This is a genomic window from Parabacteroides sp. CAG:2, assembly GCF_000436315.1.
Classification (GTDB): Bacteria; Bacteroidota; Bacteroidia; order Bacteroidales; family Tannerellaceae; genus Parabacteroides; species Parabacteroides distasonis.
In genome coordinates, this window is record NZ_FR885330.1 from 1 (window position 1) to 57,671 (window position 57,671).

Here is a 57,671-nt window from a genome sequence, read left to right on the forward strand (position 1 = left end):
GTAGTGTTATAAAACATAACCTCCAAACTTTTTCGGAATTTTTTTTGCAATATTTTTTTCATGAGGGGGATTGCGTACATTGAAATAATACGTGACGCTCTTTTTTAACTTACGAGTCACCACGTGTACCGAAAACAGGGCTCTCACGAGTGCTTTTACACGTATAAAAACGATAAACAGGTCCTAGCGACGAGAGGAAATCACACGGGAAAAACGGCTTTCTGCTCATGGAATCACGAGAAAATCGCTCTGTACACGTGCTTTTGGGCCACGTACAATGTGAGTTTAGGCCGATTATATCGCCCCAAAGACTAAAAAAGGGCTAAGAGAACAGTATTACATAAACAACTGTCTATCTATACTTTAAGACATCAAGAAAATCTTCCAAAAAAATCACAGGGCGCATTAGGGCGCATCTTTACGTGTTCGCAAAAACATTTTACAAAAAAAAATATATTACTCCATCTATATATAAGTAAGACGCTAATTTTTTTATAATATAAAAGTTTTACAAACCTCGCAAAGATGCGCCCTTTGCGCCCTGAACCATCCCCTACCAACTTATCAGGGATACAAAAAAAGCCTATGGGACACGGCCGTAAAGTCATTGAGATAACACCTCTATCCCATTGACTTTACCACCGTTTCCCATTGAGATACTATCGTAAACCCGACACTTCAAGAAGGGATAATCATTCCCCAGATAGGCGTCTTGACCATGAACACGAATAGTTCGCTCGCAACTGAACTGAACCGCACCATCGTCCCGTTAATCGCTACCCGTCCCATGATAGGGACAAATCCGTTCTTCTCCTTGCTGCCGTTCACATAAATTTGACTTCTCCCAATATCCACAATTTGCCCCTACCTTCTTCATATTCAATTTTAATTGCGCCAATCTGGGCTTTTTATAAGGTTATTACGGAGATTTTCCGTAAATTTGTAGAAATAAGACAGCCAATAATATTTATAAAAATATGCGAGAAAAACTCTCCTATCCTGTTAGGATCATCATATCCTTACTATCCATTTTTCTCTGGAGCTTTCCGGCAGAAGGGCAGGATAGTGAAAGCTTAAAAAAGCAATTAGATCAAAAGCTAAACTCTTTCGCAAGGCAATATGTGTCTTCACGCACCATTAAGATTGACTCCATCCTCATACAGAAGAAGAAAGTCACGCTTTTCGCCAATGAAGCTTTGGAGGACATCCCTTTTCGGGAATACAACGTTTCTGAGCTTTACGCAAGTATAGCTCCCCTATTCCCCAATGCCTCCAAGATCGTCATCTTGACCCGAGATACAGACATTGAGAGCTTGATTCCCGAATACGACAGAAAAGGACGTCCCAACAAAAAGAGGCTATACTCCATTAAAGAGAGTAAATACCCGCTAACCCGTAGCCTATCCACCCCTCATGAGATAAAAAACGGATTACAAAACCGTCATATCGCCCTTTGGCAAAGCCATGGTTTATATTACGCCCAGACCGCCCATCGCTGGGAATGGCAACGGGCTCGCATGTTCGGCACCGTGGAGGACTTATTTACGCAGAGTTTTGTTCTTCCTTATCTGACCCCGATGCTTGAAAACGCAGGAGCGACTATTCTTATCCCCCGGGAAAGGGACACTCAAATACACGAAATCATTATCGACAATGATCGCTCTACTCCGGGATCCGAGTATAAGGAATTGGATGGAGAGAAAGCTTGGTCGGATGGGGAGAAAGCCGGATTTGGGCATATTCAAGCTACTTATACGAATGGGGAGAACCCTTTTACGCAAGGTACCTATCGGCAGACGGTCACACAGAGGAAAGGAAAAGAAAGTCTCATCGAGTGGATTCCCGAAATTCCGGAATCGGGGAATTACGCGGTCTATGCCTCCTATCAATCTTTTCCGAACAGCACAGAGCAGGCACTGTATACCATCCATCATGCCGGAGGGGAAACCACAATCGCCGTCAATCAAACAATGGGGGGTGGGACTTGGATCTATCTGGGAAACTTCAAATTCACGGCACATGAACAAGCCCATGAGAGAATCGTATTAACGAATCAAAGCAATAAATCGGGAAAGATTATCACGGCAGACGCAATCAAGATCGGTGGCGGCATGGGGAACATCGCACGTAGCCCGCTAGAAAGTCCCTATCCGATAGAAGCAGAGACAAGTGGGTATCCACGGTTTACCGAGGCGGCCCGATATTGGCTACAATGGGCGGGAATACCGGATAGTATCTATTCGAAAAGCGCTTTCCGCAATGATTATCAAGACGACATTTACGCACGTCCCCAATGGGTTAATTATTTAAAAGAACAGACCCATATCCCTATCGACATGGCCTTCGCATTCCATTCCGACGCAGGAACCACCCCGGATGACTCAATTATAGGGACACTCGGCATCTATATGTCTAAAAGCAACGACGGAATCTACACCAACCGGAAAAGCCGGGAGATCGCCAGAGACCTAACCGACATGATCCAAACACAGATCCTGTCCGATGTCCGTAAGGTTTACAATCCTCAATGGAGCCGCCGGGGCATGTGGAATCAATCTTATATAGAGGCACGTATTCCCGATGTCCCAACGATGCTATTAGAATTACTATCCCATCAAAACTTCGCCGATATGCGTTACGGGTTAGACCCACGCTTCCGTTTCCTTATCTGTAGGGCGATCTATAAAGGGATGCTCCGTTATATCTGTTTCCAGAATAAACAGGAGCCTATCGTACAACCGCTCCCACCCGATCGTCTGTATACGGAGCTCGTAGAAACGAATAAAGTGAGAATCGGCTGGAAAGCCGTACAGGATACTCTTGAGGAGAGTGCCTCACCAACCGCCTATATCCTTTATAGTCGAAAAGACAGCGGTGGATTCGATAACGGGACGCTCGTAAAAGGAGAAGAAATCATTCTTCCAATTGAGGCGGGTATTATCCATAGTTATAAGGTAGCTGCCGTAAATAAGGGAGGCATCAGTTTCCCTTCCGAGATCGTAAGTGTTTACCGGTCTCCTAAAGGTGAAAAGGATAAGACGGTATTAATCGTCAATGGATTCGACAGGATCAGCGGTCCAGCCAGTTTCGAGAGTGCGGCGGATAGTTTAGCCGGCTTTCTTTATGCCGTCGACCGGGGAGTGCCTTATCTGAATGATATCGCATTTATCGGGGATCAATTCGAATTCCGCCGTACCGCCACATGGAACAGCAATGATAATAACGGGCATGGGGATAGTTACAACAATTACGCAGGCCAAGTCATAGCGGGCAATACCTTCGATTATCCTTTCATACATGGGCAGGCCATGGCCGGGACCGGTTATTCCTTTGTTTCATGTAGCCATAAATCTTTGGCCGAGGGAGTCGTAAAGCCGGATACGTATCCGATTATTGACTTGATTTTAGGAAAACAGCGCCAACCGGTTATCACTCCCGTTTTACAGGATACGCTTCGCAGTTACCTTGCCCAAGGCGGCAACTTGCTTGTAAGCGGGACGAATCTTTTCTCCGACAGCTGGGGCAACGCACAAGACCGTACGTTCGTCGAGGAGGTACTAAAAGGGAAGTTGGCTAGCCGTAATGCCAGCAAGGAGGGAATCGTAAACAGTTGCGCATCCCCTTACAGATATATAAACGGCAGATACACGTTCCGGACACGTCCGAACCCTATTTGCTACTCGATCGAGTCGGTAGACGGTGTACTTCCGGCGGATAAGCTCGCCCATACCATCTTGAGATATCCGGAGAACAATATCGGGGCGGGAATCGTTTATGAAGGGAAATATCGGACTTGTTCGCTCGGTTTCCCGTTTGAGGCACTTCAAACATCGTCGGAACGAAATCGACTCATGGAGTCCATCTTACGCTTTTTCTCCATTCAACAACAAAATAAAATACAGTATATACAATGAAACGAATCAATTGCTTTATCCCTTATGGAAAAATAGAGGCTACACGACAAACGGTAGCGCAATTGGCCGAGTCGTCCTTAGTGAGTCAGATCTATCTAATCACGGACGATCCCCACGCCAAGGCTATTTATCCCTGCAATTTAATCCGCACGGAGAATATATGGAGCACGAAGACCCTCCGGGAAATAGCCGGCTATGCCAGTGCCCATTATACGTTAATTTATACGAAGACTGAAGAGCTTCTATTAGGCATGTATGCCCTAGAGCGTTTTGTCGCCATCGCCGACGATACGAGATCCGGTATGGTTTACTCCGATTATTACGAGCAGAAGGAGGGCAAACTCAACCCCCATCCGGTGATCGATTACCAGAAAGGAAGTCTTAGGGATGATTTCAATTTCGGCTCCCTCCTACTTTATCGTTCTTCCACGCTACAAAACGCCATAGCCTCCATGGATACGGAATATACATTCGCCGGACTCTACGACTTGCGCCTGAAAGTCTCCCAAAACGCTCCGCTGACGCATATCAACGAATATCTATATACAGAAGTAGAGAATGATTTACGGAAATCCGGAGAGAAGATGTTCGACTATGTAGATCCCAAGAACCGCTCCGTACAGATCGAGATGGAAGCCGCCTGTACAGATCACTTAAAGATGATAGGCGGCTACTTGCCCCCTCATTTCAAGCCAGTCCGTTTTGACGAGCAGACATTTCAAACGGAAGCCTCCGTTATTATCCCTGTACGTAACCGTGTACGGACGATCGAGGACGCTATCCGTTCCGTACTGCGACAAGAGGCGTCCTTCCCTTTCAACCTAATCATTATCGATAATCATTCTACGGATGGCACCTCCGAGCGAATCCAAACGATCGCCGCCACGGACCCTCGTATTATCCATATCCAGCCGGAGCGTGACGACCTCGGCATCGGGGGTTGCTGGAATATAGGAATACACCATTCGGCTTGCGGCAAGTTCGCCATCCAATTGGATAGCGATGATGTATACAGTGACGAGCATACCCTGCGTAAGATCGTGGAAGCCTTCTACGAGCAGCGATGCGCCATGGTGGTCGGAACCTACCGAATGACCGATTTCGATATGCGAACCATCCCGCCCGGAATTATCGACCATAAAGAATGGACTCCCGAGAACGGCCGCAATAACGCCCTCCGCATCAACGGGCTTGGAGCACCCCGAGCCTTTTATACACCCTTGCTACGGAAACTAAACCTCCCGAACACCAGTTACGGAGAAGATTACGCCCTCGGCCTGCGCATCAGCCGCGAGTACCCGATCGGGCGGATCTACGACGTGCTGTACCTTTGCCGCCGTTGGGAAGATAACTCCGACGCCTCATTGGATGTCGTGAAAATGAACAACCATAATATATATAAGGATAAAATCAGGACTTGGGAACTCGAGGCCCGCTTAAACATGGAAAGACAATGAAACCAAACAACTGGGTCAGCTCATCGCAAGCGACCGAATTACTGTCCAAGCAACTCGTGACATGGCCATTGGCCGAGAAGAACTATAAGGCACTGGAGGCCGTGCAAGTAAAATCCTTCGATATGGGAGGGTTCTCGATACGTGCGCAATTCAATCCCGCCCGTATTGTTTCCACCGGGGCCAAGGTAGATGCCCGATCCCTAAAAGAACGCAAGTGCTTCCTATGTCCCGAGAACCTGCCGGTGGAACAGGAGCGACTGCCTTTCGGCTTTCGCCATCTGGTATTGTGTAACCCCTACCCGATCTTCCCCCAGCATTTTACGATCCCTACCCGGAAACATACTCCGCAACTGATATTGCCGCAATGGAATGACTTCTTGGAACTGACTAGGAGACTCGCTCCCTTCACCGTCTTCTACAATGGACCCCGTAGCGGAGCCTCGGCACCGGATCATGCCCACTTCCAAGCAGTGACACGAGGCATCATGCCGCTGGATGAAGAGGTAACCCAATTTATACGACAATCGTATGCGAGTGTATACGACAACCGTATATACCCACTCACCGGCAACCTCCGCCCCGGCCTCGTCATCCAAGCCGCCACCGAAGAAGCCGCCACCCGGCTCTTCAAAAAGATCTACGCCGCTTTGCCGATACTTCCCGGTGAGCCCGAGCCGATGATGAATATCTTCGGCTCCTATTACGATAATAATTGGGTAATCACGGTAATCCCTCGTAAACGCCACCGCCCATGGCAATACGAGGCTGAGGGGAACGACCATCTCCTGTCCAGCCCGGGAGCTGCCGATATCGGAGGTCTTTTCATCACCCCTTTAGAAAAGGATTTCAAAAAGATCAACCCGGAGCTTCTGCGAGATGTTTACCAACAAGTATGCCTCAGCGACCGGGACGTAGAGGAAATTTTCGTACATTTGTCATCTAATTAGTTTTCAATAGATATGAAACAATTCTTTAAAATGATGTTTGCCTCAACGCTAGGCGTTATGTTGGCAATGGGAATAATCCTGACGGTATTGATATCCATGACTATAGGATATATCGCCACCGTAGGTAGCACACCTGATTACACCCCCAAAAGCAATACGGTATTCAAGATCAAGCTAGACGGGACGCTAGCGGATAACCCGGCGGAGAATCCATTCTCCGCCTTGATGGGCGACAAGGAAAACATGCTGTCACTGAAGGACCTGCTCGAGACGATCCGGATAGCGAAACAGAATGACAAGATCGCGGGGATTTATATCGAATCGGGGCTTCTCTCCTCGGGTAGCGCTAGTTTGGAAGCAATCCGCCGATCGTTAATAGATTTCAAGGAAAGCGGCAAGTTCGTGGTAGCTTACGCCGATAATTTCACGCAAGGGAATTACTTCCTTTGTTCCGTAGCCGATAAGGTATTCTTGAATCCGCAAGGCATCCTTGAATTGACGGGACTCGCCTCGCAAACCCTATTCTACAAAGGACTGATGGATAAGGTAGGTATCGAGATGCAGATTTTTAAGGTAGGTACCTACAAAGGTGCCGTGGAGCCTTTTATGCTGGATAAGCTGAGCGAGGCGAACCGGGAGCAAATCCAATCGTATATCTCCACCATCTGGGATAATATAGCCGAAGGCATCGCCGAATCACGCGGCATCAGCGTGAACGATATCAACCATTACGCCAATGAGGGGCTTTTCTTCGCGGACCCTGTGAAAACGGTAGAATGTGGCTTTATAGACGAATTGAAGTATAAGCCGGAGGTAGAAGCATACGTCAAAGAGCTAGCCGGACAAAATGGAGAGAAACTGAGATCGGCCAACTTAGCTCAAATGAAAACCCTCAAGGCCTCACCCACCAAAAACGCCCCGGAGATAGCCGTACTTTACGCCGAAGGCGAGATTAAGGCGCAAACACCCGGCAACTTTTACGATATCGAACAAAGTATCACGGAGAAAATGGCCGATGAGCTTATCAAGCTAAAAAACAATGATGACGTGAAAGCCGTGGTATTCCGTGTGAATTCCCCGGGAGGTAGCGCTTATATATCCGAGCAGATATGGCGTCAAGTTGTCGAGTTGAAAAAGGTGAAACCTGTGGTCGTTTCCATGGGCAACGTAGCTGCCTCGGGAGGCTACTATATCTCATGCGCCGCTAATAAGATCATCGCCGAACCGAATACGTTGACCGGCTCCATCGGTATCTTCGGCATGTTCCCGAACGCCTCCGGATTATTCGGGAAACTAGCGTTGACCACGGACATCGTAAAGACGAACACGTTCTCGGACTTAGGAGACCTCTCCCGTCCCATGACCGAGAGTGAGAAAGCACTGATACAGGGATACGTGGAAAGAGGCTACCAAACGTTCCTTTCCCGCTGCGCCGAAGGTAGAGGTATGACTACCGAAGCGGTCAACGCTATCGGACAAGGACGGGTCTGGACGGGTGAGCAAGCGAAAGAAAGAGGTTTAGTCGATGAGCTGGGCGGTATTGAATTAGCTATAAGCACAGCGGCGGGGTTGGCTGATCTGGATCAGTATAGCGTAACTACCGTCAGCGGTTCCAAGAATTTCTTGGACGAGTTCTTGGAAAGCCAGCTCGGAGAGGTGAAACTCTCTATCATCAAAAATGTATTGGGCAATGAGTTCGAGTACTTCAAGACGTTGAATAATATCAAGACGAATTGCGGAATCCAAGCTCGTATGCCTTACGATATGAAACCGTTATAATAACTGGACCATGCTGACAGATCATACGATTAAGTTCAATAAACTCCTCACTCCATTCTCTTTCCTTTATGGAATCGGGGTGAGATTCAGGAATCAGCTGTTCGACTGGAAAGTCCTTCGGACAGAGCGGTATGATCTGCCTATTATTTGCGTGGGGAACCTGACTGTCGGGGGGACCGGAAAAACTCCTCATACGGAATACATCATCCGTTTGATAAAAGACCGATACCGGGTAGCTGTACTCAGCCGTGGCTATAAACGGAAAACCTCCGGTTTCTTGTTGGCCGATCAGCGAAGTACCAGCAAGGATATCGGTGACGAGCCGTACCAAATGAAACGTAAGTTTCCAGATATTCTCGTTGCCGTAGACGCTGATCGCCGCAGGGGTATCCGCAATCTATTGGCTCTGCCAGAGAATAAGCGCCCGGAAGTGATCGTGCTGGACGATGCCTTTCAACATCGATACGTCGCCCCCACGCTGAACATCCTTTTAACCGATTGCCACCGTCTTTATACGCAAGATAAGCTCTTGCCCGCAGGCCGTTTAAGGGAACCTATGGATGGCGCTCGACGTGCGGACGTGATCATTGTCACGAAATGTGAGTCATGTATACAACCTATAGACTTCCGGATCATAGAGGAGGATATACATCTCTCAGCTTATCAAGAGCTCTATTTCAGCCGTATTCTTTACGGGGAGCTGGAACCCGTCTTTTCCGGTAAAGCCCCCAAACGCACATTAAAAGGGCTGGCCTCTACTACAGAGGTTTTATTGGTATCCGGTATCGCATCCCCGGCACCTCTCGAAAAAGAGATCCATAAATATACGGAGCATGTCACCTCATTGATCTTTCCGGATCATCACGCCTTCGATCGGCATGACATCCAGAAAATACAAACGGCCTTCAAGCGGTTGACTTCTACAAGTAAATTGATAATCATCACGGAGAAAGATGCCGCCCGACTCCGTGACCTTCCTTCGCTTCCCATGGAATGGTTTTCTCATTTATATTGTTTGCCTATTACGGTGGGTTTCTGTATGGACCGGGAAAAACAATTTCAAGAATTAATAGTTAAACATATTGATACAAGAATAAAGAATCATCCTATATTACGTTAACAATCTTATGAGCAATAGAACAGAAATATCGACTTTGGGAGAGTTCGGGTTAATCCGTCATCTCACCGATAAAATAGAACTTAAAAATCCGAGTACGTTGAAAGGTGTTGGTGACGACGCAGCCGTACTAGATTACACAGACAAGCAAGTATTGGTTACGACAGACCTTTTGCTGGAAGGTATTCATTTCGATTTGATGTATGTGCCGTTGAAACATCTCGGCTATAAATCCGCAGTCGTAAACTTCTCCGATATTTACGCCATGAACGGCCGCCCGAAACAGATTACGGTATCATTGGGTATTTCCAAACGTTTCTGTGTAGAAGATCTCGAAGAATTCTACGAGGGCATTAAACTCGCTTGTGATATCTATGACGTAGATCTCGTTGGTGGCGACACTTCCGCCTCACGCACAGGGTTAGCGATCAGCATCACTTGCCTAGGCGAGGGAGAGAAAGGTAAAGTTGTCTATCGAAACGGAGCCAAGGAGACCGATCTTATTTGCGTGTCCGGCGATTTAGGGGCCGCCTACATGGGTCTCCAATTACTGGAACGGGAGAAAAGCATATTTAATGGGGAGAAAGATTTCACGCCCGATTTCTCTGGTAAAGAATATTTGTTGGAACGCCAATTAAAACCGGAAGCCCGCAAAGACATTGTCGAGGTTCTTGACCAAGCAGGAATCGTTCCTACCTCCATGATGGATATCTCCGACGGCCTCTCTTCGGAGTTGCTTCATATATCTAAAGAAAGTAATGTAGGTTGCCGAGTTTACGAAGATCGTATTCCTATCGATTACCAAACCGCAGCCATGGCAGAGCAGTTTAACATGAATCTGATAACCGCGGCATTGAATGGAGGTGAGGATTATGAACTCTTATTCACTGTTCCTTTAGCAGATCATGATAAGGTGTCGGAAATGAAAGGTATTAAGGTGATCGGTCATATAACAAAGCCGGAGTTAGGCAATTATCTTGTCGGTCGTGACGGAGGTGAAGTCGAGCTTAAGGCGCAAGGTTGGAACTCACTAAACTAAAAAGAAATATCCGCTCTGAATTCACGAATGCAAAGCGGTCCGTCCCATTTTTATTGGGGGACGGACCGTTTTCCTATTATTTCACTTCAATGGATCCTAAATAATTATAGAAGAGTTCAAAATCACTTATCTTCAAGAAAGGTAAGTGATAAACATCCATCTTTATAATTTGCGCCTCTATAGCCATTTTCCCATACAAATCAGCCAAAGACATACTCTTTATATCACCGTTATGATAGACCTTATTCTTTTTCTCGGGAAGCTGTACCTTCTTATCCAAGAAACGGATATAAGTATAAGAAGTAGCCAGCGGCTTATTATAAGTAGGCACTTTTCCGACTTTCCTCATATCATAAAACCCTTTCGCACGAGCCGTCTCACAAGGGACATTCATGAACTCTGGTATATTCACAAATCGAAAGGCACAATCATCCCATTTACAAAAGCCAATCTTAGCCAACGCATCCGGCTGGTCTGTCTTAATTTGTGGGCACCACAACCCTTTTAATGGAAAGATCTGCTTATCCATATCATATTGTAACATCTCCGACTGACTCTCAATACGAAACACCTTACTAAAATCAACGTCCCCTAACGCCTTTTCCAATTTAGCGGCATATTCTTTCTTAAGATCCGCCATAGTAAATGGATCCGCTTGATTTTTCTCTACCAGATTCTTGTCACAATGAGCCATATACCTTACTATCACATCGTCATCAACTGTCACATTATTTAATTTAAGCGCATAAACAAATAAGAGATCGGACGTTAAATCGACCACACCCTCAATTTCGCTTTTAAAATATTCCGAAACAATATTCCCTTGACTAAGCGCATCATTAATATTTATACAAAGACGCCGTCCATCCAGCTCTACCACGACAAGAGGATGCGTTTCTTCCTCAGAATAAACGCCCATACTCTCAAAGAGTTTCTTATCGTAATCCGGAATATCAACGATCACCGCCTCTTGACTAGCCAGATTCTCTTTCGGCATCGTAGAAATCTTCCCATCCTTTGTAAACGTCCTAACAAACAAATATCCGGAAACCTTAGGGACACCAAACATAATCTTATCCCCTTTTTTATACACTTTCCCATCACAGGCAGACACCGCATCACGAGTTCCTATCCCAGCAGCAGCAAATGCCAAACATACCCAACTTAAAACAATACTCCAAATTACTTTCTTCATATCTATAGCTTATTAATCATTCTCTACCCGCTTCCAAAAATAAGTAAAAATCCATATTTATCTACACGCTCCCCCTATTTACCCTGCTTATAGCAGCTAATTTCACCTCTACCCTCAAATATTTTCAAAAAATCCACCGCCACCTATTGCATATATCAAAAAAGTCCGTATCTTTGCACCCGTAATCGAAACAACGATATACAAAACGACATGATGGTGCCATAGCTCAGTTGGTAGAGCAAAGGACTGAAAATCCTTGTGTCCCCGGTTCGATTCCTGGTGGCACCACTTTTAAGAAAAGAAAAACGATGTAAATTCCTGAATTTCAAAGAAATTCAGGAATTTTTCATTTCCAAGAATAAGCAAAATAAGTGGGACTAAAGCAAACTATACATCCTTATTCGGGGGATAGTTTTAGAAAGCCTAAAATGTTACACAGCACAAGTGCTACTTCGTTTTTTTACAGCACATTGATCTATTTTACATAACCGGGTTCTCGGTTCGATTTCCTAACTTTGTATCATTAAAAATTGAGCCGTATGGAAAGAGAAATATTCAGCGTGTTGTTCTTCATTAAGCGTAGTAAAACGTTAAAAACGGGAAAGTACCTCTGCGTGTGAAATTCTATCAGATTTACCAAGACTTGGAACTGGAGGGAAAGATTATCTCCGCACGTGCCATAGTGAACCGCTATCAGGGAAAGGACGAAACTTTCAAGACATTATATAATGTGTTCTTGGAGGAAAAGATTGTCTCCGCACGTGCCATAGTAAACCGCTATCAGGGAAAGGACGAAACTTTCAAAACATTATATAATGTGTTCAAGGAGTATAACGACAACTTGGAAACTCGAATGAAACAGATCCCCAATATCCAACTTAAATTGACCCCCGATTTATTTTTCCTAAAATACAAAAAAAACATCACATAATCAGTTTATTAGTTTTCGATTTGTGCTGGGTTTATAATTTTTATTTACTGCCAATATAGTCATTCATTTCTTCCCGCAAATTTTGCGTATGGACTCTCCGTGCAGCTCAATTCTTACGGCTAGGTGAGTTATTCTGTTCATGACTGCGCCGGCTATTGTCTCCTTGCCGATGACATCATACCTGTCTTTGACCGGCAATTGTGATGTAATCAGTGTTGATTTCTTACCATATTGGTCTTCGATGATGTCCATCAGATGCATTCTGCTTCCTTTGTCCAACGGCTGCAAGCCGAAATCATCCTGTATAAGCATATCTGTCCTTTCTATTTTTTTCTGCTCCTACAGGATGCTACCTTTTACCTTGGTGGCCTTCAACTGCCCTAAAAGTCTGGAAGTATTGGCATACAGTACTTTCAATCCTTTCTGGCAGACTCTGTATCCCAAGGCTGTGGCAATGTAGCTCTTTCCTGTACCGGAGCTTCCCATGACAAACAAGTAGCACACCTCCTTGACAAATCTTGTTCATGCTGATTGATTTATTGGGAATACTATCTGTTTTGTCTATTTAATAGATTAATGTAGAATTATGAACTGATTCTGTAACTCTTTTAATGTTTTTTGGGTGGGGCAATTTAAATTGGATTTTGGGGAACTCTTTAGATAGGACAATGGGGGGACAGTTTATACCAAATTTTCCACCTGTCAATACACAGAAGAATTTTCATTGTTTATTACCGAAAAATAGAAGCAGTCTCTACAAAAAAAGACTGCTTCTGCTTCATTTCTAAAACAAATCAAAAAACAAATATGCTCAACTATTAATCTTAATTTTCTTTTAAGAAACGGATGATAACACAGGTTTGTCTGATACGGAAAACAAGTGTTCACTAAGCGCCTTCAAAGCATGCACTTTATCTTCCGCTTTCATCACCAACGATACATTACTACTACTTCCGCCGTATGAAATCATCCGTACGGGAATATCTTTCAATGCATTGATGATGCGTGCCTCAAAACCGACATTTTGCCATTCTAGGTCACCAACAACACAAACAATCACCATATTCTTTTCGACTGTAATCGTTGCGTATTTCCGTAATACACCCACAATCTCGTCTATATGCTTGTCATCATCAATCGTTACGGAAACCCCGATATCGGAAGTGGTCACCATGTCCACCGGCGTATTGTAATTATAGAACGTATCAAACACGATGCTCAGAAAATGAGGTGTCGGTATCGTATGGAGCGACTTGATCTTGACATACGTGATGTTGTCTTTGGCGGCAACAGCTTTGATCGTACCCTTTTCCACCGTATTCGAGATCAATGTACCCGACGCATTTGGCTGCAATGCGTTCAAGAGGCGTACCGGTATGTTCTTTTCCTTGGCAGGCAGGATGCAAGTCGGATGTAGTATCTTGGCACCGAAATGTGCCAACTTAGCGGCTTCGTCGAAGTTCAACTGCCTAACAGGAGCGGTGTCATTGACAAACCGTGGATCGTTGTTGTGCATCCCGTCAATATCCGTCCATATCTGTATCTCTTCTGCTTGGATAGCCGCTCCAATTAGAGAGGCGGTGTAATCGCTTCCTCCTCTTTCCAAGTTGTCAATGCTGCCGTAAGCATTCCGGCAGATGAAACCTTGCGTAATATATATTTCTGCCTCTTTGTTTTGCTCCAAAAGTGTATTTAGGTGTTTAGCGATATATTCCATGTCCGGTTCATTGTCCATTGTAATTCGCATGAAGTTCAACGCAGGCAATAAAACTACCTTCACTCCTTGTTCTTCCAGATAGCAGGTCATCAGAAAGGTTGATATTAGCTCACCCTGCGCCAAGATTTCCTTTTCATCGAACATGCTGAAAGGCATATTAGAGAAAGACCAGACATGTTGAGACCGTTCAAGCATGTATTGCATGGCCCTTTCTTTGTAGGTATCGCTTTGGTATAATTCTTCTATATGATTGACATAAGCTTGTTCCAAAGCAGAAAGGATCGCATTGGCTTTTCCCGGATCTTTCTTATGGAAACACTCAGATATCTCCACTAAAGAGTTTGTTGTCCCTGCCATGGCAGAGAGTACTACTATTTTCTGTTCCTGATCGCAAATGATTGATGCGACATTCTTGATCCGCTGGGCAGAACCGACTGAAGTACCACCAAATTTTAATACTTTCATTAGACTATCTGATTTTTGATTTTACTTTTTATACATTGAATCTGATCACGAACGTGCTACCTTTACCGACTTCGCTTTCGATACGGATCGTACCACCATGAGCTTCCACAAAGTCCTTGCTGATGGCAAGTCCCAAACCGCTACCTTGTACTTTTGTTCCCGGCACACGGAAATAGTGGTCGAAAATACTTTCGTGGTAACGCGAGTCAATGCCCTTTCCGAAGTCCTTGACATAGATCTCGACGGCTTTGTCGATCTGTCGTGCACCGATGATAATCCGTCCGTTCTCCGACGAATAACGGATGGCGTTCGATAACAGGTTGGTCACAACCCAAGCAATTTTCTCGCTGTCGACAAACAATTTGGTGATCTTTTCAGGATACTCCACTTCGATCTGACAGTTAAAACGCTCGGCCTGTACCCGGTTCGCCTTGATGGCATAGTCGATCAGTTCGATCGGTTTGGTAATCTTCGGATTCAGGTAGAGCTTACCGCTTTCTACCTGTGACATCTTCAACAATTCGCCAGTGATCTCCAACAAACGGTTGCTATTTTCCTTTATGTTCTTGGAAAGGCTCTCCTGTTCTGTATTCAGTTTTCCGATCCGATTGTCTTCCAGCAGTTCCAAGCTCATCATGATAGCCGATATCGGTGTCTTCAGTTCATGAGAGATCGTTGAAATAAAGGTTGTCTTTGCAATATCTTTTTCTTTAAATTCGGTCACGTTCTTCAACAGGATCACATCCCCGACATACTTACCCTCCAGTCCAGTCTGCCTGTTAACGTTGATCGGGATGTATTTTACTTGAAAATAGCTTTCCTTGTTGTCCGCATAGATTTTCAACGGATCCTTATTGTCATCGGGATGTACCAACTGGCGGATCAAACGGCGCAGCAGATCATTTTTTAACGCCACTTCGGGAGCCGGTTTGTCGATAATGTTTTCCCGTGTCAAATTCAAAACAGTCAAAGCCTCGTCATTGACAAACAAAATCTTCCGTTCCTTACTCAAGCCTATGATAGGTTCTGCAATGCTGTTGATAATTGTTTCTATATATTTTTTCCCTTGCAGGATATCTTCCAGCGAACTGTTCCTGTATTCGGCCAAGCGCTCGGCCATCTCGTTGAACAACGTGGCTATTTCCTTAAACTCCGGTTCATTGCCCAAATTGAGCCGTTTGCTGTAATTGGCATTGGTGATTTCCTTGATGCCATCCGTCAATTTCTGGATCTGTACGCTGACCGAGCGTGGCAGGTGAGCCAGAAAGAGGAAGGCGATCACGATACAAGCAATTCCTACCGTCCAGATCCAAAAGAGAGACCTTTCCGCCGTATGGACAGCCACTTCATTCTTTTCATAAATGGCAGACATATTGACTGCCATAATGGTATAAATCGTCTGGCGTATCTGCCGAATCGATTCATCATCCATGTCATCCAACGCCTTTTCACAGTTCGAACTTAATCGGTTGGTTAGTACGTCTTCATCCTTCTCTGTCAGATTTTTTTTCTGAGCTTCCAACCCGGCCTCAAACTCTTTTCGAGCATTCGGATTTTCCCGAATGGCATCCAGTGACTCGAGCATCTGACGGGAATAAAGGAGTGAATTATAATTATCCGCTAGGATATTCTGCGTGTCATCCGATACATTATGAATGTTTTTTATAGCCAATCCACCTAATAAAGTGATCAGGACAAATAAAAGTCCTATCCCATAAGTCAACTTTGTTTTTATATTCATATTCATGGAAGGATTTTTATGCTAATATTATTAAATCAATGCCTAATTGAGCCAACTCTTCTAACATGTTCCGATAGTGGACCATCGCAAGGATAGCGGAAGGATATTTTAAAGCTGGTCGTCCGATACATAGCGTACTGATTTGCTTTTCTTTACAAGCCTGTACGATCGCATCCGTTATATGTGGGGATTGCACTTGAATGATTTCTCCTCCAAGTTCCGTTGCCAACTTGAAATGGTTAAGCAAATGCCTTTGACTTGCCAACGGAATCCTGTCGGAACTTTCTCTTGGGGTTTGTACATACAGTACAAAAAACTTGGAATTATATCGGGTTGCCAACCGTGCGACTTTCCGTATGATCTTACGGGGAGTTTTCTCATTACTGCTGATGCAGGCCATAAACCTTTCGTGGCGTACGCCGAGATTCTCTGGAATGGTATTCTCCACTTTTTTTTCTACCCGCAAAGCTACCTCTTTCAATGCCAACTCCCTAAGCTGAAGAATATGTTCAGCCTTAAAGAAATTATTTAATGCTGTTTGTATCTTATCGGGTTTGTATATTTTTCCGGCTTTTAACCGAGCCAGCAGTTCGTCAGCAGTAAGGTCTATGTTGACCACTTCATCAGCCTGCTCCAGTACGATATCAGGAATACGTTCCTTGACCTCAATGCCAACCACGTCCTGCACCATCTCGTTAAGTCCTTCTATATGCTGAATATTGACCGCCGTGATCACACTGATACCGGCATCCAGTATATCCATGACATCCTGCCAACGCTTTTCGTTCTTACTGCCTTCGACATTGGTATGAGCCAATTCGTCAACGATGACAACTTCAGGATGGATACTGAGAATCGACTGCAAGTCCATCTCTTCGATCTCTTTTCCTTTATAAAATATCTTGCGGCGGGGGATGATAGGCAATCCTTCCACCAATGCCTCCGTCTCGACTCGCCCATGTGTTTCTATATAACCGATCTTGACATCGATACCGCTTTCCAGTAATTGGTGGGCATCTGATAGCATCCGATACGATTTACCTACACCGGCAATCATGCCGATGTAGATTTTAAAATTGCCACGACGAGACTTTTTCAACAAATCTAAAAAATGTTGTACACTTTGTTCTCGGTCCATGCGTATTATTATATCAAGGTCTTAAAGAAATTCCCAAGACAAGATGGGCATCCTCCATGCGAGGGTTCCAAATTGCCTGTGTAAAAATAGGTAATGAGAAAGAATCCGTGATTTTGATATCTTTCGTTGCTTTCAATGCAACATTCGTTACTGCAAATCCACTATTTACATCACCTCCATACGTAGTTATTCCCGCATCATACGGAAGAACACCACAAGTTGCATTCAGATCGACGCCCTTCACTGTGAATGGAAAATTCAACTCCACATAAGAAGAATAGTTTTGGTTTCCATTTTCATCTTTGTCTTGACCGGCAAACATGAAATTCCAGGCGATAGACAAAGGTAACTTCTCAATAGGCAAAGTGTAAGCCAAACCTGCTTCAAAATGGTGATCTGTTTCATGGCTTTTGAAGTTAAAATAACGGCAAGAGCCTTGCCCTGCCCACCATAAGCTAGCGACAGATAATGTAGGACCAGCTGATCCGAATGTATACGCTGCCGTTAAATCTATCTCTTTAGCCGCAGGCATAGATGTAGAGTTTGCTCCCTGAAAATCGGTAGATCCCCAGGCTGTCAAAGAGAAATTACCTACCCCCAGTGATAGTGTCGGCTGGAAGCTAGCACCAGTCTGGTAGAAACCACGCCAAATATAGGAACTTACCAAATCTCCCTGCACAGAAAAACTTACTTTACCATCCTCTTCCTGTGCATTAGCCAACGTAGAAGATGCCATTGAGAATACAATTGCCAAGGCTGCTACTTTTTTTACGAATGATTTCATAACCTAAATCTAATTGACTTATTAAAATTTGTTATTTGTTATTTGATGCTTGATCAAGCGCAACATTTAATTTCAATACATTTACTTTCTCCGTTCCGAACATACCCAATAACGGTTTCTCAACATGAGAATTGACGATACCCATGACCTTTTCTTCCGACCATCCACGAGCGTCCGCTACACGTTTGGCCTGTGCATAAGCCGCTTTCGGTGAGATATGGGGATCCAAACCGGAACTGCTGGCTGTGATGATTTCAGCCGGAACTTTTTCACGGGTTAGGTAAGGATGATGAACCAAGAATGTATCAATACGTTCTTCCAACAAAGCTAAATGTTCTTCATTGGAAGGTCCCTTGTTACTACCTGCCGAACTGACCAAAAATGTATCAATACGTTCTTCCAACAAGGCCAAATGTTCTTCATTGGAAGGTCCCTTGTTACTACCTGCCGAACTGGATGCATCGTAACCGTCACCAGCATGGGAAGGACGTCCCCAGAAATAAATATCTTGCGTGAAATTCTGACCAACGTTGGCGGCCCCCACTACTTTTCCATTCAATGTAACCAGTTCTGCATTACCTTTATTCGGTCCTGCCACTTGGGCAAACAACCACAAAACGAAGATGTAGAAAACACTGAAGAACAAACAAAATGCAATTGTCAGTCTTAATGATTTAAAAAGATTTGATATCATAATGAATTATTGTTTTATTTTCTTAACCTTCCTCCTATCTTCATACAGAGGGAGGAAGGTTTTTAATATTGATTTTACTTTTACATGAATAAACTTACAATCATATCTATCAACTTGATACCAATGAACGGGGCAATTACACCGCCCAAACCGTAGATCAGCAAGTTGCGACGAAGCAATGCGGAAGCACCGATCGGTTTATAAGCCACACCACGTAATGCCAGAGGGATCAGAATCGGGATGATGATCGCATTAAAGATGATCGCACTTAGGATCGCTGATTCCGGACTGTGCAGGTGCATGATGTTCATCGGGGCCAATGCCGGGATCGTAACCATGAACAGAGCTGGTACGATAGCGAAATACTTGGCCACGTCGTTAGCGATACTGAAAGTAGTCAGCGTACCGCGAGTCATCAGCAACTGTTTACCGATTTCGACAATCTCGATCAGTTTCGTTGGGTCGTTGTCCAAATCAACCATATTACCAGCTTCCTTGGCAGCCTGCGTACCACTGTTCATTGCGACACCAACGTTTGCCTGAGCCAAGGCCGGGGCATCGTTCGTACCGTCCCCCATCATGGCGACCAGCTTACCGTTTTCCTGTTCCTTACGGATATAGTTCATCTTGTCTTCCGGTTTGGCTTCGGCGATATAATCGTCTACACCGGCTTTTTCAGCGATATATTTTGCGGTCAACGGGTTATCACCGGTTACCATTACCGTCTTCACACCCATCTTACGCAAACGTTCAAAACGTTCTTGGATCCCCGGTTTGATGATATCCTGTAATTCGATCACACCGATGATGAAATCATCCTGTGAAACAACCAACGGAGTACCGCCGTTACTCGTAATCTTCTGAACCAAATCGGCCACCTCTTTCGGATATTTGTTGCCGGCAGCCTCACTCATCTTACGAATAGCATCAAAAGCTCCTTTACGGATGCGAGTACCATTTGCCAAATCCACCCCTGAACATTTAGTTTCTGCCGTAAACTTGATCATCTTTGATCCGGATGTATTCAAATCATGTACACGTACACCTTTTTCACGTCCCAGTTCCACGATTGACTTACCTTCGGGCGTATCGTCAGAAAGAGAGGACAGTAGACAAGCTTGTACAAAAGAGTGTTCGTCAATGCCGGATACCGGATAGAACTGGGTTGCTTTACGGTTACCGATCGTGATCGTACCAGTCTTGTCGAGCAGCAAAGTATCAATGTCACCAGCTGTTTCAACCGCCTTACCGGATTTGGTGATCACATTAGCAGACAACGCACGATCCATACCGGCAATACCGATGGCAGATAACAAACCACCGATCGTAGTAGGGATCAAACAAACGAACAAAGAGATAAAGGCCGCGATCGTAATCGTCGTGTTGGAATAATCAGCAAACGGTTTCAAGGTACCGCAAACAACAACGAATACCAATGTAAAACCTGCCAGCAAGATTGTCAAGGCGATTTCGTTCGGAGTTTTCTGGCGAGAAGCTCCTTCCACCAAGGCGATCATCTTATCCAAGAAACTTTCACCCGGTTCGGTCGTCACTTTCACCTTGATCTGGTCGGACAATACTTTCGTACCGCCTGTTACAGAACTCTTGTCTCCACCCGCTTCACGGATCACCGGAGCAGATTCACCTGTGATGGCGCTTTCATCGATAGAAGCCAGACCTTCGATAATTTCACCATCGGAAGGAATCGTGTCGCCGGCTTCACAAATAAAGATGTCGCCTTTCTTCAACTGAGAAGAACTGACCGTTTCGATCTTGTTACCGACACACAATTTGGCAGGAGTTTCTTCCCGGGTCTTACGCAAACTGTCGGCCTGTGCCTTGCCTCGTGCCTCTGCAATCGCCTCTGCGAAGTTGGCGAAAAGCAACGTGGCGAACAATACAATAAACACTAAGATATTGTAACCGAAAGATCCTTGTGTCGTATCACCGGTGGTAGCCGCCCAAATCGTAACAAACAACATGACGAATGTCACCACCTCCACGATAAACATGATCGGGTTACGGAACATCATCCGCGGATTCAACTTAATGAATGATTGCTTCAAACTTTCTATAACGAGCTTCTTTGGAAATAAAGAAGCAGTTTTGTTATTTCTCATCTTCTTAATCTGTCAATTAGTAAATACTAAAATATTCGGCGATCGGGCCTAATGTTTGTGCCGGGAAGAATGACAAGGCAGCAACGATGACGATTACGAAGAATGTCATCACACCGAATGTAACCGTATCAGTCTTTAATGTACCCGCACTCTCCGGAGTGTACTTCTTGTTTGCCAAAAGACCTGCAATAGCTACCTGTCCGACAATTGGCAAATAACGTGAAATGATCAGTGCCAAACCGCAAGTGTAGTTCCAGAAATAGGTATTGTCGCCTAATCCTTCAAAACCGGAACCGTTGTTAGCAGAAGAAGAAGTATATTCATATAACATTTCACTGAAACCATGGAAACCAGGGTTGTTCAACCAGCCACCCTCGCTCTCTACGAATTCAGGGGCATATACCCATACGTAGGAAGAGATAGCCGTAAAGATCAAAATCACGAATGGGTGAGCCAACGAAACGATCGTTGCAATCTTCATTTCTCGGGCTTCTACCTTTTTACCTAAGAATTCCGGCGTACGTCCGACCATCAAACCGCTGATGAATACGGCTATAATCAAGAATGCATAGTAGTTCATGAAACCTACGCCGACACCACCAAACCATGTATTGATCTGCATGTTCAACATCTCCACCATACCAGAAAGAGGCATTGTACTGTCGTGCATACCGTTAACGGAACCATTAGAGGTGACGGTCGTAGTCACAGACCACAAAGCGGTTGCGCCCGGACCCAGACGGGTTTCCTTACCTTCCATAGCACCGCAAGACTGGTCAATACCCATCTCGTCGATTTTCGGGTTACCTGCCATCTCATAGTGAACGTTACAGAATACTCCTAAAAGATAAGCAAACAGCATCACGCCATAGATCACATAACCTAACTTTTTACGTTTCAAATAAAATCCCAAAGCAAATACCAATGCCATTGGAATGATTAGAATAGACCAGCATTCTATAATATTGGTCAGATAAGTCGGGTTTTCCAAAGGGTGAGAAGAGTTTACTCCGAAATAACCACCACCATTCGTACCTAACTGTTTAATCGGAACGATTGCAGCTGTAGGACCTTGTGAAACAGTTTGTTCAGCTCCTTCCAATGTCGGGATTGTCATTTTGGAGTCAAAGCCCATCGGCGTACCTTGTATGATCAGGATGAAACCCACGATCAGAGACATCGGGAAAAGGATACGTGTACAGCTGATCACTAAATAGTGCCAGAAGTTGCCGATTGTTTTAGTTGTTTTGGCGGCCATCGACTTCATAATTCCAGCCATGGCAGCCATACCTGTTGCAGCAGTGATGAACTGGAACAACATGATGACGAACAACTGTGTAAAATAAGTCAAACCGCTTTCTCCGCTATAGTGCTGCAAGTTACAGTTAACCATGAAACTAATACACGTGTTGAACGCCAAATCTGGACTTTGTCCGCTGTTCCCATCAGGATTCAAAGGAAGATATCCTTGCGATACCAACAGGATCATACCCCAGAAGAACCAAAATACGTTTATAATAAGCAGAGATTTCAAGAATGCCTTCCAATCCATCTCTTCATTGGGGTTGATACCCGCCAGCTTGTAAATAAATCTTTCAATTGGAGCCATGAAACGCATGCAGTCGTTTCCCTCCTTATACACCTTGGCGATATGCTTTCCCAGCGGGTAACTGATAACCAGCAGCAGCAATATCTGCAATGCTACACCTAAAATTTCTGTATTCATCTTTTCACTTAAAAAAACTAATTACCATTAAAACTTTTCGGGCTTAATTAGGACATACATCAAATACCCGAAGATCAATAAGCAAAGTATAAACAGTGCTAAAAACATAATTTAATTCTCCTTTCTTACATTAAATTTTCTCAAACCAGTCCACACACTTGAAGAAAAACCAATAGCATGCTACACCGGTAGCACACAAGAACAAAAATGATAACGTATCTTCCATACTTGTCTTTTTTAATTGTTAATACTATTTATTTGTTTTCCACCCTACTATATGCCAAAGCTGTGCCAAAAAATCGAGTTCTTGCACAATGCATTGTTTATCAGTTATATAATCAAAAAATAATATTATTATGTAATATGCTCAATCCTTTTCAAAAGGAAAAAGATATTTTCATTTTGAAAAGGTATATAAAAAAGGCAAGCTGCCTGTTTTAGGTAAACCTACCGGGTATGCAAGAACAAAGTGTTCCACATTATAGTCCATAGGCTTCCATCTTCCTATAAAGTGTGGTTAAGGCTATCCCAAGAGGACGAGCAGCTTCGGGTTTGTATCCGTTAGTATGTTGGAGAACTTTCTGAATGTGGTGCTTTTCAACGCTGACTAGGTCCAATTCAATATTATTCCCCGTATTTTCAGATAATTGACATTTCCTTTCCATGGACATCGTTTTATGGCTGCCATATATTTTTTATGATCACTTTAAATCTCACCAAAATCTTTAGATATCTGCCCTGCACAGGCAGGCTTCCAACAATCGAAATTTCTCTTTTTAGCTAAAATCATGTTATTGATTATAGGCAATTCGCAACTTTCGCTGATATATAAAATAGCATGTCCTTGAGCTGTTGTTTTCAATTGTTTTCTTAATGTGTTCCAAGCTTCTGTATCAGAAATAAAATATTGCGATGCGGTAGACTCCGTTTCATACACCAGTTTGTATTCATTCAGCACCAATTCATTTTCCTGATTTGTCTTCTTTTGAGGATAGCATAAATAGGCAATTCCTGTCAAAAGGATGATTCCTGTAAAAGTATTCAGCAGATATTTAAAATAATAATCATTTTCGAAGACATAGAATTCATTGATGCTACCACATATACATACGCTAGCCACTAACAGTAATATTACCGTTATCCGTTGCTTTAAAAATTTCATCCGCATATTCTTTTCCATTTGTATCCTAATTTTTGAAATCAAATCCTTTAAATAAGCCGTGAATAAATTATATCCACGGCTCAAAAAGAAAAAAACAATTCAAATCTTTACAGAATGAATGGAGAAAAAGATTTTGGTACACATAAAACAACTTTAATTGCAATAATATATAATATGAAACTCATATCCTTCTATGAGCAACCAAGTACTTCTTGCAAGGCCACCATTTTTCAATCCTGTTTTTCAAAATGAAAAAATACCCCAAAACACCAATCCAGCTTGTTACTAGTAACAGAACGATAATCTTGTTTTTGATCCTTTGAGGAACATCTTTTTTTATTAAATTGCTGATTGCCCATACAGAGGCAAGCGAGCCTAACTGATAAATAAAAAATACCATTTTGTTTCTTTGTTGTTCTACATTGTTTCTTATAGCAGACAACCGAAGATGAATATTAATGATACTTTCTTCGGAAATCTAAACTGATAAAGATAATGCCAAAATCAGACCAATTAGAAAACAACAAACATAAATCACTATATATCAATTGATTAAAAATATTAATTCTAAATTGAAAGTAAAAAAAACAACTAAAATGAAAAAGTGTTTTTCATTTTGGTAATATTACTTAGGCTTCCCTATTTGCAAACATCTGTTTATCAATGACAAATACAAATTGGTATGGATTTTGCTTTGTGTTGTATATAATATTTCAAATATGAGATTATTTATCATTTCGAATAGGTTGCCTGTAAAAGTTACACGTTCCTCCGATGGAAAATTTGTTTTTTCACGGAGCGAAGGAGGGCTGGCTACAGGTTTGAAGTCATTGGACGTTGATTGTGAAAAACATTGGATTGGTTGGCCTGGCGTCTGCGTAGAACAAAAGACGGAAAAAGATGACATTTGCAGTCAATTGGAAAAAAATAATTATCATCCGGTATTCTTATCCGACAGGCAGTATGAAAATTACTACGAAGGATATAGCAACAGTACCCTATGGCCCCTCTGTCATTACTTTTTTGCTTATACGTTATATAAAAAGAACTTTTGGGAATCATATAGGGAAGTCAATGCTGTTTTTTGTGAAGAGATATCTCGGATAGTTGAACCTAATGATTGGGTTTGGGTACAGGACTATCAGTTAATGCTGTTGCCGGGCATGCTCCGTGAGAAGTTTCCCAACCTTCATATCGGGTATTTCCACCATATTCCGTTCCCTTCACATGAACTTTTCCGGATTCTGCCCGAAAGGGTCGAGATCCTGAACGGACTTTTGGGAGCCGACTTTGTCGCTTTTCACATTCACGATTATATGCGTCATTTCATCAGTGCGACGGAACGCATCCTTCATAAGAATTTCAATCTGGATGAAGTTCAAATGAATGATCGTGTAACCCGTGTGGATGCATTACCGATGGGGATAAACTATGATCTTTATCACAATGTGATAGCTGATGACAAAGTCCACCACGCAGTAGAGAAAACACGACTTCTATTTGGAGATCATAAGTTAATCATATCGGTAGACCGACTGGATTACAGCAAAGGAATATTGCACCGTCTTTACGGATTCGCCTCTTTTTTGAAAAATCATCCGGAATATCACGGGAAAGTGACATTGGCGATGGTTATCGTCCCCTCTCGCGACCATGTAGGCAGTTATGCCGAATTGAAAACCAAAATAGACGAGGAGATCGGTTCTATCAATGGAACTTACTCTACCATGAATTGGACTCCGGTATGTTATTTTTATCACGGTTTCTCTTTTGAGGAATTGGTAGCGATGTATTATGTTGCCGATATAGCCTTGGTAACCCCTTTGCGCGATGGTATGAATCTTGTGGCAAAAGAGTATGTCGCTACCAAACAAGATAATCCGGGGGTACTCATTTTAAGTGAAATGGCCGGTGCTTCGGTTGAATTGTCTGATGCTTTATTGATTAATCCAAACGACACGGACCAGATCGAACAAGCCATTTGCCGTGCATTGAAAATGCCATTGGAGGAACAAAGAGAAAGGCTTCAGCGAATGCAAGCCATCCTTTCGGTTCAAACCGTAAACAAATGGGCTGCGGATTTCATGAGAGAATGGCGGCAGGCCGCAGAGAAAAACAAACGATTACAAAAGAAAAAGATCTCCGCACAAGACCAGAACGAAATCAAAACATTATATGACCAAGCGAAAAAGCGCTTGATTTTGCTGGATTACGACGGAACATTAACTGCATTCAAAAATCATCCGGAAGATGCAGCTCCAACACCTGCATTACGAGACCTGTTACAGCGTTTTTGTTCCGACTCTCGGAATCATGTAACCATTAATAGCGGGCGGGACCACTATACATTGGAGAAATGGCTGGGAGATCTTCCTCTGTCTTTTGCCGCCGAGCATGGTGCATTTTACAAGGAAAAAGGCGCATGGCATAAAAACATAGGCAATCGAGAGTGGGATTCGGAGCTATTGTTTATTCTAAATTTGTTTGTAAGCAAAACCCCGTACTCTCATCTTGAGACAAAAGAAGCTGCTCTTGCCTGGCATTATAGAGAATCGGACGCCTGGCTGGGAGAGCTGAGAGCGCAACAGCTAACAAAGGCTATAATGCCTGTTTGCCTGAGAAAGGGATTACAAATCATGCAGGGCAACAAAGTCGTGGAAATAAAATCTCCAGAATACACAAAAGGTTCGGAAGTAGATCGCCTATTATTGGCTTCCCGCTATGATTTTATACTAGCAATGGGAGATGACACGACGGATGAGGATATGTTCCGGGCTCTTCCAGTATCCGCCATAACAGTTAAAGTTGGAATTGTATCTGAAAAAGCCAAATACAATCTGTCCTCGCAGGAAGAAGTATTGCCTTTTTTGGAAGAACTGTCGGGTGAAGGTGTTAGTTACGGAACGACTTCCAGAAGCATAAAAGGTCAACTGAAAGCCACCGTTGATTTTTTTAAAGGATTGTGGACAAATAAAAAATAATTTTTATGGACAAGTTAAATTACGGAGTAATAGGAAATTGCTGCACAGCGGCTTTGATTTCGGATAAAGGCAGTATAGATTGGTTATGTTTCCCTAACTTCGACTCACCTTCCATCTTTGCGTCATTGCTCGATCGGGAGAAAGGGGGATATTTCGGCTTCGAGGTTTCTCCGGATTATCAAATATCGCAATCGTATGTTCCTCATACAAATATTCTTTCGACCAACTTCGTATCAGAAGAAAATGAATTTGCCGTTGTAGATTTCATGCCTTGTTACCATCTGAGCGATGCGAGCAATTGTTATCGTCCGGCAGAGATCTACCGATATATCCGCAGAATCAAAGGTACTCCCCGTTTTAAAATCAACTATGAGCCGGCTCCGGACTATGCCCGTGGAAAGACAATTTTCAACACGACCTCGGAATATATAGAGACCTACTCTACTTCTAACAGCAAAGATAGGCAATATCTTTATTCCTCACTACCTTTGCACAAGATCTTGGAACAGAAAGAAATCATACTGGCTAAGGACGAGTTCTTGCTACTTTCATATAACGAGAAAGTAATCCCCGTCAACATTGAGCGTGAGAAACTGGAATACTGCCGGACGCTGGTTTATTGGCTAAATTGGACTGACCGAACCAAGAAGTTTACGGTCTATAACGATGTCATTGAGCGAAGTCTCCTAGTTTTAAAATTGATGTCTTTTTATAATGGAGCCGTATTGGCGGCCATAACAACTAGCCTACCGGAAACGATCGGAGAAGTCCGTAACTGGGATTATCGTTTTTGTTGGCTGCGCGACGCCTCCATGTCCATTGAAACTTTGTTCCAGATAGGCCATGTCGAAGCCGCAAGGCGGTTCATGAGATTTGTCCAGTCTACTTTTGTTTCTCAACACGATACTTACCAGATCATGTACGGTATTCGCGGAGAAAGAAAATTGACGGAAGTTATTCTGGGACATCTTTCCGGTTATAAGAACTCACGACCCGTTCGGATCGGTAATGATGCTTACCACCAGCTTCAAAATGACTCGTTCGGCTATTTAATGGACCTGATCTACCAATACTATCGTTTGATGCCCGGTACATTGGACGAGGTGGAAGATATGTGGGAAATGGTAAAAAGTATCCTGACGAATGTGATGATTGACTGGAAAAAACCAGACAAAGGCATTTGGGAGATTAGAGGAGAAGGACAGCATTTTGTTTCCTCCAAAGTTATGTGCTGGGTCGCATTAGACAGGGGAGCTCGTATTGCAGATTTATTAAACAAACCGACATACCGGAGACGTTGGTCGGAAGAAGCGGCCGTAATCAAAGAAAATGTCATGAAAAACGGTTGGAAAGAAGAGATGCAAAGTTTCTCGCAAGCCTACGGTAATTCCGACCTTGATGCGTCCTTGTTGTTAATGGAACCGTACGGATTTATCGATCCGAGAGACATACGCTACCATAAAACAGTGCAAGCGATAAAGAATGCGTTACTTTACAAAGGGTTGATGTACCGTTATAAATCTCATGATGATTTCGGACTTCCCTCTTCCGCCTTTACTATTTGTACGTTCTGGCTCATTCGTGCTCTTTATGTCATAGGAGAAAAAGAAGAAGCACGTAGTCTGTTTGAGGAAATGCTTCATAATTCAAATCACTTGGGACTTTTCAGTGAAGACATTGATTTTGAAACCAAGGAGCAACTGGGGAATTTTCCTCAAGCATATTCCCATTTGGCACTAGTCAATACCGCTATATTGTTTTCGGAAGAGGACATACGACTGTTTTTTAAATAAACCTTCTGTATCTCTTTCATTTTGGAAATATTTTTTCACTATGAAAGAGATTTTATTCTCTTTTTATAGGACAAAGCTCATAGATATCTCATTATTAAATAATTATATATCTTCGAACGCTATTGGCTCAAAAATTGCCAGCTCCTTGCAGTTAAATAGTGAATCAATATGGAAACGAATAATTTACTGGCCCCATTATTTTTTGTATTGATAAGGTTGATGGGAGGTGCGATTTTAAAATTCGGATTAAAAAAGATGCCTCTTCCTTACACGGTCGGGCTATTTGCCTTTGGATTATTGATCGGTACGTTTGACCGGATAGGCTGGTTGGAAAGCATTCCTATATTAAAATCATCGATCGATTTTGCCGGAAATGCTAATCCCGATATGATACTTTATATTTTTCTTCCGATCTTGATATTCGACGCTGCTTATGAACTGGACGTGCATATCTTTCGAAAAACATTGACAAATGCCACTATATTGTCCGTACCGGGTGTCATTATTGCGATGTTGCTGACGGCTGCCTTGATGATAGGGATCGGAACGTTCGCCCCTTCTTATGAAGGGTGGAACTGGACATTTGCATTGATGTTCGGAGCCTTGATAAGTGCGACAGACCCAGTGGCCATTGTCGCATTGTTGAAAGAGCTAGGCACCAGTAAACGTTTCTCGACGCTAGTGGATGCCGAGTCGATGCTAAACGATGGAACCGGTATTGTCCTTTTCATGCTGTTTTTCGGAGCCTATACCGCTACTGGTGTTTCGGATTCTCCCGTAGCGGACTTTATCATGGTCGTTGCCGGAGGAGCCCTGGTTGGTACGCTTTTGGCTTATTTGTGTATTCAATTTATCACAAATGTAAATGGAGACGAGATGCTTCAAAACAGCGTGATGATTCTTTCCGCTTATATGACTTTTGTCATAGCGCAAAATTATTTGGAAGTATCGGGAGTAATCGCTTTGGTCGGTTTCGGTTTGACAGTCTCTTACATGGGCCGTCTGAGGTTGAAACCGCAGGTCAATAAATTCATGCGTCAATTTTGGGAATTGGCGGCACACATAGCAAATACATTGATATTCATAATTGTAGGTGTCGTAATAGCATTGAAGGTAGACTTCTCATGGATGGATTTATTGATTCTTATCTGTGTATATGCCGGGATAAATATCATTCGTATATTAATAATAACCATATTTTATCCGATCATGAAACGGTCCGGATATGGCTTGTCGGTGCGAGAGTCCACGATCTTGAGTTGGGGAGGATTACGTGGTGCATTGGGACTAACGATGGCACTGATGGTATCGTATACCTTTTCGATACCAGAACCAATACGTCGGCAAGTACTTTTCCTTACGGCTGGGATTGTAACTTTAACATTGACAATAAATGCGACTACAATCGGTTGGCTTCTAAAGAAATTGGGATTGGCAGAGATACCGTCCTCCAAGCTTCTTTTGGATTATAGCGTAAAAAAGCAGTTGTACGAAGGTTCTGAAAAATACCTAAAAGATTTGAAACAGAAGGAAGCGTTGGAAGCAACAGACTGGAGTATTGTCGAACAGTTCCTACCTCAAAAAGAAATATATCCGGAAATGCCTGTCCGTACCAAAGACGTAATGGCAGACATACGTCTACGAATCTTGGATAGAGAGCGCTCGCTCTATTGGAGCCTATACACAAACGGTGTCATTTCATCCGGGACGCAAAGACGTTTAAATGCCGCAATTGATGAACAATACGATCGAGACGGAAAGAAACCTCTATGCGACCGAGGCGATATTTTTGAATTCTGTGAGGAACCTTCATGGATAATCAGTATGAAGTTTTTCTCTCGTTTTTTCCAAAAATGGGCAGATATTTACTATCAAGACAGAATTATTTTAGGGTACGATTTGGCAAGGGGATTGATCATAGCCCAGAAAGAGTCCTTGAAACTGGTTAACGAGTTTGGCTCCTCGGAAACAGTCTCTACCGAATATGAAAGTTGCTTGTCGCTTTTACAAGTCGAGATCCGTAAAAATATAACTAGAGCATCGAATTTTATCACAAAAATATCCATTGATTATCCTAAATCATATAAAGAGGCTGTGACTCGCAAGTCTGTCCGTATGTTATTGAGCAACGAAAAAAAGAGGATAGAACAATTCAAGGAACAGGGTTTGATTTCCCAAGAAGAAGCCGAGCAAATGGTAAATGAGTTGGGAGAACGTCATAATAAGGTTTTTACTTCTTACCAGTTCCTAAAATAGCGACAAGAAAAATATGTCATCCTCAATAGATAATAACTCATCTAAATCACCATTCATAATGTATGGTAAACACTGGCGAATCTTGTCTATAGGCCAATCCCACTATTTGAGGATCTTGTATAATGGTATTTAGATATACGGTTTGTTTATTTCCCGTACGTGGATATATTTTAGTCATCATCTTTCTTCGTTTTTTAGTAATGTTTCTTTTTCAAATAAAAAATAGATTGTGTAGCCAACAGAATTACAAAGACGTATTCCGCTGTTAAATAGATTGCGAGAGGAGCTTGCGTGTAGCGACATAACCAATAAAGATAAACCAAATATATGGCTGTTGTCGTAACTTGAAAAAGGAAAGTCATTTGTGTCTTTCCTGTTCCTCCGACAGCATTCAAATATACATAACCCGGTAAAGCGAAAGTGTAATTCAACAACATTACAACAAAAGGGGCAAAAGCTAATTGTATCAATAGTTCATTACTCGTATAAAAACCAATAATCCATCGATTACACAATAAAGCAATCGCAACCAAGGGAAATCCTATGGTATAACCTAATTTCAGAATTTTACTACAGATTGAAAATAGTGTCTTCCCTTCTCCCGCACCAATCGCATTACTGACTAATGAGCCTGTTGTAAGCGCAAAAGAATTCGCTATCACAAAAAATATAGCCGATACGCTCCGGGTTATATTGGAAATCGCTAACTCTATTTTTCCCAAATGTTCAATTGAAACGAAAAACAAGAACCAAGGGGCTACACTAATAAGCGCATGAAGCATACTCCATGTTGATAACTTCAAGACTTTTATAAGTAAATTACCATTATAGACCGGCCTTAACCCATATTTTTCTTTATCCAATCGTATCCACATATAGAAGGAAAGCATCATAAAGGAGCCCATCTCTGCCAAAGAAGAGGCAATTGCCGCCCCCGAGATTCCTAATTCCCTAGTGAATATCAAATAAAAATTTAAAGGAATATTGATTAATACCGCTATGGCAGCAGCCCAAGATAGAGCTTTTGTATGCGTTATCCCCACTAAAAAAGAACGTATCGCTAAAAATGGGAATGAAAACAACAATCCAAAGCTACGCCAATCCAAGTATAGAATTACCGCTCGATAAATATCCGAGGAAACGATCAGCTTCTTTAGTATAAATGGGGAAACCGTATGAATGAGAAGGTAAAGAAAGATAGCCAATCCCAAAAGGAAAAATAAGCCTTGAAAAAAGGTCTTGCCGGTTTCCTTGTAATCTTGCTCTCCATTCCTTCGAGCTACCATTACTTGCAACCCAATGCTAAATCCAAAACCAAGCATATAAATCGCTAAATAATAAATTCCGGCGATAGCGGACGCTCCTAATTCTATCTCTCCAACGTGGCCTAAGAAAACAGCATCCGTAATATTGATTAATTGTTCCATTAAGATGCTCATCATTACAGGAAAGTTGATGAGCCATATTTGTTTATATGTATAATTCATTGCTCAACTGTATAATAGTGCGATACAACATACCGCTTTTATGCAGTATGTTATTTCGTAATCCATAAAATAAAAGGATATAAAATCTCCGTGACAAATAAAGCTGTATCTGTCAAATAGCTGAATAGCTTTATTGGATAGGGCTAAAAGAAAAAACGGCTAAATAGACGTCTCTATCCAACCGTTCAAAAGATCTTCGCGATAATCTTTTGTGCTCACAGTCAAGGTTAAACTTGAAAAACATATAACTTCAAAATGAATTTATAACATCATTTTGTTTTGATGTTGGCAAAGGTAAGCCTTTATTTGTAAATAACAATTTTTTATCATGTTTTTTTTACTATTATATCTTTTTTTTCTTCTCTAGAATATTTTCGTTTTAATTTATGGCCTCTCTTGTGCTCGGATATTCAAAAAAAACGCAATGGAAAGTTCAAGAAATGAAAGCAGGGCATAAAAAGGGTGTGTCATGACACACCCTCTTGTGAAACCATAAAAAAGATTTTCAGCCACAATGGAAATAAGTATTGACCAGCTTCAACATCTCTTCCGGATTATTCTCTAGGTCCTTGCGTAAAGAAGCGTCATCATAAGATTCCAGTTTATGGATGATGCCGTCTATCATACTCGGACTAAACACATTATATTTTTCAAAAACAGCACGCTGTTGTCTTAAACGGGCAGCTGAGGCTGCGCAACTGTCTGGGAGTTGATCCAATGTCTTTAGGCGATCTTGATTCTCTTCCTTATGAATATTCACGTTTACATAAGTCTTCTCAGCGATCTCCAAAGCATCGTCGATCTCAAAACCATGGCGGCACGCAACTGCCAATCCTGCCAATAATTGGTATAAATCAGCGGAGCCATCCGGTGAGCGCATCTCGACCGTTTGCTTTTGGCTCGTATCATAATGGCTGGCAGGTTCCAATGGGTTCGCCAAAGCACACATGTCCGTTTTTGCGGCCCAACCTAGCGGAACACGAACTAAAACTGAACGATTCCGATCTCCCCAACAAATATTCGTAGGTGCTTCTTGGTGTGGAACCAAGCGGAAATATGAGGTTGGGTTCGTATTTCCAAAAGCCGTAATAGAGGAAGCTAAGCACATCATTCCAGCGATAGCCTTACGGGCGGTTTCGGATAAGATACCATTCGCTAACATCTGATTCTTGCCATCTTTCATGATACGCATATGGACATGCAGACCGGAACCTGCTTTTCCCACCGTAATTTTCGGAGCGAAAGTGATGTTATATCCATATTCATGCGCTAGATTGCGGATCGCCCATTTAGCGATCATCAATTGATCCGCTGCATTTTCCGCAGGACATGGTAAGAACTCGATCTCATTTTGCTCATAGATCAAACCATTTAACGTAAAGTTACCAACTTCTGAATGACCATATTTAATTTGTCCCCCGGCTTGCGCTATGCAGTGCATGCACTCCGTCCGGAACTCATTGAACTTAGCGTAAGGAGCGGATTCATGATAACCTTTTTGGTCGGTAGCAGGGAAAACGCCTTCATCCGGTGCGATTACGTAATATTCTAATTCACCCATTGCCTCAAATTCCATTCCCGTCACCTCATGAAAAGCCTTACAAGCTTTATGCAAGGTATATTCCGGGGAACTTTCTAAGGGTTCTCCATCCTTATTGAAGAATGAGCAAAGCATGGTAAGCGTAGGTAATTCCGCAAACGGATCCTCGAAAGCCGTACGGAAACGGGGCACCACATACAGGTCACTACTTCCCGCCTCGATAAACGAGAAAAGACTAGAGCCATCCACACGCTCACCGCAAGTCAAGATCGCATCCAGATAGGCCGCATTGTTGATTACAAAGTTTAGTGTTTTCAAACGTCCGTCGCCTGCAGGATACATAAAATTAACCATCTGGATATCTTTCTCATAGATATAACGGATAATGTCCTCTTTCGTAAACTCGGACGCTGGCTTTTGTAAAAACTCCACTAATACGTTGGGAGTCATTTCTAGTTCTTTGTTCATGTCTTATATTGATTATGTTTATAGTGTAGAGAAAAACTTTCCTTTGGAACTGCTAACCGGAATCAAGCTAGAGATCGCTTCAGCAACCTCTATAGGTCGGTCAGACTCTATGATGTCCACGCCTTGACGGATGATCATACGGTATGCTTCAGCACGACTTTCGGGTGTGGATAGTTTATCGTCGGAGGGAGCGGTAGATATCATGCACATGACACCTCTTTCATGCAACATATCGATTACCTCACGGACTTCGGGGGTAATCTTCGGACCTACGTAAGCCATGATATGGCTCCAAGGTATACCGTTATCCTCATAGTCTTGAACCGCTTCTTTCGTTTTCACAAAAGCCTCAAACATGAAATTCGGATTTTTCTCGTAAAAGAAACGAGCCGAGGCACCATCATGAACCGTAATCATTACATAAGGTTCCGCTTGCATATCGGTAATCAACTGAGCAGTGCGCTCCATAGGAACATCCTTCTTATCAAGGATTAGGATTGTTTTTCCACGAGCCCAACGAATCGCTTCCTCTAAAGTCGGGATACGATAGTTTGTGATATTTCCTTCGGGATCCTTCAAACGGAAATTTTGCAATTCTTCCCAAGTATAATCAGAAACTTTCCCGGTCCCATTACTGGTACGCTCCAGTGTATCATCGTGGAAAAGGACGATAACACTATCTTTGGTTAACCTCGGATCTATCTCGAACGTGGCAGGAGTATAAGAGAGGGTATTTTCAAAGGTTTCCATACTGTTCTCAGGATAGCCTTTTCCCCGTCCACCTCGGTGTCCGCTAATTAAAGGAATTCGGTCATCCGCATATTGGTAGAAAGATATCAAATCATCTACATTTGATATCTGTAGCGTATTCATTCCGTTGTATTCAAGCTCCTCCTTTGGCGTGTTCAATACGCAAGAACCACAAAGCAGGGCCAGCATTAAAAATCTGGCGGATAAATTGAGTTTCATTTCACGATCGTATTTTAGGTGAATGATTCTTTCTATCCGCCAAACTTACACAAAATAAATGATTTTACAGAGTTAGCACCTTAATATTCGTCAACTTTCTGGTCTACACGGAACTTATCCAAACGTGCTTGCAGGCGAGTTTGGATATCGGCATATTCCGGATTATCGTATAAATTATTCAGCTCATTTGGATCACTTTGCAAATCGTAAAGCTCGTTGCAGCTAATCGCATCATTATGCTCATTCTTCTCTCCATAGAAATGGATCAATTTATAACGACTGTCACGCACGCCATCGTGACGACGTACCATATGGATAGCTGGATAATCATAATAATGATAATACAGATACTCGCGCCAATCTTTTGGAGTCTCGCCTCCAAACAAGGGGACTAAAGAAGTTCCTACCATATAATCAGGTTTCTCGATACCGGCTATATCCAGATAAGTCGGGGCATAGTCAATGTTCTGTACTAAGGCTGTACATTCACTTCCCGCCTTGATTTTAGCAGGATAACGGATAATCAACGGCGTACGGAAAGATTCCTCATACATGAAACGTTTGTCGAACCAGCCATGTTCACCCATGTAAAAACCTTGATCCGAGGTATAAACGATCACGGTATTATCCATAAGCCCTTCTTTTTCCAAATAGGCGATCAAACGCCCCACCTCATCGTCAATAGATTTGATGCAACGTACGTAATCCTTGATATAACGTTGATATTTCCATTTAACCAAATCCTCGCCTTTCAGGTTCTCGTTAATGAATTTTTCGTTGCGGGGCTTATAAGAAGCGATCCAAGCCTCCCGTTGTTCCGGGGTCATACGATCCAAAGAGGCCTGCCAGCCATCAATATTCCATTCCTTTTTATAAGCCTCCTTATCTTTAAGCTCATCTACCTTCAAATCATAAACCAAAGTCATATTTTTGTCTATACTCATCTCTTGTGTACGTGCGGCATCGCAACGAGTGGCATAATTATCATTGAAAGTATCTGGATATGGGAACTCTACATCCTCATATAAATCCATATATTTTGTATCCGGCATCCAGTTACGATGTGGAGCCTTATGATGAACCAGCAGGCAGAAAGGCTTATCCTTATCCCTCTCTTCCAAAAACTCGATAGCGTGATCGGTCGTAAGGGTCGTCGCATATCCCTCTTCTTTTACATACTTGCCATTCGATTCTTTGCTTTTAAACTCCGGATTATAATAATCTCCCTGATCCCATAACACATGATAATAATCAAAACCTTTCGGCTCACATTGCATATGCCATTTACCGACAACACCTGTCTGATAACCGTGCTGTTGTAAGATTTCAGAGAAGAATACTTTTGTCGTATCAATACCTTTTCCTAACTGTCTTTGTCCGTTTTGGTGACTGTAAAGACCGGTCATCAAACAAGCACGGCTAGGAGTAGACAGAGAATTCTCTACGAAAGCTTGCCGGAACAACATTCCTTCTGCAGCCAAACGGTCTAAATTTGGTGTTGGTGCCAATTTACCTAGCGCATGTCCATAAGCGCTAATAGTTTGATACGAATGATCATCCGTCATGATATGAATGATATTGAGCGGCTTCTCTGCCACTTCTTTTTGCCCTGTTCCGCATGCGGAGAATAAAAGGGCAGGGGCTAATATAGCTCCATAATTAATAGTATTTTTCATATATAATTATTTTATGTAACCTACTTCCCGACGATTCAAACCTATTTGTCCCGTGAGATCATCTCCCAGATCCAACCGAGCCTCTTCTGCTATAGATTGTAATAGACGAACCACCTCCGGATATTGATCTTTCACATCATATCTTTCTCCCGGATCTCTACGCAAATCATATAATCGTACTGGCTAATTGATTGTAAACAGTACCTCTAGGAATCACTCCTTTCCAACACATGATACAAGGAACACGTTGTCCTCCCTCAAACGTGGTAGCTTTCGCTTCTCTCAAACCTCCGGTACTCCCGGCATGATTACCAAAACTAAACCAAGGCCCATTATCCGACGTAAAGATAATCAAAGTATTTTCATCTAGGTTTAATTCCTCTATTGTTTCTAGAACTTGTTGGACACTCCAATCTACCTCAAGCATGACATCCCCATATAAACCTTGTTTACTCTTGCCTCTAAATTTGTTAGATACAGCAAGCGGAACATGTGGCATCGAGTGAGCAAAGTAAAGAAAAAATGGTTGTTCACGATTCTTTTTGATAAACTGGATCGCCCGTTCCGTATATAATGTAGTAAGCTCGGCTTGATCATCCAATGTCCACAATTCTCTTATTTTTTCATTTCCGTCGATTAATGGTAATGTCGGATGCCGTAATTTGTTTGGTAAATTAGATGCTGGAGTCACTCTATTCCCGTCATAATCTACTGGCCACATATCATTGGAATAAGGCAACCCAAGATACTCATCAAATCCTTGTTGCAAAGGCAAAAATGGATAAAGGTGACCTAAATGCCATTTACCGACCATTCCACAAGAATAACCTCTAGTTTTTAATATTTCCGGAAGAGTTTCCTCATTAGGGGCCACTCCTATACGGCCTTGAGGCATCAATGCCTCCGAAATCCCCACTCGATTTGGATAACACCCTGTAATTAATCCGGCTCTCGATGCGCTACTTATAGGTTGGGCTGCATAAAAGTGGGTAAAAAACATTCCTTCAGAGGCCAGTCGGTCAATAGTAGGCGTGTTATATCCAGAAGCACCGGTGATTGTTAAATCGCCATATCCCATATCATCCATAAAAAAGATCACGATATTAGGAAGTTTGTCCCGGGCTTGTATAATAACCGGGGTAACAGTTGCTACCCCAGTTATAAATAACAATTTTCTAATATCCCGCATTTTGTACTAAATTAGGATTCAAGTCTATCTCGGATTGAGGGATCGGCATAAGGATCATATGCTCCTTGATATTTTGCGCAATCTCAGTTTTATTAGCTTCCGCTACTTTTGCTTCATATGCACTATGCTCTTTCATTCGTTGAATAAATGTACCGGTACGTACTAAATCGAACCAACGATGTCCTTCGTGAGGGAATTCCAGCCGTCGTTCATTTAATATAGCTGTACGAAACTCATCCTTCGACATAGGTTTAAAGTTTCCAGAATCATCACCAAAAGCACGTTCCCGTATCCTGTTTAACATAGCGAGAGCCTTTGTAGATTTGCCCACTTCATTTAATGCCTCTGCATACATTAATATAGCGTCCGCATACCTGATAATGTGCATATTTACATCGCAACGGTCACCCGTTTCAAGCCCTTCAACCCAGAACTTACCGCTAAGTGGTATACTTGATTTCAATATTTCACCGGTTTTAAGATGAGCGAACTCTGTTTTAAAATTAGTCTTTTTTCTCAAATCTCGATTATCAAACTGGTCATACAATTCTTGTGTTGGGATATCAGCCTCATTAAGGGCAGAGATTCCTAAGCTCCCCGGAATGGAATATTTCGGACCAGCAAGCGCCATTTCACCATTATGTTGAAATGGAGGTTCTTTATACTCAATATAAAGTACAGCCTCAATACCAGCCTCTGTATCTCGAAGCCAGTTCGCATGGTAATCTTTGTGTAAACCGAAACCATATTCAGATTCATGCTCGACTACCTCTGCCAATTTATCTTTCGCCTTTTGGAAATCCCCTTTAGTTAAATAGACTTTACCGAATAAAATTTTAGCGGCTCCTTTGTTGATACGGCCCTCATCGGAAGCTGAATATTCAGATCTTAAAGGAAGATGTTCTTCCGCAAATGTAAGATCTTCTATAATCTGATCATAAATCAGTTCTTTAGAATCACGTGGTCCTTTTGAATCTTCTACGGTCTTCAAGTCTAAGATCAAAGGAACATCGCCGAAGAAACGAACGAGGTTGAAATAGTATAGAGCACGAAGTGTACGAGCCTCAGCGATCAATCGGTTCTTTTTACTTTCATTCATTTTGATCTCTGGAATCTTAGCAATCGCCGTATTTGCCCTAGAAATACCGGAATAACAATTTTTCCACATATCTTTTACAAATGTATTCTGAGAGTTAAATCGCAGAAACTCCAAGTCTTGTAAGTTTGCGTTCGGCATACCTAAACCATTTTTCATCATATCGGTAGGTAGCTCTGCCATCATATACATCAAACGGTTATATAAGCTGTTTAATTGCTGATAAGTAGCATCTACCGCTGCCTGTGCGTCTTTCTCGCTTGTATAAAAATTATCCACGACCAAACGGTCCACGGGATTCTCGTCAAGGAAAGAACAACTGTTGATTCCACAAGAGAAACAGAAAGCTGAAAATATATATATGAACGATTTTTTCATTTTGAGTCGATTTAAAAGTTATTTAATGTCCAATTTGATGCCAAACATAAAGGTACGGGCTTGCGGATAACCGCCAAAGTCCTCTCCTGCCTCTAAAGTTGAAGCGCCTCGATAGCTCACTTCCGGATCATAGCCTCTGTATTTAGTCCAAGTCAATAAGTTTTGTCCGGTTACGTACAATCGCAGACCTCCGATATGTTTCCAATTTAATTTCGGGAAACTATAAGACAATGAGACTGTTTTTAATTTCAAGAAAGAACCGTCTTCAATGAACCGATCACTTACGATATTATTCCGATTCGTTGTCGCTTTTTGGTATTCATTACTTGGATTCGTAGGTGTCCAACGGTTCACGAGATCCTGATATACATTTTGTCCACCAGTCGGCGACTCAAGCTCCATTGCGTTATAATTGAAAATCTTATTCCCATATGAATATTGTAAGAATACGTTTAACTCAAATCCTTTATAAGCAAACGTGTTGGTCATACCTCCAAAGAATTTCGGATTTGCGTCTCCTAATATCTCCCGATCGTTTGTGGCATCAATCTTACCGTCTCCATTCAAGTCCTTATAACGACGGAGTCCGACACCGATAGGCGAGGGTGAAGAAGTTTGTTGAGCACATTCTGCTTCATTTTGGAAAATACCGTCAAAACGATAGCCATAAAATACTCCAATTGGTTGACCAACGATCAAGCGACGGATATCACTCGTCTTTAAATGATCGTCGTATGTACCTACATCTTTATACGTTTCCCCACCCAACTCTAATACTTTATTCCGGTTGAATGAAATATTAAAGGCTGTTGTCCATGAGAATGCCCCGCTTAAGTTGTCACTCTCAATAGAAAGCTCGTAACCTTTATTTTGGACACTACCAATATTTTTCAACATAGAATCATAACCGGAGGCGCTAGGAATCGCTACATTATATAATAAGTCCGTTGTTTTTTTATAATAATAGTCTGCCGTTAAACGTAAGCGATTATTAAATAGCCCAAGATCAAAACCAATATCAAATTGCCCTGTTTTTTCCCATTTCAAGTCAGGATTAGGTATCCTGTTCGGATAAAATCCAGAAACCAATTGATTTCCGATTGTCCAACTATTACTTCCCAATGTAGCCAAGGATTCGTAAACTCCGATTTCTGTATTTCCAGTGAAGCCATAACTGGTACGTAACTTTAAATTATTAATGACAGCTTTAACCGGTTCCATAAAACCTTCCTCAGAGATACGCCATGCCACAGAACCCGAAGGGAAAAATCCATACTTATTGTTGCCCCCAAAACGAGAAGAACCATCCACACGTCCGTTAACAGAGAATAAATACCGGTCATATAACGAATAATTAATACGTGCCAAATAAGACATAAGGCTCCATTGAGTAGCAGAAGATTCCGGTTTATCATAAATAGATCCGGCTCCTAGGTTATTATACTTCATGACATCGTTCACGAAATTAGAAGATGCTCCCGTTACGGATTCCACATTATTTCTTTGAATGGTGAAGCCTCCTAAAATATTCAAGGAATGAATATCCTTGAATGTCTTATTCCAAGTAAGTATATTCTCGTTCAGCCAGTTAATAGAACGGTTTACACCGACTTTCGCAGATGCGATACCTAACGATTGATAGATATTTGACGGAGTATATTTATTTTGCTTCAAATACATAATATCCATCCCCAAAGATACTTTAAGCTTTAAGTCTTTTAAGAATTCCCATTCCGCATAAACATCACCTAACACACGTGTAGTCGCATTATTGTATATTTCTTCTTTTGCGGTAGCTACCGGATTCGGGATTAATAACCCGGGGTCGTTAGTTGGCGTATACTCACCCGTCTCTTCATTCGCATAGACAGACTGGATGGGATTCATTTTCAAAGCGCCGTTCACGACTCCGTCACGTCCACCGACATCTGTTGCCGATGTTCTACTGATCGTGTGGGTACCAGACATATGAGTGCCGACTTTCAGTGTATTGAATATTTGTCTATCAAGATTCAATCGTAATGAGTAACGTTTGAAATCCGAGTTAATAATTACACCCTTTTGATCAAAATACCCCCCTGAGATCGCATATGTTGTTTTGTTATCACCTCCGGAAAACGTCAATTGATAACTTTGAATCATGGCTGGACGGAAAATTTCATCTTGCCAATTTGTTCCATTACCCAATTTAGCGATTTCGCCTAATTGTGTAGTGTTATAGGGCGCATCCAATCCATCGTTCGTATAGGCCTCATTAACCAATGCCGCATATTCTTGCGCATTCATGACATCAATAGTCTTCGCTACATTTTGTACACCAAAACTAGATTCAAAAGTTATTATATCACGTCCCTTCTTACCACTCTTCGTCGTAATAAGTACAACACCATTAGCGGCACGTGCTCCATAAATGGCTGTTGCGGAAGCATCTTTTAGAATCTCGATAGATTCAATATCAGAAGGGTTTACGGTAGATAATCCACTGATTTGTGTATTACCACCCGTCGAGCCGAAACCTGTCCCACTATATACGGGAAAACCATCGATTACATAAAGCGGCTCATTTCCTCCTTGTAAAGAGCTACTACCACGTACACGGATAGACGCTACCGCTCCGGGCATACCCGAAGTTTGCGTAACTTGTACACCGGAAGCCCGGCCTACTAATCCTTGGTCGATAGAAGTCATAGGAGTTTGTTGTATCTCTGTTGTTTTTACAGAGGAAACAGCTCCTGTCAGATTACTTTTTTTCACAGAACCGTAGCCGATAACTACAACTTCATCAATTGTCTTCGAGTCTTCTATCATCATGATAGAAAGATTGTTTTGATTTTTAACCGCCACTTCTTTAGGAGTATAGCCGATATAGGATACAAGTAAAGTAGCTTGATCGGGTACCTCTAATGTGAAATTGCCATCCATGTCAGTAATTGTACCAGTTGTAGAGCCTTTTACTACTACGTTCGCTCCAATAATAGGTTCATTCTTCTCATCTGTCACTTTTCCTGTTATTTTTTTATTATCCGTAATCATTGGATGAGAAGCTTTCTCGTTTGTTTTGTAAATAACAATATGCTTTTCGTTAATGGTATAAGCCAGTCCTTGAGTGGCTAGTAGCCTATCTAATACATTTGCGATATTCTGATTATTGATATTTACAGAAACCTTACGGCCTAGATTAATCTCATCGTTTCTATACCAAAACGAATACTCACTCTGTTGCTTGATCGCCTCAAGAGCTTGTTCTAACGTGGCATCTTCCAAATGAAGAGAAATCTCGTTGACCTGCGAATAACTTACGGTAGCCGATGCGCAGAAAATAGTCAACATACATAGTACTAGGGATAATCTCATAATATTAACGATTTTATGGAAGTGAGAAATCGGCGAATAACGCCTAATATTTAATTTAAAATACATATCTTTGTATTGATTTTAGGTTTGTAATTGTGTCGCTATAATTCGAACTAAGATCATTCTCTCGAAACGGAAGATGTTGGTAGCATTTTCCGTTTTTTGTTATTTTCATGTCGTGTCTTTCATACTTGTATCATTTTATAAGATTAATACTCAATTGTTTTATTTCTCATAGATGCATATACTGTCACCTCGCATGGTGTAGTCCGTTCGTTTATCTGCGGTAATAATCCGAAGTATTTGCTCTAAGTTTTCACCCCGCACGAAATCACCTGAAAAAACGGTTCTTTGAAGTTTTGCCGGTTCAACCGATATATGTACATTGAACCGACGTTCTAGTTGCTTGGCTATCTCTAGGAAGGTTACGCTTTTAAAGTAGAACTTACCTTCTTTCCATGATGTATAGTAGTCTAAATTTACTTCATATTTCGAAAAAGATTGTTTCATCTTATTGAAAAGAGCTTGTTGGCCCGGAGAAATGTACATCATGTCGTGATGTCCTCCTAGTCCGACACCTACTTTTCCTTCAGTAAGAGTGACCTCTATATGGTCATCTTCTTTATAGGCTTTCACGTTAAACTTAGTTCCAAGTACCTTCACCTTCACGTTTTCCGCACTTACGATAAATGGGTGGTCCTTATCATGTGATACTTCGAAGAAAGCTTCCCCGTTCACTTTCACTTCTCTTTGGCTTGAGACAAAAGCTGCCGGATAGCTAAGGGTAGTACCTGCGTTCAGAATCACTCGTGTTCCATCCGATAAAACAATCGATGACCTCATGCCCATCGGGTTTGCCATCTCGACCATTTGGCTGTTTTGGTTCTTATAGCCTTCATGATATGAGATATAATTAGAGACTCCCAGTAAAAGAGCGATAGAGGCGGCGATAGCGGATGCTTTCAACCAAAATCTTTTACGTAGATTACGATGGATACGACGGTTCACCTCAAGGAAAATATCCTCTTTCATCTCATCACCCATTTGCTTTATGACCTCTTTTCTTGTTTCCATATTTTGTCTTTCTTATGATGAGGAGTAAGGGTATGCTAAATTCGTTTAAAGGGATTGGCTATTTTTTTCGAAAAAAATAATGAGGAAGTTATAAATGGAGGCTTTTTCCCATGAGATCATTATCTTTGTACGAAACATATCGGTGAAATTATGGACGAGAAAGTGCTCGAGAAATTGAAAATCTTGGCCGAGTCGGCAAAATATGACGTATCCTGCGCTTCCAGCGGAACCTCCCGTTCGCATAAGAGCGGGGCTATAGGAAGTGCCGCGGGATGGGGTATTTGCCATAGTTTCGCTGAGGACGGACGGTGTATCTCGCTTTTAAAGATCATGCTGACGAATTATTGTATGTATGATTGCGCCTACTGCATCAACCGGCGAAGTAATGATTTACCGAGAGCTACGCTTTCCGTTACCGAGTTGGTGAATCTTACGATCGAGTTTTACCGGCGTAATTACATTGAAGGATTGTTTTTAAGCTCCGGCGTGGTCCGAAACCCGGATTACACGATGGAACGGTTGGTGAGAGCCATCAAGGATTTGCGCCTCGTGCATCACTTCAATGGGTACATACATATGAAGAGTATCCCCGGAGCCAGCCAAGAATTGGTAAATGAGGCTGGGCTTTACGCCGATCGTTTAAGCGTGAATATAGAGATCCCGAATGAGGCGAGCTTGCGGACTCTAGCTCCGGAAAAGGATTTTAAAAGCGTATTTGCCCCTATGCGTTATATCCAACAAGGTGTATTACAAAGTGCCGAGGAACGCAAGCGTTTCCGGTATGCCCCGCAATTCGCTCCCGCCGGGCAAAGCACGCAGATGATCGTTGGCGCTACGGCGGATACCGACAAGGATATACTTCGTCTATCATCCGCCTTATATCAGAGACCTACGATGAAGCGTGTTTACTATTCGGGATTCATTCCGGTAAATGCGTATGATAACCGTCTTCCGGCACTTACCACGCCTCCGCTGGTCCGTGAGAATCGTTTATATCAAGCGGATTGGTTATTGCGTTTTTATCAATTCAAGGTAGATGAGATTGTCAATGACGCATATCCGGATCTGGATCTAGACGTGGACCCGAAGTTGGCTTGGGCCCTGCGGCATCCGGAGGTCTTCCCGGTAGATATCAATAAAGCGGATTACGAGATGCTTCTTCGGGTTCCGGGTATTGGCGTGAAATCGGCAAAGATCATAATCGTTTCCCGGCGTTACGCTAATCTCGGTTCAGAGCAGTTGAAGAAAATAGGAGTGGTCATGAAAAAGGCTAGCTATTTTATTACTTGCCGGGAACTCCCGACGCAGACCGTGAATGAGGTCAGCCCTGAAACCGTCCGGCAACTATTGACGAGAAAGAGCGGAAAGAAAGTAGACGATCGGCAGCTTATACTGCCTTTTATAGATTAACGCCTGTTTTATAAGAAGGATTGATAATGATTATATTTGTTTACGACAAGACTTTTGAGGGATTGCTTACCGCTGTATTCGATGCCTATTCCCGTCGAACTTTTCCGGATTTGTTAGTAACCGAGGGTGAGCCATTTCCATTGTTCTATGATGAGGCGATCCGGATTTATACGGACGACCGGAAAGCAGAACGGGTATGGAAAGGGCTTGAGAAGAAAATCTCCAAGTCTTCTCTTTCCGGGTTGACGGTAACTTGGTTGTCGGAATTACCGGAAGTAGACCTGTTGTTATTCAGACATATCCGCAAAGCGATCGACGCTCCAGCCACGATTGAGTTCAATCTTGGTGACCCGGACATATTGGAAACGGCCAAGATCTGGAAGAAAGTAAACAACGAACGCTTGCGAGTGATGCAATTCTTTCGTTTCCAAAAAGCGGCGGATGGAACTTACTTTGCTGCCATCGCACCTATATATAACGTATTACCTTTGGTATTACCTTATGCGCAAGACCGTTTCGCTGATCAGCAATGGCTCATTTACGACTTAAAAAGAGAGTATGGATATTATTATGATCTTAACGATACGATAGAAGTCCGTTTCGAAGAAAAAGATTCACATTTATTGACCGGATCGCTCAGTGAGGATATCATGGATAAGGATGAGAAACTTTTTCAAAGTATGTGGAAGGAGTATTTTAAGTCTATCGCTATCAAGGAGCGTTTAAACCCACGGCTTCATCGCCAACATATGCCGGCTCGTTTTTGGAAATATATGCCGGAGAAGAGATAATAGTATAATTGCTATTAATCAGCCAATTACAGTTTTTGTTAATTTCATTATCGAAAAACTAAAGTTTTTTCAGCAGGAAACTAGAGTTTCTCCATTGGAAAACTTTTGTTTCATCTAAGGAAAACTAAAATTTCGTGCTATAGAAAAAAATGTTTCTCTCATATAAAACCAGCCTGTTATTTAACGAAAAAGGGATGAACTTAATATCAAGTCCATCCCTTCTTATTACAATCAACACGTTTCTCTTATAGCTCACGAATCCAGATATTACGGAAGCTGATCGGCTCGCTAGGATCGCCATGGCTCTGCAGGATGATAGGGCCTGCGCCATGTTTCTTCACTTGCGGGAAACCGATCCACTCTGTCGTACCCAATATCGTCGTATGGTTCTGCAAAACCACGCCATTCTGGATAACCGTTACGGTTGGATGCGTGCGATAAGAACCATCTTCCTTGAAAGTGGGGGCGGTATAAATGATATCGTATACGTTCCATTCGCCCGGTTTACGCATGGCGTTGGCCAAAGGAATGGATTGTTTGTAGATACTACCAGTCTGGCCGTTCACGTAAGTCGGGTTATTGTAGCAGTCTAACACTTGAACCTCATACATCCCTTGCAGGAAAATACCGCTGTTACCTCTCGACTGGCTCTCACCGGTAATATTCGTCGGGACCTGCCACTCGATGTGCATCTGGAAATCGTTGAATTTCTGTTTGGTCTGGATATCACCCTTCTTCTTGTTTACGGTAAATACGCCATCTTTTACATCCCATTCGGCAGCACCGCCCTTTACGCTCTCCCAAGCGGAAAGATCCTTGCCGTCAAACAAAACGATAGCGTCGGAAGGAGCCGTGAAACCTCCACCTTTTAAGTCTGTACCCGGAGTGACTACCGGCGGAACAGGTTCGTAAAACTCGGACATCTCATGCGTGATACCCGCATAACCTGTAGGCATCTTGAACTCTTTTTTCTTGTCTTGAGCGACAACGGTAACGCAACCCGCTAAAGCGAAAGCCGCAACTGTAAGCAATCTTTTGTTCATGGTCTAAAATGATTTATTAGTTAGTTAACATTTCTTGCTGCAAATATACCGTTTTTTGCCGAGACTGATAACGATTTGTCAGAAATCTTATTGATTATGATCAAATAATCTTTTCTCGGCCAACTGCTCAAACTTGGTGTTCGGACGACCGTAATTGCAATACGGATAAATACTTATACCGCCTCTCGGTGTGAATATACCAGTAATTTCGATATATTTCGGATCCATTAATTTTATCAAGTCCTTCATGATAATATTCACGCAATCCTCATGAAACGCCCCATGGTTGCGGAAGCTGAATAAGTAAAGCTTCAAGCTCTTGCTCTCTACCATTTTCACGTCGGGGATATAATCGATATGAATCGTAGCGAAATCCGGTTGTCCGGTAATCGGGCAGAGACTGGTGAATTCCGGGCAATTAAACCGTACCCAATAATCATTTCCTTGATGCTTGTTCGTAAATGCCTCCAATACCTCCGGAGCGTAATCCTGTTTATATACGGTAGAGCCACCTAATAAGTGCAACTCTCCTTCTTGTTTTCTCTCGTCCATTTCTTTAATTTACTTTTGATTCTCTTCTTTCCTTTTCAGGTATTTCTCCAATCCGTCCTTGCGAAGTTTGCAAGCGGGGCAATGCCCACATCCCTCAGCCATAACACCGTTATAGCAAGTCAGCGTCTGCGTACGTACTAGATCAAAGACGCCCAGCTCGTCCGACAATTCCCAGACTTCGCTCTTATCCCGGTCCATAAGCGGGGTATGAATTACGAATTGCTCATCCATCGCCAGATTTAATGTTACGTTAAGAGAACGCACGAACGTATCCCGGCAATCCGGATAACCACTATAATCAGCCTCGGAGACACCCGTTACCAAATGATAAATCCCCTTACCACGGGCTAAGATAGCGGCGAAAGTAAGGAATACCATATTACGGCCGGGCACAAACGTATTCGGATAGCTATCCTCCGGCTTCTCTTGATCCATCTCTATGCTCGCATTCGTAAGCGAGCAATTGGGATCTAACTGGCTGATAAGCGATACGTCCAATAACTGAAAAGGCACGTCCGCATCCGCGGCGATCTTTCGAGCGACCTCTATTTCCAAGGAATGTTTCTGTCCGTATGTGAAGCATACGGCCTCTACACGTGAAAAATGCTTCTTCGCCCAGAAAAGGCAAGTCGTGGAATCTTGTCCACCCGAGAAGCATACCAAAGCGGCATCTTGTTGTTTCATATCTTTCTTGTTTTTAATACGTGGTTTAGCAAGCACACGGAAAAGACATCTTTTCAGCCACAAAGATACGCTTTTTTTTAATTCTTTCGAGCGGCGATAAGCAACATCATCGGACGGCGAAGTTCGTCTCGCATCCCGGGAACCGTATCCAGCATCGATTCGTCCGGTTGAGGCTCCACCAGATGGGTGATACAGAAACCCGCCTTGATCAATCCGTTCACGTAAGTCGTAAGTGTCTTATGATATTTGGTTACATCCTCTCCCAAAAAATGAGCATGCCGGATTCCCTCTTGAAAATAATGATCCACCGGCCAATGCGCAGGTTTCCCTTCCGAATCGTAAATCCAATCTTGATTGCCATAAGCAGTAAAAACGGGATGTTCCACAGAGAAGACAAAGACACCCTCTTGCGTTAAACATTTATATACCTCTGTACAAACCGTATCGAACGACTCGAGATAATGGAATGTCAAGGAGCTGATCACGATGTCAAAAGAATTTGGAGCAAAATCAAAATCCTCGATTGCTATTCTTTTATATTCGATCAACGGGGAGGAATTTATCTCCCGTGCCTTGTCTAACATCTTCCCGGAAAGGTCAATGCCTAAAGCGAAGGTCGCCCCTCGCTCTATGGCATATCGACAATGCCAGCCAAAACCACACCCTAAATCCAATACACGCTTTCCGTTAAAATCAGGCAACATCTTCTTTAGCTCATGCCATTCTCCTGCTCCTCTCAGCCCTTGTACAGAGCGAGACATCTGACTGTATTGACCGAAAAAGCGTTCATCATCATACTTATTTTCTTTCATATTATATATTGTAGGGATATCTTGGCCGAAGATACTTATTTTTCGTAGATACCGACATGATTTCCTTCGCTATCTTCTAAAACGGCGAAGTATCCTTTATTTTCCGCTTCAATCTTTGTCTTGGGTATAATAATTTTACCCCCTTTATCCAATACTTTAGATAAAGTGTCCTCGATATCTTGGCTATTAAAATGGATTAAGATACCATCCGGCGAAGGTTGATAACTAGGAGCGTAGAACAAAGCCCCAACCACTTCTCCTTGCTCGATAAAACAAGCCATCTTCTCTGTCTCACACTCGAAAACCGATAGTTTTAACCCCAAAATAGTTTCATAGAAATTGATCGCTCGATAAAAGTCTACAGTTGGAATCTCGAAAAAAGCAATTAAATTGTTCATTTTGTTTTCTTTTTATAGTTACTGTTAATGTCCTCGCGAAGACATCACAAAAGTAGAGCGTATCGTATCTATAGGATAGAAGAAAAAGGACATCTTGATCATTCCGAGAAATAATCAGAATAAGGAGCGCATAAGGAAAGATACTCCGTGGGTGTATAGCCGGAAAACAGCTTAAACTCTTTTATCATATGTGACTGATCTGAAAACCCACATTCATAAGCTAATTGAGCGAATGAAATGGATGGATTCTGTTGTACCTTAAATAAAGCTCGTTGCATCCTAACGATACGAAGAAACTCTTTGGGCGTAGCTCCTACATAATCTAAGAAAATGCGGTTGAACTGTTTAGAGCTTAGGCATGCGGTTTCAGATAACTCAGAAATATTAGTTTTCGCTTGTTCATTTATTTGATGGAGGACTGCGGATATTCGCTTTAAGTTATATTCATAGCCTTCAAACCTATAAAGACGGTGAATCAAAAACTGCTCGATCAAGCGGATGCAAGTTTCATGGTCATCAGCCTCTATCACTTTTCTGGATAATATTGATAATTCCAAATCTGCTATAGCATCCACCGCTATAAGTTCTCCATAAAAGAACTTAAGGGGAAGTTGAAGGATGGCTCTTGCCGCGTACGGCTGAAAAACAACCGTGATCATTTCAATCTTTCCGGCTGACATCACATCTGAAAAGTTGAGGCATTGCCCACAGATGAACGCTTGAGGCTGCGATTCTTTTTTTCCTACTAATAAAAGCCTTTTACCTCTATGAAATACTAATTGTATGCAGCCCGTTGGTAAAGTCCGTTCAGATACAGAAACATCTGCGCCATCTTCCAGTATCCAATAATATCTCACATAAGGAGTTAATATATGAATAGGCTTTATTATTTTAAATGACTGCATCTTATAGAATTTAATTTATCGGGGCAAAGGTAAATAACCCCTAATCAATTCTATAGTAAAAAAGAGACATTTCATATAATACTGCGACATTAAGCTTCAATCAACTATTTTTGGGTATATTCAAAACTGTAGTATGCTTGATTTCATTAAGCACAAAAGAGCTTTGCATCTTCACGATGCCATGAACCTTGGTTAATTTCTCGAACACAAATTGATTATAGGCATCTAAATCCTTAAGAACCACTTTGACAAAGAAATCATAAATACCTCCCGTCGAGTAACATTCCATTATTTCATCGATATTCCGTATTTCTTCTTTGAAGCGTTCGATATGCTCATCATCGTGTACAGCTAAAGATACATTACAGAAAATGATCAAGGGTAATCCTATTTTTTTATTGTCAACCAATGCCACATATCCTTTTATATATCCTTCGTTTTCTAAACGTTTGATTCGTTCGTAAATAGGAGTCTTGGAGATATGAAGTTTCTCAGAAAGCTCTTTTGCATTGATCTTTGCGTCCTTTTGCAAAGAATGAAGAATTTCAATATCAGTCTCATCAAGTAGTGCCATAGTTTTTTTTCCTGTTTTATTTGATTTAATATCCCCGAATTAGAATTATAGAATACAAAACAGGACAAAAATAGGAAAATTATCGTATTTAAGCTTGACGTATAGGAAAACAATCTTCTTTAAATAACTTTGCAGCAAATAAAAATCTAATTCTAACACAATTATGTTTAAAAGTAAAGATCTTCTGTATCATAGTATCGCCATATTGACAGTCATTATATGGGGAACAACGTTTGTCTCCACAAAAATACTGATTAATACAGGATTATCACCGGTTGAGATATTGTTATATCGTTTCGTGCTTGCGTATTTTTGTATTTTGACTATAGCGCATCGACGGTTGTGGGCTAATTGCGTAAAAGATGAATTCTTATTGTTCTTGTCTGGATTATGTGGTGGCTCCCTATACTTCATAGCGGAGAATACGGCACTGGGCATCACATTGGCTTCCAACGTTTCATTATTGATCTGTACAGCACCGATCATTACAACGGTATTGTCTCACCTATTTTATAAAGAATCTCTTAGGAAAGGGCTGTTATATGGATCTTTAGTTGCCTTATTTGGAGTCGGATTAGTTGTTTTCAACGGCAGTGTTCTTTTAAAAGTAAATCCACTTGGTGATTTTCTCACTTTAGTTGCCGCTACGATGTGGGCTTTTTACTGTCTTATCCTAAAGCGTTTGAGTCGTTCTTATCCCACCTTGTTTATTACACGAAAAGTATTTTTTTATGGGATACTTTCTCTTTTCTTCTACTTTGCGATCTACCCTTTAAATATCAAACTAGAGTTATTGAAACTGCCAGTCGTATATTTAAATATATTATTTCTGGGTGTCATCGCCTCAATGCTTTGTTATATCATGTGGAATACGGCAGTCAGAGCCCTCGGAGCATCAAAAACAGCCAATTATATTTACATTGTCCCTCTGGTCACCTTGATAACTTCTGCGATTTTTCTATCAGAAACTATTACGATAGCTTCTGGTATTGGCGCTTTAGCCATTATTAGTGGAGTTTATATCGCAGAGAGGTAAAAATAAAGAAGGGTTACTCATATGAGTAACCCTTTGATTTTCAGTGGTGCCACCAGGAATCGAACCGGGGACACAAGGATTTTCAGTCCTTTGCTCTACCAACTGAGCTATGGCACCATCATGTCGTTTTGTATATCGTTGTTTCGATTACGGGTGCAAAGGTAGGTATTATTTTTAATCCAGCAAATGTTTTGAAAGAAAAATTCACAGGACAGTAAATTATCTATTTTTCCTGCAAAAAAATCCACTTTTCTCTTGCAGATTCAAAAACAATGTGTACCTTTGCACCCGTAATCGAGACAACGATACAACAAAACAAAAAACGGGATGTAGCACAGTTGGCTAGCGCGCCACGTTCGGGACGTGGAGGTCGGAAGTTCGAGTCTTCTCATCCCGACTCATCAAAAAGGCAAGAATCTTGAAAGAGATCTTGCCTTTCTTTTTTCAATCCTATTAATATCTAATGAATAACAAAAGGTATCAACATATATTGTTCGATCTGGACGGTACATTAACCGATCCTATGATTGGTATTACCAGTTCTGTAAAGTACGCCCTCTCCTATTTCAATATAGAAGTAGAAGATTTACGATCTTTATGCCCTTTCATCGGGCCACCATTAAAAACATCCTTTAAGGACTTCTATCAGTTTACAGATGAGCAAACAGATGTAGCCATTGCTAAATACCGGGAATATTTTTCAAAACAAGGTATTTTCGAGAATACCCTGTATCAAGGTATTGATGAATTACTCCGTTTGCTTACCGAAAACGAAATGAAAATCTACTTAGCCACCTCAAAGCCGCAACCCTTCGCTCAACAAATTCTAGAATATTTCCACTTAGAATCTTATTTTGCATTTGTTGGAGGAAGCACATTCGACGGAAGCCGTTCCGAAAAAGCGGATGTAATACAATATGTATTAGACAGCACCGATATAAAAACACGGTCTGACGTAGTCATGATCGGTGATCGTAAATATGATATAGAAGGGGCCAAAGCGAATAACATAGATTCAATAGGAGTCCTTTACGGCTACGGGGATGAAGAAGAATTAGCAAATGCCGGAGCAAACAAAATCGTTACTGATATAAAAGAACTATCATCTTTCCTTCTAACAGGGAATATCCCCATATAGAAAGCTTAAGCAGATCTATAAATCACATTAAAAATAAACATCAGCAATAAAGAGAATGAAATATTTGGAAAGCTCGGCTTCAACCGGGCTACCAATTTTTCTATAGCGATCTTCATCTGTACACGAACCGTACTCTCTTGAACCGATAATATTTCCGCGATCTCCTTCGTTTTCAATCCCTCCTCACGAGACATCAAAAACACAAGACGGCATTTCTCAGGAAGTTCGTCAATCGCTTTATCAAGCATCTCTCTCATCTCTTTTAACTCCAAATGCTCCTCCGGAGAACCCTCATCTTCCTCTTCCATTAATGGCAACAACTCATTTAAAGAAACCCTATTCAAGTCTTTATTCCTTGCTTGAAAACGAAAAGACTCGTTACGTACGGAAATATATAAATAGGTATCTATATTATCAATATCCTTTAATCGTTTCCGGGATTGCCAGACCGAGAAAAAAACATCTGTCACAACTTCACGGCATGCCTCCTTCTCGCCTAAACAATAATAAGCGAAGCGAAAAACCTGATCATAATATAAATTATAAAAACGTTCGAAAGCTCCCCTGTTATCTACCGACACAGATTCAAGCAACCCTTTGATATCTCGCACAAAAACTCCCACTCCTTTTTCTTTGATTTGGCAAACATACTAAATATAATCTAAATGCCTTTTTAAAAAGCAGACTATTTTTTCTCATATTTTACTTGCATATTCAAATTATTAAACTACTTTTGCACCCGCAATACGGAAGTAGCTCAGTCGGTAGAGCACTGGTCTCCAAAACCAGGTGTCGGGAGTTCGAGCCTCTCCTTCCGTGCGTGAGCGGCAACACTATGAATATGTGTTGCCGCTTTTTTATTATTCTCCTTCTCTTCCCATTGCGATAAAAAAGCGTAAATAAGACAACATTTTTCGTTAAAGAGACTATTTTTTCTTTCAATATATAAAGGAATATACTACTTTTATTGCCGATTTTAAATCTAATTGAGACTTAGTGTAAATCGTATACCATAGAAACAGATGACAACTAACAAATTTTCAAATCGATACTCGTCTGAGAGGAAAAAGTATTTTTTCAAAAGTAAGGCGTTTATCCTGTGCCTCGGATTATTTTTGGGAGCTGGGATTATGATCGCCCTTTATAAAACATCTGTATATTTCTCGACAGATGAATCTTGTATGATGTGCCACGTGCATCCTCACGTAGAAAACAGTTGGAAACTTTCCAAGCATGTAAATAATGGAAGTGGCGTTAAGACACATTGCGTAGCTTGTCACCTCCCACCCCAAACAAATACTTGGAAACATTATAGCGCAAAGGCTAAATTGGGTATGAAAGATGTTTGGTCATACTTGACTAAAGACAGCGCGGATTTCAATTGGGAAACTAAGTCCGAGTTGGAACACGCCGTTAAATATATCCCCAATGAATCTTGTAAAGAGTGCCATCAGAACTTATTCCCCGAAGGAATTACCGATGATGGTGTAACGGCACATTTATATTATGATGAGAATGAGAAAAAGCTAGATCTACAATGTATTAGTTGCCATTTGGATGCAGGACATTACAATCCGAACTACAATCACTCCAAGATGGTTGGTATACCGGGACAAAATACATCCGGGGCATCTTCGGATACCAGTTTGTTTTTTAAGGAACCAACTACAGTTACCTCTTTCACCGACTATGTAGAACAAATTCCCGGAACAATGGTCTCATTCAAGATGATTGCTATCCCCGGAGGTTCATTCAAAATGGGTAGCGAGGAAAAAGAGGCATTTCATAAAGCAGATGAGTCGCCTGTACACAACGTAACTGTCAGTCCGTTTTTCATGGCTGAGGTCGAGGTGACTTGGGATCAATACTGGGCTTTCTATGGGAATACGATGAGTGAGGGCCGTACCCCGCCAGAGACCGTGTACGCAAATAACAGTAATCCGAATGTCGATGCCATCTCCGGTCCGACACCTCCGTTCGGTTTCCCGGATCAAGGCTGGGGTGGCGGAGATCGCCCGGCTATTACAATGACTCATTATGCGGCCGAGACTTTCTGCCAATGGTTATCCAAGAAAACAGGAAAGACTTATCGTTTACCGACCGAGGCGGAATGGGAATATGCGGCACGTGGCGGCACGGAAACGCCTTATTTCTTTACGGGCAATCCAAAAGATTTCTCCGATCAAGGCTTCTGGCGTAAATTTTTCGACGCAAAGACTGATAGTATAGGTTCTTATGTGATTTATAGCAAGAACAGCAAAAATAAGACGCAAGAACCGGATTTGGTAAAAGCCAACCCTTTTGGGTTAAAGAATATGTTGGGTAATGTAATGGAATATTGTGCCGACAAGTATGATCCTGAAGCTTACGCTAAAAGCGGAAGTAGCGCCACAGATCCATTAGTTACTGAAGGTACAGAATGGGTAGTGAGAGGCGGTAATTACACCTCCGATGCGGCAGATCTTCGCTGCGCTTCCCGTGATTATACCAAACATGAAGCTTGGTTAAAAACCGATCCGCAACAACCGAAGAGTATCTGGTGGTACTCCGATATCAGAGGAATCGGTTTCCGTGTTGTATGTGAACCTAATAAATAGTGTCTAAAAAAAATAATATCATGAAAAAAGAGAACAGCATTAGCAGAAGATCATTTCTGAAAAGTTCAGCCCTAGCGGGTGCGCTTGGAGCAATTGGAACAGGTAGTACAGTTGGTGTATTAACTTCTTGTGGTGGAGGTGAAAGTGCGAACGCAATAAAGCCTTTGAAAGAACCCGGTACTTATTACGTGCCCGAATTACCAGATCTGGCGACTGATGGAAAAGAACTAAAAGCTGGTGTAATCGGTTGTGGCGGACGTGGTTCCGGAGCCGCTTTTAACTTCTTGAACGCTGCAAACGGCGTTACGATCGTGGCTTTAGGAGATACGTTCCAAGAACGTGTCGATGATTTGGCAAAGAAATTAAAAGATGAGAAAGGAATTGATGTACCGGCTGATAAACGTTTCGTCGGCTTGGATGCGTACAAACAAGTGATTGATAGCGGCGTAGATGTAGTGATCGTCGCCACTCCTCCCGTATTCCGTCCAGTTCATTTCCAATACGCCACAGAAAAGGGCAAACATTCCTTCTTAGAGAAACCTATATGTGTTGATCCGGTTGGTTACCGTACCATTATGGCTACCGCAAAACAAGCTGCGGCAAAGAACTTATGTGTCGTAACCGGTACTCAACGCCATCACCAACGCAGTTATGTCGAGTCTTACAAGAAGATCATGGAAGGATTGATCGGTGAGATCACGGGCGGTACGGTTTACTGGAATCAGAATATGCTTTGGTATCGGGATCGTCAACCGGGATGGAACGATTGCGAATATATGATCAAGGACTGGGTAAACTGGAAATGGCTTTCCGGCGACCATATCGTAGAGCAACACGTACATAATATAGATGTATTCACTTGGTTCAGCGGCTTAAAACCAGTCAAGGCTGTAGGTTTCGGTTCTCGCCACCGTCGTATCACTGGCGACCAATATGATAACTTCAGCGTTGATTTCACAATGGAAAATGGTATCCATATGCATAGTATGTGCCGCCAGATAGATGGTTGTGCAAATAATGTAAGCGAATTCATCCAAGGAACCAAGGGATCATGGAGCAGTGACACGATGGAGATCAAGGATTTGGTAGGAAACGTTATCTGGAAATATGATAGCGAGGCCGAAAAAGCGAACTTCAAGCAAACTGACCCGTATACATTAGAGCATGTAAACTGGATCAACTGCATCCGTGGTGGTAAACAAATCGAGCAAGCTTCTGAGACTGCTATCTCCAATATGGCCGCAATCATGGGTCGTGAGTCCGCTTACACGGGTGCCGAGACCACTTGGGATGCCATGACTGCCTCTGCATTGGATTACACTCCGAAAGATTTGAACTTAGGAAAGATGGATATGAGCGGCTTCGTCGTTCCTGTTCCGGGTAAACCAATCGACAAGAAATAATCCAGACTGTTTATGACATTAAATAGAAGAAACTTTTTAAGAACCTCCTTATCCGGCGCTGCTTTAGCGGTAGGAAGTACGGCCTTGGCCTCCTGCTCTTCCAAGCCGGCAAACACTGCCAAAGGAGAAAAAGGGAGCGAC

43 protein-coding genes, 4 tRNA genes and 3 pseudogenes (1 of these 50 running past the window's edge) are annotated in these 57,671 nt (G+C 42.2%); 20 read left to right on the forward strand and 30 right to left on the reverse strand.

The window, feature by feature from the left end; translation table 11 throughout:
• Positions 1-747: 747 nt before the first annotated feature.
• Positions 748-858, reverse strand: a pseudogene (locus QVP94_RS19370) (integrase); the annotation flags it as partial.
• A 119-nt stretch (positions 859-977) separates the two neighbouring features.
• On the opposite strand from QVP94_RS19370, the gene QVP94_RS18055 reads away from it, so the two are divergent.
• Genes QVP94_RS18055 through thiL form a run of 6 tightly spaced genes read left to right on the forward strand, consistent with a single transcriptional unit; the run spans position 978 to position 10,253 of the window.
• Positions 978-3,914 carry a golvesin C-terminal-like domain-containing protein gene (locus QVP94_RS18055; RefSeq protein WP_005858406.1) on the forward strand — a complete coding sequence of 979 codons (2,937 nt, stop codon included), beginning with the start codon at positions 978-980 and terminating at the stop codon, positions 3,912-3,914.
• Positions 3,911-5,371: a glycosyltransferase family 2 protein gene (locus tag QVP94_RS18060; RefSeq protein WP_005858408.1), complete on the forward strand. Its 1,461-nt coding sequence runs from the start codon at positions 3,911-3,913 to the stop codon at positions 5,369-5,371. Before QVP94_RS18055 ends, QVP94_RS18060 begins: the two co-directional genes overlap by 4 nt.
• Positions 5,368-6,318, forward strand: coding sequence for a DUF4922 domain-containing protein (locus tag QVP94_RS18065; protein ID WP_022193160.1), 951 nt, complete (start codon positions 5,368-5,370; stop codon positions 6,316-6,318). Before QVP94_RS18060 ends, QVP94_RS18065 begins: the two co-directional genes overlap by 4 nt.
• 12 nt (positions 6,319-6,330) lie before the next feature.
• Entirely contained in the window at positions 6,331-8,097 is a 1,767-nt protein-coding gene (gene sppA, locus QVP94_RS18070) for a signal peptide peptidase SppA (protein WP_036629050.1), read from the forward strand.
• A gap of 10 nt (positions 8,098-8,107) precedes the next feature.
• Positions 8,108-9,217 (forward strand): tetraacyldisaccharide 4'-kinase, encoded by a 1,110-nt coding sequence (gene lpxK / locus QVP94_RS18075; protein WP_005858414.1) that lies wholly within the window; start codon positions 8,108-8,110, stop codon positions 9,215-9,217.
• A 7-nt stretch (positions 9,218-9,224) separates the two neighbouring features.
• Positions 9,225-10,253, forward strand: coding sequence for a thiamine-phosphate kinase (gene thiL, locus QVP94_RS18080; RefSeq protein WP_005858417.1), 1,029 nt, complete (start codon positions 9,225-9,227; stop codon positions 10,251-10,253).
• A 76-nt stretch (positions 10,254-10,329) separates the two neighbouring features.
• Here thiL and QVP94_RS18085 read toward each other — a convergent pair whose 3' ends face one another.
• A complete protein-coding gene (locus QVP94_RS18085) occupies positions 10,330-11,448 on the reverse strand; it encodes a DUF4852 domain-containing protein (protein WP_022193161.1) in 1,119 nt (372 codons plus the stop codon).
• Between the two features lie 215 nt (positions 11,449-11,663).
• Here QVP94_RS18085 and QVP94_RS18090 point away from each other — a divergent pair.
• Both QVP94_RS18090 and QVP94_RS18095 read left to right on the forward strand, forming a co-directional pair.
• A tRNA-Phe gene (locus tag QVP94_RS18090) sits at positions 11,664-11,736 on the forward strand.
• A gap of 251 nt (positions 11,737-11,987) precedes the next feature.
• Positions 11,988-12,190, forward strand: a pseudogene (locus tag QVP94_RS18095) (site-specific integrase); the annotation flags it as partial.
• 252 nt (positions 12,191-12,442) lie between these two features.
• On the opposite strand, the pseudogene QVP94_RS18100 reads toward QVP94_RS18095, so the two are convergent.
• The 11 genes and pseudogenes from QVP94_RS18100 to QVP94_RS18140 form a co-directional block, all read right to left on the reverse strand.
• Positions 12,443-12,883, reverse strand: a pseudogene (locus QVP94_RS18100) (ATP-binding protein).
• 331 nt (positions 12,884-13,214) lie between these two features.
• A complete protein-coding gene (locus QVP94_RS18105) occupies positions 13,215-14,561 on the reverse strand; it encodes an aspartate kinase (RefSeq protein ID WP_005858483.1) in 1,347 nt (448 codons plus the stop codon).
• A gap of 28 nt (positions 14,562-14,589) precedes the next feature.
• Positions 14,590-16,308, reverse strand: a complete 1,719-nt coding sequence (locus QVP94_RS18110; RefSeq protein WP_005858481.1) for a sensor histidine kinase — start codon at positions 16,306-16,308, stop codon at positions 14,590-14,592.
• Positions 16,309-16,318: 10 nt separating this feature from the next.
• Complete coding sequence (locus QVP94_RS18115; protein WP_005858479.1) at positions 16,319-17,440, reverse strand: sensor protein KdpD; 1,122 nt, start codon at positions 17,438-17,440, stop codon at positions 16,319-16,321.
• A 13-nt stretch (positions 17,441-17,453) separates the two neighbouring features.
• The gene (locus QVP94_RS18120; protein ID WP_005858477.1) at positions 17,454-18,224 is read right to left on the reverse strand and encodes a hypothetical protein; all 771 of its coding nucleotides are present in this window, start codon (positions 18,222-18,224) and stop codon (positions 17,454-17,456) included.
• 31 nt (positions 18,225-18,255) lie between these two features.
• Positions 18,256-18,918, reverse strand: a complete 663-nt coding sequence (locus QVP94_RS18125) for a potassium-transporting ATPase subunit C (protein WP_022193164.1) — start codon at positions 18,916-18,918, stop codon at positions 18,256-18,258.
• An 80-nt stretch (positions 18,919-18,998) separates the two neighbouring features.
• Positions 18,999-21,038: a potassium-transporting ATPase subunit KdpB gene (kdpB, locus tag QVP94_RS18130; protein ID WP_005858473.1), complete on the reverse strand. Its 2,040-nt coding sequence runs from the start codon at positions 21,036-21,038 to the stop codon at positions 18,999-19,001.
• Between the two features lie 16 nt (positions 21,039-21,054).
• Positions 21,055-22,764, reverse strand: coding sequence for a potassium-transporting ATPase subunit KdpA (gene kdpA, locus QVP94_RS18135; RefSeq protein WP_022193165.1), 1,710 nt, complete (start codon positions 22,762-22,764; stop codon positions 21,055-21,057).
• A 27-nt stretch (positions 22,765-22,791) separates the two neighbouring features.
• On the reverse strand, positions 22,792-22,872 hold the full coding sequence (locus QVP94_RS19375; protein WP_080504992.1) for a potassium-transporting ATPase subunit F: 81 nt from the start codon (positions 22,870-22,872) through the stop codon (positions 22,792-22,794).
• A 371-nt stretch (positions 22,873-23,243) separates the two neighbouring features.
• Complete coding sequence (locus tag QVP94_RS19380; protein ID WP_009017080.1) at positions 23,244-23,435, reverse strand: helix-turn-helix domain-containing protein; 192 nt, start codon at positions 23,433-23,435, stop codon at positions 23,244-23,246.
• A gap of 35 nt (positions 23,436-23,470) precedes the next feature.
• Positions 23,471-23,944, reverse strand: a complete 474-nt coding sequence (locus QVP94_RS18140; RefSeq protein WP_005858467.1) for a hypothetical protein — start codon at positions 23,942-23,944, stop codon at positions 23,471-23,473.
• A gap of 701 nt (positions 23,945-24,645) precedes the next feature.
• Between QVP94_RS18140 and QVP94_RS18145 the strand changes: the two genes are divergently transcribed.
• The 3 genes from QVP94_RS18145 to QVP94_RS18155 all read left to right on the forward strand — a co-directional run bounded on the left by QVP94_RS18145 (position 24,646) and on the right by QVP94_RS18155 (position 30,956).
• Positions 24,646-26,907, forward strand: coding sequence for a bifunctional alpha,alpha-trehalose-phosphate synthase (UDP-forming)/trehalose-phosphatase (locus QVP94_RS18145; RefSeq protein ID WP_005858463.1), 2,262 nt, complete (start codon positions 24,646-24,648; stop codon positions 26,905-26,907).
• 5 nt (positions 26,908-26,912) lie between these two features.
• A complete protein-coding gene (locus QVP94_RS18150; protein ID WP_005858461.1) occupies positions 26,913-28,700 on the forward strand; it encodes a glycoside hydrolase family 15 protein in 1,788 nt (595 codons plus the stop codon).
• Between the two features lie 168 nt (positions 28,701-28,868).
• Positions 28,869-30,956, forward strand: a complete 2,088-nt coding sequence (locus tag QVP94_RS18155) for a cation:proton antiporter (protein ID WP_005858459.1) — start codon at positions 28,869-28,871, stop codon at positions 30,954-30,956.
• 194 nt (positions 30,957-31,150) lie between these two features.
• Here the strand turns inward: QVP94_RS18155 and QVP94_RS18160 are convergent, their stop codons facing one another.
• The 8 genes from QVP94_RS18160 to QVP94_RS18195 all read right to left on the reverse strand — a co-directional run bounded on the left by QVP94_RS18160 (position 31,151) and on the right by QVP94_RS18195 (position 44,187).
• The gene (locus QVP94_RS18160; RefSeq protein WP_009017076.1) at positions 31,151-32,443 is read right to left on the reverse strand and encodes an MATE family efflux transporter; all 1,293 of its coding nucleotides are present in this window, start codon (positions 32,441-32,443) and stop codon (positions 31,151-31,153) included.
• Positions 32,444-32,948: 505 nt separating this feature from the next.
• Positions 32,949-34,451, reverse strand: a complete 1,503-nt coding sequence (locus tag QVP94_RS18165; protein WP_005858453.1) for a glutamine synthetase family protein — start codon at positions 34,449-34,451, stop codon at positions 32,949-32,951.
• Positions 34,452-34,469: 18 nt separating this feature from the next.
• Positions 34,470-35,420 (reverse strand): glycerophosphodiester phosphodiesterase family protein, encoded by a 951-nt coding sequence (locus QVP94_RS18170; protein WP_008779445.1) that lies wholly within the window; start codon positions 35,418-35,420, stop codon positions 34,470-34,472.
• An 80-nt stretch (positions 35,421-35,500) separates the two neighbouring features.
• Complete coding sequence (locus QVP94_RS18175) at positions 35,501-37,096, reverse strand: sulfatase family protein (protein WP_005858450.1); 1,596 nt, start codon at positions 37,094-37,096, stop codon at positions 35,501-35,503.
• A 166-nt stretch (positions 37,097-37,262) separates the two neighbouring features.
• Entirely contained in the window at positions 37,263-38,285 is a 1,023-nt protein-coding gene (locus QVP94_RS18180; RefSeq protein ID WP_005858448.1) for a sulfatase family protein, read from the reverse strand.
• Positions 38,272-39,759, reverse strand: a complete 1,488-nt coding sequence (locus QVP94_RS18185) for a RagB/SusD family nutrient uptake outer membrane protein (protein WP_009276102.1) — start codon at positions 39,757-39,759, stop codon at positions 38,272-38,274. Before QVP94_RS18185 ends, QVP94_RS18180 begins: the two co-directional genes overlap by 14 nt.
• Before the next feature lie 18 nt (positions 39,760-39,777).
• Positions 39,778-43,089, reverse strand: coding sequence for a TonB-dependent receptor (locus QVP94_RS18190; protein ID WP_146334382.1), 3,312 nt, complete (start codon positions 43,087-43,089; stop codon positions 39,778-39,780).
• 249 nt (positions 43,090-43,338) lie between these two features.
• The gene (locus QVP94_RS18195) at positions 43,339-44,187 is read right to left on the reverse strand and encodes a FecR family protein (RefSeq protein WP_008779440.1); all 849 of its coding nucleotides are present in this window, start codon (positions 44,185-44,187) and stop codon (positions 43,339-43,341) included.
• A 150-nt stretch (positions 44,188-44,337) separates the two neighbouring features.
• On the opposite strand from QVP94_RS18195, the gene QVP94_RS18200 reads away from it, so the two are divergent.
• Together QVP94_RS18200 and QVP94_RS18205 are read left to right on the forward strand one after the other, a co-directional pair.
• Positions 44,338-45,597: a putative DNA modification/repair radical SAM protein gene (locus QVP94_RS18200; protein ID WP_022193167.1), complete on the forward strand. Its 1,260-nt coding sequence runs from the start codon at positions 44,338-44,340 to the stop codon at positions 45,595-45,597.
• A 26-nt stretch (positions 45,598-45,623) separates the two neighbouring features.
• The gene (locus QVP94_RS18205; protein ID WP_022193168.1) at positions 45,624-46,388 is read left to right on the forward strand and encodes a TIGR03915 family putative DNA repair protein; all 765 of its coding nucleotides are present in this window, start codon (positions 45,624-45,626) and stop codon (positions 46,386-46,388) included.
• Between the two features lie 245 nt (positions 46,389-46,633).
• Here QVP94_RS18205 and QVP94_RS18210 read toward each other — a convergent pair whose 3' ends face one another.
• The 7 genes from QVP94_RS18210 to QVP94_RS18240 form a co-directional block, all read right to left on the reverse strand.
• Entirely contained in the window at positions 46,634-47,431 is a 798-nt protein-coding gene (locus QVP94_RS18210) for a 3-keto-disaccharide hydrolase (protein ID WP_005858436.1), read from the reverse strand.
• A gap of 87 nt (positions 47,432-47,518) precedes the next feature.
• Complete coding sequence (gene queF, locus QVP94_RS18215; protein ID WP_005858434.1) at positions 47,519-47,983, reverse strand: preQ(1) synthase; 465 nt, start codon at positions 47,981-47,983, stop codon at positions 47,519-47,521.
• A 9-nt stretch (positions 47,984-47,992) separates the two neighbouring features.
• A complete protein-coding gene (gene queC, locus QVP94_RS18220; RefSeq protein ID WP_005858432.1) occupies positions 47,993-48,667 on the reverse strand; it encodes a 7-cyano-7-deazaguanine synthase QueC in 675 nt (224 codons plus the stop codon).
• A gap of 77 nt (positions 48,668-48,744) precedes the next feature.
• Positions 48,745-49,479, reverse strand: a complete 735-nt coding sequence (locus tag QVP94_RS18225; protein WP_005858430.1) for a class I SAM-dependent methyltransferase — start codon at positions 49,477-49,479, stop codon at positions 48,745-48,747.
• A gap of 35 nt (positions 49,480-49,514) precedes the next feature.
• Entirely contained in the window at positions 49,515-49,877 is a 363-nt protein-coding gene (locus QVP94_RS18230; protein ID WP_005858428.1) for a VOC family protein, read from the reverse strand.
• Between the two features lie 98 nt (positions 49,878-49,975).
• Complete coding sequence (locus QVP94_RS18235) at positions 49,976-50,782, reverse strand: AraC family transcriptional regulator (RefSeq protein ID WP_005858426.1); 807 nt, start codon at positions 50,780-50,782, stop codon at positions 49,976-49,978.
• A gap of 100 nt (positions 50,783-50,882) precedes the next feature.
• Complete coding sequence (locus tag QVP94_RS18240) at positions 50,883-51,356, reverse strand: Lrp/AsnC family transcriptional regulator (protein WP_005858424.1); 474 nt, start codon at positions 51,354-51,356, stop codon at positions 50,883-50,885.
• A 163-nt stretch (positions 51,357-51,519) separates the two neighbouring features.
• Between QVP94_RS18240 and QVP94_RS18245 the strand changes: the two genes are divergently transcribed.
• Positions 51,520-52,392 carry a DMT family transporter gene (locus tag QVP94_RS18245; protein WP_005858422.1) on the forward strand — a complete coding sequence of 291 codons (873 nt, stop codon included), beginning with the start codon at positions 51,520-51,522 and terminating at the stop codon, positions 52,390-52,392.
• Between the two features lie 44 nt (positions 52,393-52,436).
• Here QVP94_RS18245 and QVP94_RS18250 read toward each other — a convergent pair.
• Positions 52,437-52,509: transfer RNA gene (locus QVP94_RS18250), tRNA-Phe, on the reverse strand.
• A gap of 206 nt (positions 52,510-52,715) precedes the next feature.
• Between QVP94_RS18250 and QVP94_RS18255 the strand changes: the two genes are divergently transcribed.
• Together QVP94_RS18255 and QVP94_RS18260 are read left to right on the forward strand one after the other, a co-directional pair.
• Positions 52,716-52,789, forward strand: a tRNA-Pro gene (locus QVP94_RS18255).
• Between the two features lie 66 nt (positions 52,790-52,855).
• Positions 52,856-53,530 (forward strand): HAD family hydrolase, encoded by a 675-nt coding sequence (locus QVP94_RS18260; protein WP_022193170.1) that lies wholly within the window; start codon positions 52,856-52,858, stop codon positions 53,528-53,530.
• Positions 53,531-53,535: 5 nt separating this feature from the next.
• Here the strand turns inward: QVP94_RS18260 and QVP94_RS18265 are convergent, their stop codons facing one another.
• Entirely contained in the window at positions 53,536-54,153 is a 618-nt protein-coding gene (locus QVP94_RS18265; RefSeq protein ID WP_008777949.1) for an RNA polymerase sigma-70 factor, read from the reverse strand.
• A 123-nt stretch (positions 54,154-54,276) separates the two neighbouring features.
• Between QVP94_RS18265 and QVP94_RS18270 the strand changes: the two genes are divergently transcribed.
• The 4 genes from QVP94_RS18270 to QVP94_RS18285 form a co-directional block, all read left to right on the forward strand.
• Positions 54,277-54,349, forward strand: a tRNA-Trp gene (locus QVP94_RS18270).
• 203 nt (positions 54,350-54,552) lie between these two features.
• On the forward strand, positions 54,553-56,127 hold the full coding sequence (locus QVP94_RS18275; RefSeq protein WP_005858711.1) for an SUMF1/EgtB/PvdO family nonheme iron enzyme: 1,575 nt from the start codon (positions 54,553-54,555) through the stop codon (positions 56,125-56,127).
• A gap of 20 nt (positions 56,128-56,147) precedes the next feature.
• Positions 56,148-57,530 (forward strand): Gfo/Idh/MocA family oxidoreductase, encoded by a 1,383-nt coding sequence (locus tag QVP94_RS18280; RefSeq protein ID WP_022193171.1) that lies wholly within the window; start codon positions 56,148-56,150, stop codon positions 57,528-57,530.
• 12 nt (positions 57,531-57,542) lie between these two features.
• On the forward strand, positions 57,543-57,671 hold the start of the coding sequence (locus QVP94_RS18285; RefSeq protein ID WP_022193172.1) for a sugar phosphate isomerase/epimerase family protein. The gene runs 810 nt beyond the window's last position; the window shows 129 of its 939 coding nt (coding positions 1-129); the start codon lies at positions 57,543-57,545; the stop codon falls past the right edge of the window.

What these genes read in the sequence shown, in the direction of transcription:
- QVP94_RS18055 (WP_005858406.1), top strand. Translation starts at nt 978, where the DNA reads ATGCGAGAAAAACTCTCCTATCCTGTTAGGATCATCATATCCTTACTA.
- QVP94_RS18060 (WP_005858408.1), top strand. Translation starts at nt 3,911, where the DNA reads ATGAAACGAATCAATTGCTTTATCCCTTATGGAAAAATAGAGGCTACA.
- QVP94_RS18065 (WP_022193160.1), top strand. Translation starts at nt 5,368, where the DNA reads ATGAAACCAAACAACTGGGTCAGCTCATCGCAAGCGACCGAATTACTG.
- sppA (WP_036629050.1), top strand. Translation starts at nt 6,331, where the DNA reads ATGAAACAATTCTTTAAAATGATGTTTGCCTCAACGCTAGGCGTTATG.
- lpxK (WP_005858414.1), top strand. Translation starts at nt 8,108, where the DNA reads ATGCTGACAGATCATACGATTAAGTTCAATAAACTCCTCACTCCATTC.
- thiL (WP_005858417.1), top strand. Translation starts at nt 9,225, where the DNA reads ATGAGCAATAGAACAGAAATATCGACTTTGGGAGAGTTCGGGTTAATC.
- QVP94_RS18085 (WP_022193161.1), bottom strand. Translation starts at nt 11,448, where the DNA reads ATGAAGAAAGTAATTTGGAGTATTGTTTTAAGTTGGGTATGTTTGGCA.
- QVP94_RS18105 (WP_005858483.1), bottom strand. Translation starts at nt 14,561, where the DNA reads ATGAAAGTATTAAAATTTGGTGGTACTTCAGTCGGTTCTGCCCAGCGG.
- QVP94_RS18110 (WP_005858481.1), bottom strand. Translation starts at nt 16,308, where the DNA reads ATGAATATGAATATAAAAACAAAGTTGACTTATGGGATAGGACTTTTA.
- QVP94_RS18115 (WP_005858479.1), bottom strand. Translation starts at nt 17,440, where the DNA reads ATGGACCGAGAACAAAGTGTACAACATTTTTTAGATTTGTTGAAAAAG.
- QVP94_RS18120 (WP_005858477.1), bottom strand. Translation starts at nt 18,224, where the DNA reads ATGAAATCATTCGTAAAAAAAGTAGCAGCCTTGGCAATTGTATTCTCA.
- QVP94_RS18125 (WP_022193164.1), bottom strand. Translation starts at nt 18,918, where the DNA reads ATGATATCAAATCTTTTTAAATCATTAAGACTGACAATTGCATTTTGT.
- kdpB (WP_005858473.1), bottom strand. Translation starts at nt 21,038, where the DNA reads ATGAGAAATAACAAAACTGCTTCTTTATTTCCAAAGAAGCTCGTTATA.
- kdpA (WP_022193165.1), bottom strand. Translation starts at nt 22,764, where the DNA reads ATGAATACAGAAATTTTAGGTGTAGCATTGCAGATATTGCTGCTGCTG.
- QVP94_RS19375 (WP_080504992.1), bottom strand. Translation starts at nt 22,872, where the DNA reads ATGTTTTTAGCACTGTTTATACTTTGCTTATTGATCTTCGGGTATTTG.
- QVP94_RS19380 (WP_009017080.1), bottom strand. Translation starts at nt 23,435, where the DNA reads ATGTCCATGGAAAGGAAATGTCAATTATCTGAAAATACGGGGAATAAT.
- QVP94_RS18140 (WP_005858467.1), bottom strand. Translation starts at nt 23,944, where the DNA reads ATGGAAAAGAATATGCGGATGAAATTTTTAAAGCAACGGATAACGGTA.
- QVP94_RS18145 (WP_005858463.1), top strand. Translation starts at nt 24,646, where the DNA reads ATGAGATTATTTATCATTTCGAATAGGTTGCCTGTAAAAGTTACACGT.
- QVP94_RS18150 (WP_005858461.1), top strand. Translation starts at nt 26,913, where the DNA reads ATGGACAAGTTAAATTACGGAGTAATAGGAAATTGCTGCACAGCGGCT.
- QVP94_RS18155 (WP_005858459.1), top strand. Translation starts at nt 28,869, where the DNA reads ATGGAAACGAATAATTTACTGGCCCCATTATTTTTTGTATTGATAAGG.
- QVP94_RS18160 (WP_009017076.1), bottom strand. Translation starts at nt 32,443, where the DNA reads ATGAATTATACATATAAACAAATATGGCTCATCAACTTTCCTGTAATG.
- QVP94_RS18165 (WP_005858453.1), bottom strand. Translation starts at nt 34,451, where the DNA reads ATGAACAAAGAACTAGAAATGACTCCCAACGTATTAGTGGAGTTTTTA.
- QVP94_RS18170 (WP_008779445.1), bottom strand. Translation starts at nt 35,420, where the DNA reads ATGAAACTCAATTTATCCGCCAGATTTTTAATGCTGGCCCTGCTTTGT.
- QVP94_RS18175 (WP_005858450.1), bottom strand. Translation starts at nt 37,096, where the DNA reads ATGAAAAATACTATTAATTATGGAGCTATATTAGCCCCTGCCCTTTTA.
- QVP94_RS18180 (WP_005858448.1), bottom strand. Translation starts at nt 38,285, where the DNA reads ATGCGGGATATTAGAAAATTGTTATTTATAACTGGGGTAGCAACTGTT.
- QVP94_RS18185 (WP_009276102.1), bottom strand. Translation starts at nt 39,759, where the DNA reads ATGAAAAAATCGTTCATATATATATTTTCAGCTTTCTGTTTCTCTTGT.
- QVP94_RS18190 (WP_146334382.1), bottom strand. Translation starts at nt 43,089, where the DNA reads ATGTTGACTATTTTCTGCGCATCGGCTACCGTAAGTTATTCGCAGGTC.
- QVP94_RS18195 (WP_008779440.1), bottom strand. Translation starts at nt 44,187, where the DNA reads ATGGAAACAAGAAAAGAGGTCATAAAGCAAATGGGTGATGAGATGAAA.
- QVP94_RS18200 (WP_022193167.1), top strand. Translation starts at nt 44,338, where the DNA reads ATGGACGAGAAAGTGCTCGAGAAATTGAAAATCTTGGCCGAGTCGGCA.
- QVP94_RS18205 (WP_022193168.1), top strand. Translation starts at nt 45,624, where the DNA reads ATGATTATATTTGTTTACGACAAGACTTTTGAGGGATTGCTTACCGCT.
- QVP94_RS18210 (WP_005858436.1), bottom strand. Translation starts at nt 47,431, where the DNA reads ATGAACAAAAGATTGCTTACAGTTGCGGCTTTCGCTTTAGCGGGTTGC.
- queF (WP_005858434.1), bottom strand. Translation starts at nt 47,983, where the DNA reads ATGGACGAGAGAAAACAAGAAGGAGAGTTGCACTTATTAGGTGGCTCT.
- queC (WP_005858432.1), bottom strand. Translation starts at nt 48,667, where the DNA reads ATGAAACAACAAGATGCCGCTTTGGTATGCTTCTCGGGTGGACAAGAT.
- QVP94_RS18225 (WP_005858430.1), bottom strand. Translation starts at nt 49,479, where the DNA reads ATGAAAGAAAATAAGTATGATGATGAACGCTTTTTCGGTCAATACAGT.
- QVP94_RS18230 (WP_005858428.1), bottom strand. Translation starts at nt 49,877, where the DNA reads ATGAACAATTTAATTGCTTTTTTCGAGATTCCAACTGTAGACTTTTAT.
- QVP94_RS18235 (WP_005858426.1), bottom strand. Translation starts at nt 50,782, where the DNA reads ATGCAGTCATTTAAAATAATAAAGCCTATTCATATATTAACTCCTTAT.
- QVP94_RS18240 (WP_005858424.1), bottom strand. Translation starts at nt 51,356, where the DNA reads ATGGCACTACTTGATGAGACTGATATTGAAATTCTTCATTCTTTGCAA.
- QVP94_RS18245 (WP_005858422.1), top strand. Translation starts at nt 51,520, where the DNA reads ATGTTTAAAAGTAAAGATCTTCTGTATCATAGTATCGCCATATTGACA.
- QVP94_RS18260 (WP_022193170.1), top strand. Translation starts at nt 52,856, where the DNA reads ATGAATAACAAAAGGTATCAACATATATTGTTCGATCTGGACGGTACA.
- QVP94_RS18275 (WP_005858711.1), top strand. Translation starts at nt 54,553, where the DNA reads ATGACAACTAACAAATTTTCAAATCGATACTCGTCTGAGAGGAAAAAG.
- QVP94_RS18280 (WP_022193171.1), top strand. Translation starts at nt 56,148, where the DNA reads ATGAAAAAAGAGAACAGCATTAGCAGAAGATCATTTCTGAAAAGTTCA.